Raw genomic sequence first — 57273 nt, 5'->3', positions numbered from 1 at the left:
GCTGCCGGGCGGCACCTCACGGCCCGGACCGCTGCCGCTGGTGGTGACCTCGGTCGTCGTCGGGGCCGCGCTTATCCTGGGCGGTGCGGCGTACGGGCCCCTCGCACGCCGGCTGACCAGGAACGGAAGGGCGATGGCGGTATCGCATGGCTGACGGCGCACGCAGGGCGGCGCGCGTGATCCTGCTCGATGCGCGGGACCGCGTCCTGCTGATGAACGGCTTCGAGCCGGCCGACCCCACGAGCACCTGGTGGTTCACCCCGGGCGGTGGGCTGGAGGGCGACGAGACCTGGGAGCAGGCGGCGCGGCGCGAGCTGGCCGAGGAGACCGGGATCACAGAGATCGAGCTGGGCCCGGTGCTCTGGCGCCGGTTCTGCTCCTTCCCCTTCGACGGGCGGCGCTGGGACCAGGAGGAGCACTACTTCCTGGCCCGCACCGAGCAGGCGGGGGAGTGGACCGGAGGCGGGACCGAACTGGAGCGCCGCAGTGTCACGGGCCTGCGGTGGTGGACCTGCGAGGAACTCCTCGCGGCCCGTGAGACGGTGTATCCGACCAGGCTCGGCGAGCTGCTGCGTACGCTGCTCGACGAGGGACCCCCGAGTACGCCGGTGCTCCTGGAGACTGAGCGCGCCTGACGCACAATGGGGGGACGCACGGCTGAAGGGGAACATGCCATGAGCGCCGAGGACCTCGAAAAGTACGAGACCGAGATGGAGCTGAAGCTCTACCGGGAGTACCGCGATGTCGTCGGTCTGTTCAAATACGTGATCGAGACCGAGCGCCGTTTCTATCTCACGAACGACTACGAGATGCAGGTCCACTCCGTACAGGGTGAGGTCTTCTTCGAGGTCTCGATGGCCGACGCCTGGGTGTGGGACATGTACCGCCCTGCCCGGTTCGTGAAACAGGTGCGGGTCCTCACGTTCAAGGACGTGAACATCGAGGAGCTGAACAAGAGCGATCTCGACCTTCCGGGTGGCTGAGTTGTCCACAACCGACGGGTTGTCCACCAAGATCCAATAGTTGGCGGCGGGCGCGGCACAGTCGGTGCCGGAGGTGGTGCCCGTGAACGCCCGAGGAGCACTCGGTCGCTACGGCGAGGATCTGGCCGTGCGTCGGCTGGCCGAGGCGGGGATGAGGATCCTGGACCGCAATTGGCGGTGCCGGGAAGGCGAGATCGACATCGTGGCGTCCGACGGTGACGCCCTGGTGGTCTGTGAGGTCAAGGCGCGCCGCGCGGGCCCCTACGAACACCCGATGGCGTCGGTTCGGGCCGGCAAGGCCGAGCGACTGCGGCGGCTCGCCGAATGCTGGCTGGAGCGGCACGGCGGACCGCCGCCGGGCGGGGTGCGGATCGATCTGGTGGGGGTGGTCGTCCCCGACCGGGGCGCGCCCGTCGTCGAGCACGTCAAGGGGGTGGCCTGATGGGTTTCGCCCGTACGTGCTCGGTGGCCCTCGTCGGGGTCGAAGGGGTCGTGGTCGAGGTCCAGGCCGACCTGGAGCCGGGCGTCGCGGCCTTCACCCTCGTCGGCCTCCCCGACAAGAGCCTCGTGGAAAGCCGGGACCGGGTCCGCGCCGCGGTCGTGAACTCCGGGGCGGAGTGGCCGCAGAAGAAGCTGACGGTGGGTCTGAGCCCGGCCTCGGTCCCCAAGGGCGGCAGCGGCTTCGACCTGGCGGTGGCCTGCGCGGTGCTGGGGGCCGCCGAGCGCATCGACCCGCGCGAGATCGCCGACCTGATGATGATCGGTGAACTGGGCCTCGACGGCCGGGTCCGCCCGGTGCGCGGCATCCTCCCCGCGGTGCTCGCCGCCGCCGAGGCCGGCTACCGCCAGGTCGTCGTCCCCGAACGCACGACGGCCGAGGCCTCCTTGGTGCCCGGCGTCTCGGTGCTCGGCGTCCGCAGCCTCCGTCAGCTGATCGCCGTGCTGACGGACGAGCCGGTGCCCGAGGAGGAGGACCGGCCGCGTGAAGGCCGCCCCGACCCGATGCTGGCGGGGCTGTCGCTGCCGGGGGTGGGGATCGGGGCGGGCGCCCTCCTCGGCGAGCGCCGGCCGGACCTCGCCGAGGTCGCCGGCCAGAGCAGGGCGCGCCGGGCGCTGGAGGTCGCCGCGGCCGGGCGCCACCACCTCTACTTCCAGGGCCCGCCGGGCGCCGGCAAGACCATGCTCGCGGAGCGGCTGCCCGGTCTGCTGCCGCCGCTCACGCCACAGGAATCCCTGGAGGTGACCGCGGTGCACTCGGTGGCCGGGGTGCTGCCCGCCGGGCAACCGCTCGTCGAGCGGGCACCGTACTGCGCACCCCACCACTCCGCGTCCATGGCCTCGCTCGTCGGCGGTGGTTCGGGGATGCCCCGGCCCGGGGCGGTGTCATTGGCGCACAAGGGCGTGTTGTTCCTGGACGAGGCCCCCGAGTTCTCGGGGCGGGTGCTCGACGCCCTTCGGCAGCCACTGGAGTCGGGGCACGTGATCGTGGCCCGTTCCGCGGGGGTGATGAGACTGCCTGCCCGCTTCCTTCTCGCCCTGGCCGCCAACCCCTGCCCGTGCGGGCGGCACGGACTGACCGGCGAGGGCTGCGACTGTGCCCCTCAGACGGTCAGGCGGTACCGGGCGCGTCTGTCCGGGCCGCTCATGGACCGCGTCGACCTGCGGGTGACGGTCGAGCCGGTGGCCCGGTCCGAGCTCGTCGGCCTGGGGGCGGGGCACGGGGCGGAGACCACCGCGGACGTCGCCGCGCGTGTCCGCGCCGCCCGGGACCGGGCCCTCTTCCGGTACGCGGACACGCCCTGGCACACCAACAGCGAAGTGCCCGGACACGAACTGCGGACCCGCTGGCGCGCTGCCCCGGAAGCCCTGGCCGAGGCCGAACGCGACATGGAGCGAGGGCTGCTGACGGCACGTGGCCTCGACCGGGTGCTGCGGGTGGCCTGGACGCTCGCGGACCTCGCGGGACACGACCGCCCCGACGTGACGGACGTGAACCACGCACTCGAACTGCGTACGGGCTTTCGGCGCAGCCCCGCCCTGGCCGGAGCCCCGGCATGACGCGCTTCACCCCGGGCTTCCCGCCGGATTCCACCGCGGATCCCGCCCCGGGGCCCACCTCGGGGCCCACCTCGGGTCCCACCTCGGGGCCCGCTCCGGTCGCCGTCCCGGACGGCGAACGGCTCGCCAGGGCCGCATTGACGCGGCTGACCGAGCCGGGGGACGAGACCGTGGGGCGGTGGGTGCGGGAGCTGGGGCCCGCCGCCCTGGTCCGGGGGCTGACGGGGGCGGGCCCGCCCCCGAAGGGAGCGCGCGAGGAGCGATTGGCGGGGTGCCGGGCTCGCGCCACTCTCCTCGACCCGGCGGGCGACCTCGATGCCGTGGCCCGGCTGGGCGGCCGCTTCCTGTGCCCCGGCGACCGGGAATGGCCCCGGCAGCTCGACGACCTCGGTGATGCCCGCCCCCTCGGTCTGTGGGTGCGCGGCCGTGCGAACGTTCGACTGTGGGCGCTGCGCTCCGTCGCCGTGGTCGGCGCCCGGGCCTGCACCGACTACGGATCGCACGTGGCGGCCACTTTCGGGGCCGGGCTGGCCGAGCGCGGCTGGGTGGTGGTCTCCGGCGCCGCCTACGGGGTCGACGGGGCGGCGCACCGCGGGGCGCTCGCCGCGGGCGGGGCGACGGTGGCCGTGCTGGCCTCGGGGGTGGACGTGCCCTATCCGCGAGGACACACCGAGTTGATCGACCGGATCGCGGAACAGGGGCTCGTCCTGGCCGAGTTGCCGCCCGGTGGTCATCCCACGCGCAGCCGGTTCGTCCTGCGCAACCGTGTCATCGCCGCGTTGACGCGCGGGACGCTGGTCGTGGAGGCCGAATACCGCAGCGGATCCCTCGTCACGGCACGCCGGGCACGGCAGCTGGGCCGGCACACCATGGGCGTTCCCGGGCCGGTCACTTCCGGACTGTCGGCCGGTGTGCACGAACTGCTGCGCGAGGAAGCGAGCCTGGTGACCGACGCCGCCGAGGTCGCCGAGCTGGTCGGCGACATCGGCGAGCTGGCACCCGAGCGGCGCGGGCCGATCGTGGCCCGGGATCTGCTGGAGCCCACGGCAGCCGGAGTGCTGGAGGCCGTGCCCGGACGGGGCGGCGGACACCTGGACGACATCGCCCGGGAGGCGGCCCTGGGCCGGGACCGGACGCTCGCCGGACTCTACGAACTCCAGGCCCTGGGCTTCGTCGAACGTCGTGGTGACCTCTGGCAGTTGGCCGGGCCGCCGTCAACATCCGGCACCCCCAAGCCCCCCGGACGACGCCCGACCGTGCGGCGAGGCGGTACTTGACCTGGGGCGATCGGGTGAAAGGGTTAAGGAGATGACCGAGGCAGCCGATGCGGCGAGCTCTGTACGGCCGCCGTACAACCATGCGGCCGCCATGCCGGGGCGCCGGCGGCGGAACATATCCGCGCATCACCGAAGGAGTTCCCTTCGCTCACCGCGACGCCTCAGTCACGCTACGCTCACGGGAATCCCGCCATTCGTACCCCTCGATCCACGTCACACCAGAACGGCTCAAGACGACGAATGCCCCAGCACACCTCCGGGTCCGACCGCGCGGCTGCGCCGCCCGCAGCTCGCGGCGCCGCGCGCCCTCCCGCGCCCTCGACGCTCGACGAGCTGTGGCGGTCGTACAAGGCCTCGGGCGACGAACGGCTGCGGGAGCAGTTGATCCTGCACTACTCGCCGCTGGTGAAATACGTGGCGGGCCGGGTCAGCGTCGGGCTGCCGCCCAATGTCGAGCAGGCCGACTTCGTCTCCTCCGGGATCTTCGGACTGATCGACGCCATCGAGAAGTTCGATCCCGCGCGGGCCATCAAGTTCGAGACCTATGCCATCACCCGGATCCGGGGGGCGATGATCGACGAACTGCGCGCACTGGACTGGATCCCGCGCTCGGTCCGGCAGAAGGCGCGTGCCGTCGAGCGTGCCTACGCCACGCTGGAGGCCGAGCTGCGCCGGACGCCCTCCGAGGCGGAGGTCGCCGCGGAGATGGGCATCGCCCTGGAGGAACTGCATAGCGTTTTCAGCCAGTTGTCCCTGGCCAACGTGGTGGCGCTGGAAGATCTGCTGCACGCCGGCGAGGAAGGCGGCGAGCGGCTCAGCCTGATGGACACGCTGGAGGACACCGCGGCCGACGACCCGGTCGAGGTGGCCGAGGACCACGAGCTGCGCCGACTGCTGGCCCGTGCCATCAACACCCTCCCGGAGCGCGAGAAGACCGTCGTCACCCTGTACTACTACGAGGGCCTCACGCTGGCCGAGATCGGTCAGGTGCTCGGTGTCACCGAGAGCCGGGTCAGTCAGATCCACACCAAGTCGGTGCTCCAGCTGCGGGCCAAGCTGGCGGATGTCGGACGCTGAATCGTCCCTCCAGCGTCGTCCTCGACGGGGCGGGTCCGTAGAGTGGACGCGTGCCCAGGATTCGAGCGGCCTCCGTGGCCGAGCACCGGACAATGCAGCGCGGCGCCCTGCTGGACGCCGCCCGCTCCCTGCTGTCCGAAGGCGGTACGGAGGCGCTGACCTTCCCCGCCCTCGCCGAGCGCACCGGACTCGCGCGGTCCTCGGTCTATGAGTACTTCCGCTCGCGGGCGGCGGTGGTCGAGGAGCTGTGCGCTGTCGACTTCCCCGTCTGGGCGGCGGAGGTCGAGGCCGCGATGGACCGGGCGGACACGCCCGAGGCGAAGATCGAAGCGTATGTGCGACAGCAGCTCGCGCTCGTCGGCGACCGCCGTCATCGGGCCGTGGTCGCGATCTCGGCGGGCGAGCTGGACGCAGGGGCCCGCGAGAAGATCCGCGCCGCGCACGGCGGGCTGATCGCCATGGTCGTCGAGGCCCTCATGGGCCTCGGCCACGAGCAGCCGCGACTGGCCGCCATGCTCCTCCAGGGCGTGGTGGACGCCGCGGTCCGCCGGATCGAGCTGGGCGCGGCCGAGGAGCCGCACCGGATCACCGAGGCAGCGGTCTCCATGGCCCTGCGCGGCGTCCGAGGCTGACCTCTCCCCTTCGCCCCCTCCGCCTCCTGTGCCCTCTCCGCCCTCTTCGGTGGCCGTCGCCCCGGAGGCCACCGGTGTCAGTGCGACGCTGCCAATCCCCAGGGGAGGTGGCGGGAAGGCGCCGGTCATCGGGAGCAGGCGGGACGGGGCGCGGCGGAGCATGTCCGGCGGCAGCAGGCTCAGCGGGTCGAGGTAGGTCTCACCGCGCCGCAGTCCCCAGTGCAGACAGCCTGCCGGGCCGGGGGCACCTCCCACGCCGTTCAGGCAGTGGCGGGAGAACGGCCCGCCCGCCAGGACACCGATCACCTCTCCCGCCGCCACCCGGTCGCCCTCGCGGGCCGTCGCCCGTACTGGCTCGTACGTCGTGCGCAGGGGCGGATCTCCGGTGCCCGACAGCTCAACCACCAGCACCGGGCGCCCCGCGACCGGGCCGGCGAAGGTGATCGTGCCCGGCGCGGCGGCCCGGACCGGCTGCCCGGCGGCAGCCGCGAGGTCCACCCCGCGGTGGCCCGCCTTCCACGGCTCCGGCGGCGGGTCCCAGCCCCGCAGGACCAGGGGCCGCGCACCGCGCGCGCCGCTGACCGGCCAGGCCCGGTCGTCGGCCGCCCGCCCCGGGCCGGTGGCCGGGTCGCCGGCCGCGTACGCCACCGGATCCACAGCCGCACGGGCCGCCGCACGGGCCGCCGGACGGGCCGCCGGACGGGCCGCCGGACAGGCCGCCGGATCCGCGGCCGAAGCCGTGGCGCACAGGATGATGGCCGGCAGCGCCCGGAGGGCGAGGGCTCGCACGGCCGAGCCGAGTCGTCGCATGCCGTCACCGTCCCGCACTGCGCCGTCCGGTGGGGATCTTGACCCGGATCTGTGGACTACTCGCGGGTTGTGGACAGCGCCGTCACCCGGGCCTTCACCGGTCCCGTACACTTCTCATGGCGATCCGGGTCACCGGATCGACTTCGCACGCCCCGCCACTGGCGCGTCAGTCCCTTTCGGGCAGCACGGTGGCCGTGTCTCTCGGTCCGCGGAACGGCTTCTCGCAAGAGCGCCCTCCACGGCAGGCACGCCGGGGCGTCAGGAGCGGCGGCCGCCCGGCCGCCGTGGAACCGAGCAATACAAGGAGCGCGGCCATGGCCGTCGTCACGATGCGGGAGCTGCTGGAGAGCGGCGTCCACTTCGGTCACCAGACCCGTCGTTGGAACCCGAAGATGAAGCGTTTCATCTTCACGGAGCGCAACGGCATCTACATCATCGACCTGCTCCAGTCGCTGTCGTACATCGACCGCGCCTACGAGTTCGTCAAGGAGACCGTCGCGCACGGCGGCTCCATCATGTTCGTCGGCACGAAGAAGCAGGCCCAGGAGGCCATCGCCGAGCAGGCGACCCGCGTCGGGATGCCGTACGTCAACCAGCGCTGGCTGGGCGGCATGCTCACCAACTTCTCGACCGTCTACAAGCGCCTGCAGCGCCTGAAGGAGCTCGAGCTCATCGACTTCGAGGATGTGGCCGCGTCCGGCCTCACCAAGAAGGAGCTGCTCGTCCTCTCCCGCGAGAAGACCAAGCTCGAGAAGACCCTCGGCGGTATCCGCGAGATGCAGAAGGTGCCCAGCGCCGTCTGGATCGTGGACACCAAGAAGGAGCACATCGCCGTCGGTGAGGCGCGCAAGCTCCGCATCCCGGTCGTCGCGATCCTCGACACCAACTGCGACCCCGACGAGGTCGACTACAAGATCCCGGGCAACGACGACGCGATCCGCTCCGTCACGCTGCTCACCCGCGTGATCGCCGACGCCGTCGCCGAGGGCCTCATCGCCCGTTCCGGTGCCGCCACCGGTGACGCCAAGGCCGACAAGGCCGCCGGCGAGCCGCTGGCCGAGTGGGAGCGCGACCTGCTCGAGGGCGACAAGAAGTCCGACGAGGCCGAGAAGCCGGCCGAGGCCGCCGTTGAGGCGCCCGCCGAGGCCCCCGAGGCCCCGGCCGCGGACGCCGAGCAGGCCTGACCACTCAGTCGCGGTAGATGACGGGGTCGGCGCGAGACGCGCCGCCCCCGTCGTGCACCGTAGTCACAACGACTTTCGAGAAGAGATTCACGAAAATGGCGAACTTCACCGCCGCTGACGTCAAGAAGCTCCGTGAGCTCACCGGCGCCGGCATGATGGACTGCAAGAAGGCGCTGGACGAGGCCGAGGGCAACGTCGAGAAGGCCGTCGAGATCGTTCGCGTCAAGGGCCTGAAGGGCGTGGCCAAGCGCGAGAGCCGCACCACCTCCAACGGTGCCGTCGTCTCCGTCATCGCCGACGACAACACCTCGGGTGTCATCGTCGAGCTGAAGTGCGAGACCGACTTCGTCGCCAAGGGTGACAAGTTCGTCACCGTCGCCGACGCGCTCGCCGCCCACGTCGCCAAGACGGCCCCGGCCGACATCGAGGCGCTCATGGCGTCCGAGATCGAGTCCGGCAAGACCGTCCAGGCGTTCGTGGACGAGGCCAACGCCACCCTCGGTGAGAAGATCGTCGTCGACCGCTTCGCGCAGTTCGCCGACGGCTTCGTCTTCGCGTACATGCACCGCACGGCCGCGGACCTGCCGCCGCAGGTCGGTGTCCTCGTCGAGCTCGACAAGGAGAACGCCGAGGTCGCCAAGGACGTCGCGCAGCACATCGCCGCGTTCGCGCCGAAGTTCCTCTCCCGCGACGAGATCCCGGCCGACGTCGTCGACAACGAGCGTCGCGTCGCCGAGGCCACCGCTCGCGAGGAGGGCAAGCCCGAGGCCGCCCTGCCGAAGATCGTCGAGGGTCGCGTCACCGGCTTCTTCAAGGAGAGCGTGCTGCTGGACCAGCCGTTCGCCAAGGACAACAAGAAGACCGTCCAGAAGATCCTGGACGAGGCCGGTGTCACGCTGAAGCGCTTCTCGCGCATCCGCGTCGGCGCCTGAGCCGTCAGCAGGACGCGAATGACCTGCGACCCGCTAGGGTCGTACGCAGCCGACCGTCCACCGGCCGGCCGCTGATGTGACGAGGAGGCCATTGCCGTACAGGGATCTGATAAGGACCCATCCGGCAATGGCCTTCTTCGTATGTGCACGAGGAGATCTCCAATGAATCAGGGTGCGGACGCCCCACAGGCCGCCGACGACGAGAGCACCAACCACGGCAAGCGCCGTCGGTTCATGCTGAAACTGTCCGGCGAGGCCTTCGCCGGCGGCGGAGGGCTCGGCGTCGACCCCGATGTCGTGCACGCCATCGCCCGGGAGATCGCGGCGGTCGTCCGCGAGGGCTACGAGATCGCCGTCGTCATCGGCGGCGGCAACTTCTTCCGCGGCGCCGAGCTGCAGCAGCGCGGCATGGACCGGGCCCGCTCGGACTACATGGGCATGCTCGGCACGGTCATGAACTGCCTCGCCCTCCAGGACTTCCTGGTCAAGGAAGGCATCGAGACGCGGGTACAGACCGGCATCACCATGGGCCAGGTCGCCGAGCCGTTCATCCCGCTGCGCGCCGTGCGCCACCTGGAGAAGGGCCGCGTCGTGATCTTCGGCGCCGGCATGGGCATGCCCTACTTCTCCACCGACACCACTGCCGCCCAGCGCGCCCTGGAGATCCACGCCGAGGCGATCCTGATGGGCAAGAACGGCGTCGACGGGGTCTACGACTCCGACCCGAAGAAGAACCCCGACGCGGTGAAGTTCGACGCCCTCGAATACGGCGAGGTCCTCTCCCGCGGCCTCAAGGTCGCCGACGCCACCGCCATCACCCTGTGCATGGACAACAAGCTGCCGATCCTCGTCTTCGAACTGCTCGCCGAGGGCAACATCGGGCGTGCGGTCAAGGGTGAGAAGATCGGCACGCTGGTGAGCGACCAGAGCACGCGGGCCTGACGGGCTCGCACAACCGCCCGTATCGGCCAGGTGCCGGCACGGGCGGCAATTCCGGGCCGCGGGAAGACCTCGGCACGGGGATGGACAACTGCCTGCCGGTCGGACACCGTGCAGGAGAAGACGCGCGCAGGGGCGAGGCTCTGCTTACTGATAACACCAGGAGCAAGTGGTGATCGAAGAGATCCTCCTCGAGGCCGAGGAGAAGATGGAGAAGGCCGTCGTGGTCGCCAAGGAGGACTTCGCGGCGATCCGCACCGGGCGTGCGCACCCGGCGATGTTCAACAAGATCGTGGCGGACTACTACGGTGCGCTGACGCCCATCAACCAGCTGGCGTCGTTCTCGGTTCCCGAGCCGCGCATGGCCGTGGTGACCCCGTTCGACAAGAGCGCGCTGCGCAACATCGAGCAGGCCATCCGCGACTCCGACCTGGGCGTCAACCCCAGCAACGACGGCAACATCATCCGGGTGACCTTCCCGGAGCTGACCCAGGAGCGCCGCAAGGAGTTCGTCAAGGTCGCCAAGACCAAGGCCGAGGACTCCAAGATCTCGATCCGCTCCATCCGCCGCAAGGCCAAGGAACTCCTCGACAAGCTCGTCAAGGACAAGGAGTCCGGCGAGGACGAGGTGCGCCGCGCGGAGAAGGAGCTCGACGACACCACCCAGAAGTACGTCGCACAGGTGGACGAGCTGCTCAAGCACAAGGAATCCGAGCTCCTCGAGGTCTGATGAACGACGCATCCTGGGGGGCCCCGCCGCGCGCCGGCTATTGGGGGTCCACCGACCAGGGACCCGCCGGTACGGCGGGTCCTGTGCACGAGGCGGCCTACGCGGCGCAGACTCGCCCCATGCCCATCGTGCCCGACGCAGGCGGAGACCAGGACGACCGTGATCAGGGGGCCGCTGACTTCGGCGGCCCCCTGTTCCGCGATGAACAGGAGCCCGACATCCGGCCGCAGGAGCCTGCTGCCCCCCAGACGGCGAACGCGGCGAAGAAGAGCGCCGGGCGCGATCTGCGGGCAGCGATAGGGGTGGGTGTCGGCCTCGGTGCCGTCATCCTCGCCTCCCTGTTCATCTACAAGCCCGTCTTCCTCGGCGTGATCGTGGTGGCCGTGGTCGTCGGGCTGTGGGAGCTGACCTCCAGGCTGGCCGAGAAGAAGGCCATCCGGGCACCCCTGGTGCCGCTCGCGGTCGGTGGCGCCGCCATGGTCGTCGCCGGCTTCGTGAACGGCGCCGAGGGCGCATGGGTGGCCATGGCCTTCACCGCGCTCGCGGTGCTCGTGTGGCGCATGACGGAGCCGCCCGAGGACTATCTCCGCGATGTCACGGCGGGCATCTTCGCGGCCTTCTACGTGCCGTTCCTCGCCACGTTCGTGGCGCTGATGCTGGCCGCGGACGACGGCGCCTGGCGGGTGCTGACCTTCCTGGTGCTCACGGTGGTCAGCGACACCGGCGCCTACGCGGTGGGCTGGCGGTTCGGCAAGAACAAGCTCGCGCCGCGCATCAGCCCCGGCAAGACCCGGGAGGGGCTGCTCGGCGCGGTGGCGTTCGCCATGGTGGCGGGCGCGCTGTGCACGCACTTCCTCATCGACGGCGGAGTGTGGTGGCAGGGCCTGCTGCTGGGCCTCGCGGTCGCGGTCAGTGCCACGCTGGGCGATCTCGGCGAGTCGATGATCAAGCGGGACCTGGGCATCAAGGACATGGGTGCCCTGCTGCCGGGCCACGGCGGGATCATGGACCGGCTGGACTCGCTGCTGCCGACCGCCCCGGTGGTGTGGCTGCTGCTGGTCGTCTTCGTCGGCAGCACCTGAGCCGCGACAGGGGTCCGACCTGCGGTTTCTTCGGTGAGGGGTTCGTTGTCCACAGGGCGGCGGGCCCCTCTCCGTATGTCTGCGACACTGGTAGGACCATGCCTGCACCTGGAGAACTCACTTTCGTCGCGCCGCGCGGGGCCAAGAAGCCCCCGCGGCACCTTGCCGACCTCACCCCCGCCGAGCGCCGCGAGGCCGTCGCCGCGATCGGCGAGAAGCCGTTCCGCGCGAAGCAGCTGTCCCAGCACTACTTCGCCCGGTACGCGCACGACCCGGCGGCATGGACGGACATCCCGGCGGCGGCCCGCGAGAAGCTCGCGGCCGAGCTGCTGCCCGAGCTGATGAGCGTCGTCAGGCACATCTCGTGCGACAGCGACACCACCCGTAAGACCCTGTGGCGGCTGCACGACGGCACGCTGGTCGAGTCCGTGCTCATGCGTTACCCCGACCGGGTCACCATGTGCATCAGCTCCCAGGCCGGCTGCGGCATGAACTGCCCGTTCTGCGCCACCGGCCAGGCCGGGCTGGACCGCAATCTGTCGACCGCCGAGATCGTGCACCAGATCGTCGACGGCATGCGCGCGCTGCGCGACGGCGAGGTGCCCGGCGGCCCGGCGCGGCTGTCCAACATCGTCTTCATGGGCATGGGTGAGCCGCTCGCCAACTACAAGCGCGTCGTCGGTGCGATCCGCCGTCTCACCGACCCCGAGCCGGACGGCCTCGGGCTCTCGCAGCGCGGCATCACCGTCTCCACCGTCGGCCTGGTGCCCGCGATGCTGCGCTTCGCCGACGAGGGCTTCAAGTGCCGTCTCGCGGTCTCCCTGCACGCGCCGGACGACGAGCTGCGCGACACCCTCGTGCCCGTCAACACCCGCTGGAAGGTCCGCGAGGTCCTCGACGCAGCCTGGGAGTACGCGGAGAAGTCCGGCCGTCGGATCTCCATCGAGTACGCCCTGATCCGGGACATCAACGACCAGGCGTGGCGTGGTGACCTGCTCGGCCGCCTCCTCAAGGGCAAGCGCGTGCACGTCAACCTCATCCCGCTCAACCCCACCCCGGGGTCGAAGTGGACCGCGTCCCGGCCGGAGGACGAGCGGGCGTTCGTCCAGGCGATCGCCTCGCACGGCGTGCCCGTCACCGTGCGTGACACGCGGGGTCAGGAGATCGACGGAGCGTGCGGTCAGCTCGCCGCCGCCGAGCGCTGATACTGTCCACTCGCCCAGGCGAAAACTCGCACAAATGAACATCCGACAGGGGAGCGCGCAGAGCGCTGAGAGTGCGGCACAGGCCGCAGACCCTCGGACCTGATCCGGGTCATACCGGCGTAGGGAGTCAACCCACTCATGAACACCACCCTCCGGCGCGCCGTCGGCGCGGCCGTCATCGCCGCGCTCGGCGTCCCCGTGCTGGCCGCCTGCGGCGGTTCGGACGACTCCGGCTCCGGCTCGAAGACCGTCACGCTCGTCTCGCACGATTCCTTCGCCGCGTCGGAGGCGGTGCTCAAGGAGTTCACGCAGGCGACCGGGTACAAGGTCAAGGTGCTCAAGAGCGGGGACGCCGGGACGGCCGTCAACCAGGCCATCCTCTCCAAGAGCCACCCGCAGGGCGACGTCTTCTTCGGCGTCGACAACACCCTCCTGTCACGGGCGCTCGACAACGGTCTGTTCACCCCGTACGAGGCCAAGGGCCTGGACCGGGTCCCCAAGGAGCTCCAGGCCGACGCCGCCGAGCACCGGGTCACGCCCATCGACTCCGGCGACATCTGCGTGAACTACGACCGCGCGTACTTCGCCGACCACAAGCTCAGCCCGCCGACGTCCTTCGACGACCTGATCAAGCCGGAGTACAAGAACCTCCTGGTCACCGAGAACGCGGCGACCTCGTCCCCCGGTCTCGCCTTCCAGCTGGGCACCATCGCCAAGTACGGCGACGCCGGCTGGCAGGACTACTGGAAGAAGCTCAAGGCCAACGGCCTCGAGGTCGTGGACGGCTGGGAGCAGGCGTACAACGACCGCTTCTCCGGTTCCGCCGCGGGCAAGAAGGCCAAGGGCGACAAGCCGCTCGTCGTCTCCTACGCCTCCAGCCCGCCCGCCGAGGTGCTCGGTGTGAAGCCGCTGCCCAAGGAGGGGCCGACCGGCGTCGCGACGGGCACCTGCTTCCGGCAGATCGAGTTCGCCGGGCTGCTGAAGGGCGCGAAGAACACCAAGGGCGGCCAGGCCCTGATCGACTTCCTGCTGGGCAAGAAGTTCCAGGAGGACATGCCGCTCCAGATGTTCGTCAACCCGGCGAACCAGGACGCCGCGCTGCCCGAGGAATTCACCAAGTTCGGTGCCAAGATCACCGACCCCGCGACCCTCGCCCCGGAGAAGATCGCCAAGAACCGCGACCAGTGGGTCAAGGCATGGTCCTCGCTCGTCCTGAAGTAGACGTCCCGAAGCGACCGAAGAGGCTCTCCCGGCAGACGGCGGTCCGGCTCGGCCTGATGGCCCTGCCGGTCGCCTTCTTCGCCCTGTTCTTCGCCTACCCGGTCTCCGCCATCGTGGCCCGGGGGCTCAAGGACGGCGGGCGGTGGCAGTTCGCCCGCGTCGGAGAGGTGCTCGGCGACGAGCGGATCGGCCACGTCCTGTGGTTCACCACCTGGCAGGCCCTCGCCTCCACGGCCCTGACCCTCGTCCTCGCCCTTCCCGGCGCGTATGTCTTCGCCCGCTTCGACTTCCCCGGCAAGCAGCTGCTGCGGGCGGTGGTCACCGTCCCCTTCGTCCTGCCGACGGTCGTGGTCGGCTCGGCGTTCCTGGCGCTGCTCGGACGCGGCGGGCTGCTGGACGAGCTGTGGGGGATGCGCCTGGACACCACGGTCTGGGCGATCCTCCTGGCCCATGTGTTCTTCAACTACGCCGTCGTCGTCCGGACCGTCGGCGGCCTCTGGGCACAGCTCGACCCCCGCCAGGAGGAGGCGGCCCGGGTGCTGGGCGCCGGGCGCTTCGCCGCCTGGCGCCGGGTGACGCTGCCGGCGCTCGCGCCCGCCGTGGCCGCCGCCGCCCTCATGGTCTTCCTCTTCACCTTCACCTCCTTCGGCGTGGTCCAGATCCTCGGCGGCCCCCGCTACGCCACCTTGGAAGTGGAGATCTACCAGCAGACCGCGCGGCTGCTCGACCTGCCGACGGCCGCCGTGCTCACGCTCGTGCAGTTCGTGGCCGTGGCCGTCCTGCTGGGCGTGCACGCCCGGACGGTCCGGCGGCGGGAGACCGCGCTGAAGCTGGTCGACGCCGCCCAGACCTCCCGCCGCCCTCAGGGGCCGGCCCAGTGGGCGCTCCTGGCGTCCGTGCTGGCCGTGGTGGCGCTGCTGATCCTGGTGCCGCTCGTCGTGCTCGTCCTGCGCTCCTTCGACGGGCCCGACGGCTACGGTCTGGCCTTCTACCGCGCCCTGGCCTCGGCGGACGACAACGGCGGCACCTTCGTCGTCGCCCCGCTGGAAGCCATCGGGAACTCCCTGGCCTACGCGCTGGCCGCCACCGGCATCGCCATCGTGGTGGGCGGGCTCGCCGCCGCCGCGCTGACCCGGCGGGCGGGACGGCTCGTACGGGGCTTCGACGCCCTGCTCATGCTGCCGCTCGGCACCTCCGCGGTGACCGTCGGCTTCGGCTTCCTGATCACCCTGGACGAGCCGCCGCTGGATCTGCGCTCGTCCTGGATCCTGGTCCCGCTGGCACAGGCCCTGGTGGGCGTGCCCTTCGTCGTCCGGATCATGCTGCCGGTGCTGCGCGCGGTGGACGCGCGGCTGCGCGAGGCGGCCGCGGTGCTCGGAGCGTCCCCGCTGCGCGCGTGGCGCGAGGTGGACCTGCCACTGGTCGGGCGGGCGCTGGCGGTGGCGGCGGGGTTCGCGTTCGCCGTGTCGCTGGGCGAGTTCGGGGCGACCGTCTTCATCGCCCGCCCCGACAACCCCACCCTGCCGGTGGCCGTGGCCCGGCTGCTCGGCCGCCCCGGGGAACTCAACTACGGCCAGGCCATGGCCCTGAGCACGATCCTGATGCTGGTGTGCGCGGCGGCGCTGCTAGTACTGGAGCGTGTCCGCACCGACCGTTCGGGAGAGTTCTAGATGTCCCAGCTGCGACAGGACCTGCTGCGCCTGGACGACGTCACGGTCCGCTTCGGCGGGCGTACGGCCCTGGACGCGGTGGACCTGGAGGTCGCCGAGCACGAGACGGTGTGTGTGCTCGGGCCGAGCGGCAGCGGCAAGTCCACGCTGCTGCGGGTCGTCGCGGGGCTCCAGCCCGCGGACGCCGGGCGGGTCTTCCTCTCCGGCGCCGACCAGGGCGGGGTGCCCGTCCACCGGCGTGGGGTGGGCCTGATGTTCCAGGACCACCAGCTCTTCCCCCAGCGGGACGTCGGTGGCAACGTCGGCTTCGGGCTGCGGATGCGCAAGGTCGGGCGGGCGGAGGCGGAACGTCGCGTCGCGGAGCTGCTCGACATGGTGGGTCTGCCGGGCGCGCAGCGACGGTCCGTGGCGGCGCTGTCCGGCGGTGAGCAGCAGCGGGTGGCCCTGGCGAGGGCGCTGGCGCCCCGGCCGCGGCTGCTGATGCTCGACGAGCCGCTCGGTCAGCTCGACCGGAGCCTGCGCGAGCGCCTCGTCGTGGAGCTTCGACAGCTCTTCGGCCGGCTGGGCACCACGGTGCTGGCCGTCACCCACGACCAGGGCGAGGCCTTCGCGCTCGCCGACCGGGTGGTGGTGATGCGCGACGGGCGGATCGCCCAGGCCGGGACGCCGCTGGAGGTGTGGCAGCGGCCGGCGTCGGAGTTCGTGGCCCGCTTCCTCGGCTTCGACAACGTGGTCGAGGCGACGGTCAGTGGTGAGCGTGCCGACACCGTGTGGGGGAGCGTGCCGGTGCCGGCGGGGACGCGACAGGGGAAGTGCAGGCTGCTCGTACGTCCCGCGGGGGTGCGGCTGCTGCCCGCGGCGGAGGGGCTGCCGTGCACGGTCAGCGGCCGGACGTTCCGGGGAGACCATGTCGTGCTGCTGCTGCGGCCCCCGAACGGGCCGGAGCTGGAGGCGGCGTGCGACCTGCGGGGCGCCCCGGAGCCGGACGCCCGCGTGGGCGTCGGCTTCGACGTGAACGACGTGGTGGTGCTGGGTCCCGCCGAGGACGGCACGACCGCCTGAGCCCGAACGAAAGAGCCCCCTGCACCGTCCCGGAGGACGGTGCAGGGGGCTCTCCCGTGTGACGGTGGCCGGGCCTCAGCCCGTTTTCGTCGGGGTCGGTGTGAGATCCCGTGCCTCGGGTTCGGGCTCCGGCACCGCCGCGTCCTCCGGTTCGCCGTACCAGGCGACCGCGACCGCGCCCGCCACGGCCAGCAGGAAGCCCGCGACCGCCATCCAGGCGAGGCCGTCACGGGAGGTGTCGCCGAGCATCAGCACGCCGATGAGGCCGGGCAGGACGGTCTCGCCGACGACGAGGGCGGCCGTGGCGCCGTTGACCGAGCCGATCTGCAGGGCGACCGTGTGCAGGTACATGCCGATGGTGCCCGATATGAGAATGGCGTAGAGCGCCGGGTCCGCGATCAGCGTGGGCAGGTCGAACGGGTCGATGCCGTCGAGGATGCGCACGCCCACACCGATGGCGCCGAAGCCGAGGCCGGACAGCAGACCGGCGAGGATCGCCGACTTCGAGCCCAGCAGACGGACGGCGATCGTGCCGCCGATCATCAGCACCAGCGAGATGATCAGCAGCCACCAGTGCGTGGACCGCGCGGCCTCGCCGCTGCCCTCGTGGCCCGCGGCGGTCGCCAGCAGGACCAGCGCCGAGCAGACGACACCGATCGACAGCCACTCCGGCTTGGTCAGCCGGATGCCCAGGAGCTTGATGCTCAGCACGGCGGTGACCACGAGGTTGGCGCTGATGACGGTCTGGGAGAGGAACAGCGGCAGCATGCGAGCGGCCAGCGCGCCGAGCCCGAAACCGAGGAAGTCCAACACCGTACCGACCATGAACTCCCACGTCACCGCAGCCTTGGCGGTGGAGGAGAGACTGGGGCCGCCATGCTGCGTCGTACCCGTCGTGGAGGCCGCCGCGGCCTCCCGGCGGGCCGATTTGCGCGATCCCACGGCTTGCAGGACCGAGCCTGTGCCGTAGCAGGCCGAGGCCGCGACAGCCGTCAGAAGGCCGATGATCACCAATAGCTCCGTTCGCCTGATAAACCGTCGTGCTCCTGAAGCAGACGCGCTTTTCGGCGCGGAAGTTGCTTTGGGTCAAGAAATAGTCAAGGACTTGTTGTGCGCGGGAGCGTGCCGGACCGCCGGTGGTCGCGCCCCGCCGCTCACTTCGGCCCCGCCGCGAGCCGTGCCAGCGCCGCGGGTGCCTCGTCGACGGAATCGACCAGCGCGATGCGCCCGGCCATCGGCCGCCCGGCCGCCAGCGCCTCCAGCAGGGGCCAGGTCGGCAGCTCGCGCGTCCAGTGCGCGCGGTTCACGAGCACCATCGGGGTCGGCTCGCCACGCGACTGGTAGTAGTTGGGCGTCGCGTTGTCGAAGATCTCCTGCACGGTGCCCGCCGCGCCCGGCAGGAACACCACCCCGGCGTTGGCGCGGGCGAGCAGGCCGTCCTCGCGGGTGGCGTTCGCGAAGTACTTCGCGATGTGCGAGGCGAAGGCGTTCGGCGGCTCGTGTCCGTAGAACCAGGTGGGGATGCCCACCGAGGACCCGCCGCCGGGGAAGGCCGAGCGCACGGCGAACGCGGCGGCCGCCCATTCGGCGACCGAGGGCGTGAAGTGCGGGACGCCGGCCAGCAGCGCCAGGGCCTCGTCCAGCATCGTGTCCGCGAGGGGCGCGGCGTACGCGCCGAGGTTCGCGGCCTCCATGGCACCCGGCCCGCCGCCGGTGGCGACGGTCAGGCCGTCGCGGGCCAGCGCCCGGCCCAGCCGGGCCGCCCCGGCGTACCCGGCGGAGCCGCGCTCCAGGGCGTGACCGCCCATGACGCCCACCACGCGCCGCCCGGCCAGCAGCTCGTCCAACGCGTCGGACACGGCGTCGTCGTGGATGCTCCGCAGCATGGAGGCGAATATGTCGCCGTCCGACTTGGTCCTCTCGAACCACGCGTACGCGAGGGCGTCCGGGGTGTTCTCGTAGCCCTTCTCCAAGCCCTCGAACAACTCCTCCGGGCGATACAGCGCGGCCCGGTAGGGGTTGAACGGAAGGAAGGGCACCGGCGGGAAGACCAGCGCACCCCCGGCCCGCACCTTCGCGGCCGCCTCCGGTTCCATCGGGCACCCGAGGAACACGGCCTCCATGGTGTCGACGGCCGCCAGCTCGGCCGTACGGGCCGTCAGATCGACGGACTGCACGCGGTATCCGCCGAGCGAACCCGAGGTGACGACCCGGTCGAACTCCTCCAGGCTCTCGATCTCGCGGCCGGACCCCGGAGGGGAACCGACGGGGGAACCAGCGGGGACAGGGGCATTCGGCTGCATCCGGCCATGCTAGGTCCTGGCCGTGGGCCCCTTGCGGCCTTCGCCCCGGGCGGGACGTCGCGACGACGGCCCGCCCTTCGCAGCGGCTCCGCCTTCACCGGGTCAGCGGCATGACCGCCAACTCCCCGACCACCCAGGTCAGCGGGGCCATCACGGCCACCAGCGCGCAGGTCCGCACGGCTGCCGCGCTGCGCAGCAGGGAGGTGGGGATGCCCAGCCGCAGCAGCGTCGCCACGGTGTCGGTGCGGGACTGCCGGGTGTCCAGGGCCGCGGTGAGCGCCGTGGCCGTCACACAGGCCATGACGAGCGCCGCGCCGAGACCGGTGAGGGGACCGAAGGGGCCCGCACCGGAGGGTGCCCAGGCCGCGCCGTACAGCTCGACGGCCGCCAGGGTGCCCGAGGCGACGGCGCAGAGCACACCGAGCGGACGGCCGAGCCGTGGCGCCGCATCCTGCAGTATGCGCCCGGCCAGCAGCCGTACGGGTCCGGGCCGGCCGGCCGACAGCAGCACCCCGCACCAGTGGGTCAGCCCCGGTCCGGCCAGACAGAGGCCGAAGCACGCGAGCAGCCAACCGCCGACGAGACCGGGGGAGGCTCCGCCGACCCGGCCGGGCAGATTCAGCAGCGCTTCGGCGGGGGGTGCCGACCCGTCACTCGCGTAGGACTCCAGGGCGAGACCGGTCGCGATCACGGCGACACCCCAGGGCAGGCCGCTGTAGGTGCGCTTGGGCTCGGGGGCCTTGACGGCGGGTGCGGTGTCGTCGGCCCGGGGGTCCTCCGGGGACCGCTCCCCGGGGCGCAGCATGATCGCGCACGCGGCGGCGGCCAGCACCGGCAGCAGGGACAGCAGGGTCAGGACCGCGGCCCAGGGCAGCGGCCGGCCCCCGTCCAGCAGCTTGGTCGCGGAGCCGCCCAGCGACGTCAGGTGGAGATTGCCGCGGAGCTCGAGGTAGATGAACAGCGCGGCGCAGCTGCCGACCGCGCAGGACAACGCCGTCGAGACGGCGGCCAACAGCGAGAGCGCCACGGGTCCGAGTCCGACCGCGTCCATGCCCTCCCGGGGACGGGTGGTGCCGTCCGTGCGGGCGACGGCGACGGCGAACTGCACCACGGCCGCCAGCGGCACCACGCACCAAAGGAGCCGTACGACCGAGCCCTCGGCCTCCTTCGGGTGGGCCACCGCGTGCCCGAGGGTGCACAGCAGCAGGAAGCCGACACCCGCCGCGGCGGCGGCGACCAGCAGCCGGCGCAGCAGGACGAGCGGATGCGCGCCGCGCGCTAGGCGGAGACTGAGCACGCGGCCCTGCCCTCTCCACCGGGCGACTCGGGCGCCGGGATCGCGCCGCCCCGCCGGCCGTCGGTCAGGGTGACCGTGCGGTCGGCGAGGGTGGCGCTCTCGTCGTCGAGTGTGGCGAGGACGACCGTGATCTGGTGCGAGCGCGCGGCGGTGGTCAGGGTGCGCAGCACCTGGGCCCGGTCGGTGGTGTGCAGCGGGGCGGTCGGCTCGTCCGCGAAGACCACGGTCGGCTCGCCCGCCAGGGCCCGGGCGATGGCGATCCGCTGGCGCTGTGCCTGGTGCATGGCCTTGGGGCGCTTGCGGGCGCAGTCGCCGACGTCGAGGCGCTCCAGCCACTCACCGGCGGTCCGCTTGGCGGCACGGTGGCCGATGCCGCGGGCCAGCAGCGGCAGGGCGGCGTTCTCCCAGCCGGTCAGCTCGGGCAGCAGGTGCGGTTCGCTGCCGATCCAGCCGAACCGCTCGCGGCGCAGCCGCTCCCGTGCGGCGCGGGAGAGGGTGTGCACGGGCGCGCTGTTGAACCACACCTCGCCGGGGTCGGGCAGGAGCTGACCCGAGAGGCACTTGAGGAGTGTGGACTTCCCGGAGCCGCGCGGCCCGGTGACGGCGAGGATCTCGCCTTCGCGGACGCCGATGGAGACACCGGCGAGAGCGGGGGAACCGCTGTAGGCGTAATGCAGACCGCGTGCCCAGAGCACGTCGTTGTCCGGCGGGGCCACCATGTCGAGCACCTCGGGTCGCTGAAGGGTCCGTTCCCCTGTCCGGGTGAACGAACCGGGAGGCCATTGGGTCACTGGCACCGTACGGAACGGGGATCCTAGCCTCCGCCCAGGCTCGACGCGGGAGCGGCCCAGTTTCCTCCGGTCGGGCTCATCCCGGAGGGTCGTTTTTGAGCCGGAGGCCGTCGGAGCGCATCCGCGCGGCACGCGCGAGCGGAGGTGCGACGGCGCGCGAGCCGGGACGTCCCGGACCGCCGGGGGCGCGGGGACATGGGAAAACCGTGGTCCCCCGCGCGCGTGGTGGGGTGTGGGGGTGCGCGCGGGGGACCACGGTCGAAGGACGGGCCGGTGGGCTGCCCGCCGGGGCCGATCAGAGCGAGGCCTGCGGCCCGGTCAGATCTTCGTCCAGGCCTCGGTCAGGACGCCGCGGACGATCTGCTCGATCTCGTCGAACGTCGACTGGTCGGCGGTCAGCGGCGGCGAGAGCTGGATGACCGGGTCGCCGCGGTCGTCGGCCCGGCAGTACAGGCCGTTCTCGAAGAGCTGCTTCGACACGAAGCCGTAGAGCAGCCGCTCGCACTCCTCGGAGGTGAACGACTCCTTGGTGGCCTTGTCCTTCACCAGCTCGATGCCGTAGAAGAAGCCGTTGCCCCGGACGTCACCGACGATCGGCAGGTCGTGCAGCTTGGACAGGGTCGACAGGAACGCCGACTCGTTGTCCAGCACGTGCTGGTTGAGGCCCTCGCGCTCGAAGATGTCGAGGTTGGCGAGCGCGACCGCCGCGGAGACCGGGTGGCCGCCGAAGGTGTAGCCGTGCAGGAACGTCGCGTCGCCCTTGTAGAACGGCTCGGCGACGCGGTCGGAGACGATGGTGGCGCCGAGCGGGGAGTAGCCCGACGTCATGCCCTTGGCGCAGGTGATGATGTCCGGCACGTAGCCGAACTTGTCGCACGCGAACATCGTGCCGAGGCGGCCGAAGGCGCAGATGACCTCGTCCGAGACGAGCAGCACGTTGTACTGGTCGCAGATCTCGCGCACCCGCTGGAAGTAGCCGGGCGGCGGCGGGAAGCAGCCGCCCGCGTTCTGCACGGGCTCCAGGAAGACGGCCGCGACGGTTTCCGGGCCCTCGAAGAGGATCTGCTGCTCGATCTGGTCGGCGGCCCAGCGGCCGAAGGCCTCGGGGTCGTCGGCGTGGATCGGCGCGCGGTACAGATTGGTGTTCGGGGCCTTGTGGGCACCGGGGACCAGCGGCTCGAAGGGGGCCTTCAGCGCCGGCAGGCCGGTGATGGACAGGGCGCCCTGGGTGGTGCCGTGGTAGGCGACGGCCCGGGATATGACCTTGTACTTCGTGTGGTTGCCGGTGAGCTTGTGGTACTGCTTCGCCAGCTTCCAGGCGGTCTCGACGGCCTCGCCGCCGCCGGTGGTGAAGAAGACCTTGTTCAGGTCGCCGGGGGCGTAGTTCGCCAGCCGCTCGGCCAGCTCGATGGCCTTGGGGTGGGCGTAGCTCCACAGGGGGAAGAAGGCCAGTTCCTGCGCCTGCTTGTTGGCCGCCTCGGCGAGCTCGACGCGGCCGTGGCCGGCCTGGACCACGAAGAGCCCGGCGAGACCGTCGAGGTAGCGCTTGCCCTTGTCGTCGAAGATGTATGTGCCTTCGCCGCGGACGATGGTCGGCACGGGGGCGTTCTCGTACGACTGCATGCGGGTGAAGTGCATCCACAGGTGGTCGTACGCCGTCTGGGAGAGGTCCTTGCTCACGGCTATCGGGTTCCCCATGTGTAGGTCTGCTTGCGGAGCTTGAGGTAGACGAAGCTTTCGGTGGAGCGCACGCCCGGGAGCGTCCGGATGCGCTTGTTGATCATTTCCAGGAGGTGGTCGTCGTCCTCGCAGACGATCTCGATGAGGAGATCGAAGGAGCCCGCGGTCATGACGACGTACTCCACCTCGTCCATCGCGGTCAGGGCGTCGGCCACCGGGTCGAGGTCGCCCTCGACGTTGATGCCGACCATCGCCTGTCGCCGGAACCCCACGGTGAGCGGGTCGGTGACGGCGACGATCTGCATGACGCCCTGGTCGAGAAGCTTCTGCACGCGCTGCCGGACCGCGGCCTCGGAGAGGCCGACGGCCTTGCCGATCGCCGCGTACGGGCGGCGCCCGTCTTCCTGGAGCTGCTCGATGATCGCCAGGGAGACGGCATCGATCGGCGGCGTGCCGTGCACGCCTTTCGGATCTGCGCTACGAGTGGCCACGGGCACCACTGTGCATGGGACTCGGCCGTCTCGCAACCCTGAAGCGATGAAATTCGTTGTGAAGGCGATGGGATTTAACTGAATCCGTTGTTCATGGCAGACGGGTATGTCGAAAGCGTTGCCACAGTGACTAGGCTGTGTCTCATCCATCGGACATCAGACAGGAGGGGTGGCACAGTGACCACCGAGCTGCGCCGTTTGCGCAACTACATCGCGGGGGAGTTCCGGGACGCCGCCGACGGCCGCACCACCGAGGTGGTCAACCCGACCACGGGCGAGGCGTACGCCACCGCCGCGCTGTCCGGTGCCGCGGACGTCGACGCGGCCATGGCCGCGGCAGAGGCGGCGTTCCCGGCCTGGCGGGACCTGGTGCCCGCGGAGCGGCAGAAGGTTCTCCTCAAGATCGCCGACGCCTTCGAGGCGCGGGCGGAGGAGCTGATCGCCGCCGAGTCCGAGAACACCGGCAAGCCGATCGGGCTCACCCGCAGCGAAGAGATCCCGCCGATGGTGGACCAGATCCGCTTCTTCGCCGGTGCCGCCCGACTGCTGGAGGGCCGCTCCGCCGGCGAGTACATGGAGGGGCTGACCTCCATCGTCCGGCGCGAGCCGATCGGTGTCTGCGCCCAGGTCGCGCCGTGGAACTACCCGATGATGATGGCCGTGTGGAAGTTCGCCCCGGCGCTCGCCGCGGGCAACACGGTCGTCCTCAAGCCCTCGGACACCACCCCGGCCTCCACCGTCCTCATCGCCGAGATCATCGGCGGTGTGCTGGAGGAGCTCGGCCACCCCAAGGGCGTCTTCAACGTCATCTGTGGTGACCGTGAGACCGGTCGGCTGATGGTCGAGCACCCGGTGCCCGCCATGGCCTCGATCACCGGTTCCGTACGGGCCGGCATGCAGGTTGCCGAGTCCGCCTCCAAGGACCTCAAGCGCGTCCACCTGGAGCTGGGCGGCAAGGCGCCGGTCGTCGTCTTCGAGGACGCCGACATCGCCAAGGCCGTCGAGGACATCGCGGTCGCGGGCTACTTCAACGCGGGCCAGGACTGTACGGCCGCGACCCGGGTGCTCGTGCACGAGTCGATCCACGACGAGTTCGTGACCGCGCTGGCCAAGGCCGCCACGGACACCAAGACCGGACAGCCGGACGACGAGGACGTGCTGTACGGCCCGCTCAACAACGCCAACCAGCTCAAGCAGGTGAGCGGCTTCATCGAGCGGCTGCCCGCGCACGCCAAGGTCGAGGCCGGTGGCCACCGGGTCGGCGAGAAGGGCTACTTCTACGCCCCGACCGTCGTCTCCGGGCTCAAGCAGGACGACGAGATCGTCCAGCACGAGGTCTTCGGTCCGGTCATCACCGTGCAGCCCTTCACGGACGAGGCGCAGGCCGTCGCGTACGCCAACGGCGTCGAGTTCGCGCTGGCCTCGTCGGTGTGGACCAAGGACCACGGGCGCGCCATGCGGATGTCCAAGAAGCTCGACTTCGGCTGTGTGTGGATCAACACCCACATCCCGCTGGTCGCCGAGATGCCGCACGGCGGCTTCAAGAAGTCCGGCTACGGCAAGGACCTCTCCGCCTACGGCTTCGAGGACTACACCCGCGTCAAGCACGTGATGACGTCGCTCGACTGACATCCGCCCGTCAGCACGTCGCCCGCCGCGCCCCAGGGCGCGGCGGGCGGTGGCCCCACCGGATCTCCGGTGGGGCCGTCGTCGTTTCACGCCTCAGGCCGTGCCGCCCGGCCCGTACAGCCGCAGGAACGTGTGGACGCCGGTGGCCACGATGGAGTTGACCTCGGACTCGGGCATCTCCAGGGCGCCGAAGAGCGATCCCTGGCTGACGTCCGAGACGGCCAGCAGGGCGAAGTGGCGCGCCGCGAGATCCGTGTCGTCGACATCGAGCAGCCCCTCGTCGGCCAGCTCGCCCAGGCGGTGGGACAGCTGACGGAACGCCGCCCGGGGGCCCGTCTCCTGCCAGGCCTCGATGACGTCCGGGGGCAGATGGCCCGCCTCCGCGTGGATCTGGCGCACGAGCGCGAAGTGGTCCGCGAACTCCCGCGGCGGCGAGGCCCAGGCGAGCCCGAAGGCGGTGAGGTCCCGCTCCAGATCGGTGATCTTGTCGAGGTGGCGGCTCAGCACCTCCCGGTGCCAGGTGGCGACGGAGCCGGCGCTCTCGATGAGGACGGAGCGGAACAGCTCCTCCTTGTCCGTGAAGTGGTTGTAGATCGTGCGCTTGGACACCCCGGCCTCCGCCGCGATGGCGTCCACGCTCGCCCGGGTGAAGCCGTCGCGCGCGAACACCGTGCGGGCCGCCCGGGTGATCGACTGACGCTTCTCCGCCAGGCCGCGGCGCGGGCGCCCGGCCGCCGGTCCTCGGTCCGTCGGCTCCTGTGCTGCGGGCATCGCCGCTCCCCTCCAAAAAATTGCACTGTTCGGTTTACCTGTTGCACTGCACGGTGTAGTTTACCTGTATGCCTTCCGAGTCCTCGCGGACCCGGCGGCCCGGTCCCGTCATGACGGCGCTCGTGGTCCTGCTGGGTTTCCTCACGCTGCCCATGTCCATGTCCGGCACCACCGTCGCCATCCCGCGCATCGGCGACGACCTGCACGCCTCCGGGGCGGCCCTGCAGTGGGTCGTGACCGGTTATTTCCTGACCGCCTCCTCCTTCATGCTCGTCTCCGGCTCGCTCGCCGACCTCTTCGGCCGGCGCCGGATATTCGCCACCGGCGCCGCGGTCTACACGGCCGGGGCCCTGGGCAGCGCGGTCGCGAGCGACATCGCCCTGCTGGACGTGGCCCGCACCCTCTCCGGCGTCGGCGCGGCCGGCGTCATGGCCGGCGGTGGCGCGCTGCTGGCGAGCACCTTCCAGGGCGCGGCCAGAACGCGGGCATTCGCCGCGATGGGCACCGTGGCCGGAGTCGGCCTCGCCATCGGTCCGACGCTGTCGGGCTGGCTGGTCGGCGGACTCGGCTGGCGGGTCACCTTCGGCCTCTTCGCCGGGATCGGCCTGGTCATGCTCGCGGGCGCCGCCTTCGTGACCGAGTCCCGGGCCGACCGCCGGCCGAAGGTCGACCGGCCCGGCGTGGCGACCTTCATCAGCGGCCTCGCCCTGCTGATGTTCGGCATCACGCAGGGTGCGCAAGCCGGCTGGGGGAGCTGGCGGGTGCTCGGCCCGGTCGCCGCCGGCCTCGCGCTGCTGGTGGTGTTCGTGGGCGTCGAGCGCCGCAGCGACCACCCGGTCCTCGATCTGACGCTGCTCCGCGACCGCCGCTTCATGGGGTGGTGCCTGGCCGCCCTGACCGTCCCCGTCGGTTCCTCCGGCGTCCTGGTCTTCCTGCCGACCTACCTCCAGGGTGTGAACGGGGTCTCCGCCCGGGACGCGGGGCTGACCATGCTGATGCTGACGGCGCCCGTCCTGTTCCTGCCCGCGATCGGCGGGCGGCTGGTCAACCGCGGGATCCCCGCGCGCCACCTCGCCGGCGTCGCCCTGCTGCTGCTCGCCTGCGGGAACGCCTGGCTGACCGTGCTGCACCCCGGCATAGCCCCCCTCGCGCTGCTCGGCCCGCTGCTGTGCTTGGGCGTCGGCAACGGCCTCGTCCTCGGTATCATCGACGCCCAGGCGATGAGCCTGGTGGAGCCGGCCCGGGTCGGCATGGCGACGGGGTTCCTCAACACCGTCAAGGGCGGGGGCAACGCACTCGTCCTGGCTGTGATCGGCGCGGTGCTGACCAGCCTCGTCCAGGCCCGCACGGGCTCGGCCGAGCTGGCCGGGCGGATCGCGGCGGGCGACCTCTCCGGGCCCGGGCGGGAACTGCACACCGCGCAGTTCACCGACGCCTGGCATCTCGTACTCTGGTCGGCTGCCGCCCTGTGCGCTCTGAGCGCGCTCACCGTCCACACGCTGCTCGTCCGGCCCGCCCGGCCCGGCAGCGTGCCGGGCGCCGAGGGCGTCTCCCGGACAGGCCGTATCTTGTCCGCGAAGATCTGACCAGCCATCCTGCCGGAATGCGAGTGAGCCCCGTGAAGTCCCTGACCCGCCGGTCCCTGCTGCGCACTCTGGGCGCCGGTGCCGGGGGCGCCGCTCTCGCCGGATGCGGGGTGCCGGCCGCGTACGTGCGCCCGGGGGACCGGGCCGCGGCGGATCGCTCCGGCAGCGACAAACGGCTCGTCTTCGCCAACTGGCCGCTCTACATCGACACCGACGAGGAGGACGCGGAGGTCCGGCCGACGCTCGCGGAGTTCGAGAAGGCCAGCGGTGTGTCGGTGAAGTACACCGAGGAGATCAACGACAACGACGAGTTCTTCGGGAAGGTCAGCCCGGCCCTGATGAACCATCAGGACACCGGCCGGGACCTCGTCGTGGTCAGCGACTGGATGTGCGCGCGCTACGTCCACCTGGGATGGGTGCAGGAGATGGACCGCTCCCGGCAGCCGAACGTCACCCGTCACCTCGACCCCCTGCTGCGCAAGCCCCCCTTCGACCCGGGGCGCAAGCACGCCGTCCCCTGGCAGTCCGGCATCACCGGCATCGCCTACAACCGCAAGAAGCTCGGCCGCGAGATCCGGCACACCTCGGAGCTGTGGAAGGACGACCTGCGCGGCCGGGTCACCCTGCTGGCCGGGCTGGACGAGGCGTTCTGCTTGCTCATGCAGGGGAACGGCGCCGACGTCACCCGCTGGACCGCCGACGACTTCCACACCATGACCGATCAGCTGCGCCGTCTCGTCCGCAAGCGCCACATCCGCCGCTTCACCGGCAACGACTACATCAAGGACCTCTCCTCCGGTGACGTCCTGGCCTGCCAGGCGTATTCCGGTGATGTCATCCAGCTCCAGGCCGACAACCCCGACATCGAGTTCGTCGTCCCGGAGGAGGGCGCGGAGCTGTGGGCCGAGAGCCTGATGATCCCCAACCTCGCCCGCCACAAGCGCAACGCGGAACAGCTCGTCGACTACTACTACCGGCCCGACGTCGCCGCGCGGCTGGCCGCCGCGGTCAACTACGTCTGTCCCGTACCGGCCGCGCGGGAGGTCCTCGCCTCCTCGAAGGACAAGGAGCTCGCGGAGCTGGCCGAGAACCCCTTGATCTTCCCCAGCGACGACATGCGCAAGCACCTCGCCACCGCACGCGACATGACCTCCAAGGAGCGCCCCGGCTTCGCCAAGGAGTGGAACGAGATCGTCGGCCTGTGACGCCGAGTCCGTGACGTCGGGTCCCTGAGGCCGGGGCCGTGACGCCCCGGCCCGTGGGGCCGAGGGGGCAGCCGTTGCCCCGATGTCTCAGCCGGGCATCAGCGAGCGCAGGGCGTCGATGCGGTTCGTGGTGATCGAGTCCACGCCCGCTGCCAGCAGCCGCCGCATGGTGAAGCGGGTGTCCGCCGTCCACGCCGAGACCAGCAGCCCGTCGGCGTGGTTGCGGGCGACCAGCTCCGGGCTCACCAGCCCGAAGCGGTAGTTGAGCCAGCGCGGACGCAGCTCGGCGAGCAGTGTCGCGCGGGGCGGGACGACGGTGGTCCAGGAGAGCGCGGTCTCCGCCTCCGCGTCCGCGCGGCGGACAGCGAGCATCGAGGCCGGGCCGCCGCAGTAGTACACACGGTCGGCGGCACCGCTCGCGTGCACCTCGGCGACGGTCTCGGTGGTGGCCGAGACGTCCGGCAGGTCGATGAACAGTCGCCCGGTGCCCGGCTCGGCGAGCGCCTCGCGCAGGGTCGGCACTTCGCCGTCGGTCAGCTCGCGCAGTTCGGCGGCCGAGATCGCGGAGAGGAGCACGTCGTGGCGCCACAGGCGCCACAGGTCCGCGTCGTGCAGCAGCACGGGCACACCGTCGCGGGTCAGCCGGACGTCGATCTCCACCGCCCCGGCCCCGGCCCGCATCGCCGAACGGATCGAGGGGAGGGTGTTCTCGCGATGGACGTACGGATCGCCGCGGTGGGCGACGGCGGTGAACGCGGTGGCGGCCGGTACGGCGCCCGCGTCCGTGGCGTCGGCGCCCCTGGCGCCGGTGTCCTTGGTGTCCGTGATGACCATGAGGTCATTGTGGCGGGAGCCGGGTCAGGGCGGGGCGGTTCGGCACGCTGGCCCTGCCTCTGTGCCCGCCCTTGGCCCCCGACCCGCCCCCACCCCGATCCGGCAGTCCTGCCCGTCCCGCCGGCAGTCCTGCCCGTCCTGCCCGCCGCGCCCCGTCAGCCTCGCCAGAGCGCGGTGTAGGCGTCGATCTCCTTGGTCAGCGCCGCCTTGCCCGCGGTGTCCATGAACGACGCCTCGACGGCGTTCTTCGCGAGGGCCGCGACACCGGTCGCGTCGAGGTCCAGCAGCCGGGCGGCGACCGCGTACTCCGTGTTGAGGTCGGTGCCGAACATGGGCGGGTCGTCGCTGTTGATCGTGACCAGCACGCCCGCCGCGACCATCTCCTTGATCGGGTGGGAGTCCAGGTCGGCCACCGCGCGGGTGGCCAGGTTCGAGGTCGGGCAGACCTCCAGCGGGATGCGCCGCTCCGCGAGATGCGCCAGCAGCTTCGGGTCCTGTGTGGCGCTCGTGCCGTGTCCGATGCGCTCCGCGCGCAGGTCGACGAGGGCGTCCCAGATGGTCTGCGGCCCCGTCGTCTCTCCCGCGTGCGGGACGCTGTGCAGCCCGGCGGCGATGGCCCGGTCGAAGTAGGGCTTGAACTGCGGCCGGGGAACACCGATCTCCGGGCCGCCGAGCCCGAAGGAGACCAGGCCCTCCGGCTTCAGGTCACAGGCGATCCGGGCCGTCTCCTCGGCGGAGGTCAGGCCGGCCTCGCCCGGGATGTCGAAGCACCAGCGCAGCACCACACCCAGCTCCGCCTCCGCGGACTTCCGGGCGTCCTCGATCGCCTCCACGAACGCCTGGTCCGGGATGCCGCGCCGGGTCGAGCTGTAAGGGGTGACGGTGAGTTCGGCGTAACGGATGTTCTGCCGGGCCATGTCACGGGCGACCTCGTACGTCAGCAGACGCACGTCCTCCGCGTCGCGGATCAGGTCGACCACGGACAGGTAGACCTCGATGAAATGCGCGAAGTCGCGGAAGGTGAAGAAGTCCGCGAGGGCCTCGGGATCCGTCGGCACCGGCGAGTCCGGGTGGCGGGCCGCCAGTTCGGCGACGATGCGCGGGGAGGCGGAGCCGACATGGTGGACATGCAGCTCGGCCTTCGGAAGCCCGGCGATGAACGGTTCGAGTACGGACATGCGCGGCCTCCATGGCGGTTCGGTAGGTGCCGATCATCGTATGCGGGGCGGGCGTCACCGCCGTGCCCAGGCCTTAGCATGACGGGATAACGACAGGGGAGGGTCATGTCCGACAAGGACGCACAGCCGGAGCAGCAGGACACAAACCCCTGGGCTCCGCCGGAGCACAGTGTGTCGCTGGAGAAGCCCGGATCCCGGTCCGCCCGGGAGCCGTCGGCGCCCGCCGCCGCACCCGCCCCGGCCCCCTTGCCGCAGCCCACCCAGGCAGCCATGCCCGCCGCCGCCCCGGCCCCCGCCGGGCCGACGACACCCGGCAGGGTGCCTCCCGTGCCGCTCGCGCCGACCGGCCCGGGGACACCGAGCGCGTACCCGGGCGGCGCCCCCTACGGTCAGGCCCCGTACGCCCCGCCCGGCTACCCGCAGTCGCCCGTGCAGACTTACGGTCAACAGCCCCCTTACGGGCAGCCGCCGTACGGCCAACCCCCGTACGGACAGGGCGACTACGGCTATCCGCCGGCCGCCGTCTACGGGCAGGGCTGGCAAACACCCCGGATGACGCCCAACAACGGCCTCGGCGTCGCCGCCCTCGTGCTCGGCATCATCGGCACGGTCCTGTGCTGGACCCTGGTGATCAGCTTCATATGCGGGGTGCTCGCGATCGTCTTCGGCGCGATAGGGCGCGGCAAGGTGCGCACCGGGGAGGCGACCAACTCCGGCCAGGCCCTCGCGGGGTTGATCCTCGGGGGTGCCGCGCTCGTCGCCACCGCCTTGATGGTCGTCGTCTACATCAACGTCGACGAGCGGGACGACACCCGGTACGCCCCCGACGACCCCGATGCCACCTACGGCGCCTACCTGCCCGCGCCGCCCGGACCCGCCTCGCTCGTGTTCCCGGCCGCCAGCCGCTGACGGGCCTCCATCAGCGCGAAGCCCAGCAGATTCTCCCCGAGCCACCGGTCCGGGTCCTGCGCCCGCTCGTCGTCGGCGGCCAGCCCGATGCCCCAGATCCGGTCCAGGGGGCTGGCCTCCACCAATACCCGGTCCCCGGTGCCGAGCAGATAGGCGCTCAATTCCGGGTGCTGGGCGAATTTGTGGACGTTTCCCTCGACCACCAGCGCGTAGCGGTGCCGCCGCCATTCGGCCTCGTCGAATCCGCGCACCGAACGGCCCGCGTCCTTGGCCTGCTTGGGGTGACCTGCCGCCAGCACCCGCGCCTCCGCCTCCGCGTCACCGAAGAGCCGGGCCTTGCCCGCCATCATCCAGTGCTCGGCCGTGGCATAGACGACGCCGTCCACCGAGAACGGCGACTCCCACCACTGACTGAAGCAACCGGGCCCCACACTGCCGTCCCGGCGCGGTCGATGGCCCCAGAAATGCACGTACTTGACGCGCTCTCCACGGGCGAGCGCCGCCTGCAATTCCGCGACCGAACGCGGACCGTCGGCAACCCCCTCGGGCGCCGGGACGGACCCGTTCCCCATGCTGTTCCTCACGCTGTTGCCCCCGTTGTCGTTCACGTCGCCATTCTGTCATCGGGTACCGACAGCGGACCGTGGCCGACCCCGGGTGATCTCTGGCCATAGCATTGTCCGAAGTCATTTCACGGAGGAGCCCGCCATGTCCGGTTATCAGCAGAACCCCTATTCCGGGCCCCAGCCGCCGCCCGCGCCCCAGGGTCACGGTTACCCGGTGGCACCCCCGCTCCAGCCCTACGGGCAGCCCGGTGGCCACCCCGGATACGCGATGCCGATGCAGCCGCGCAACGGCCTGGGCACCGCGGGCATGGTGTGCGGCATCATCGGCGCGGTGTGCGGTCTGACCTTCGTGCTGTGGTTCTTCGCCTTCGTCCTCGGTGTGCTGGCGATCGTTTTCGGCGGAGTCGGCCGGTCCAGGGTGACGAACGGTGAGGCGGACAACCGCGGTGCCGCCACCGCCGGCATCGTGCTCGGCATCACCGCCCTGGTCCTCCCGCTCCTGTGGTTCGCGCTGGCCACGACCCTCCTCCGCGACCTCGGGCCCCTGAGCTCCTAGGTACACACTGATTCCGTCGCGAATCCAAAACACCGCGACGGAATCCCTTGTTGTGAGCCGGAGCCTCTGCCAGGATCGACACTCGATACCGGTTGGAGCTACGCCCGTCCCAGGTCATCGCGGTCGGCGGAGGAGTGCGCCATGAGTCAACGGTTCGACGCCAGGGAACGCTTCGCGGAGGGCGCGCAGTACATCGGCGGCAGTCTGCGCGCCGGGACCTCCGGCCGACGGCACGCGGTCGTCGACCCGGCGACCGGGGCGGAGGTCCTCGGCTACGAGCTGGCCGGGGACGCCGACGTCGACGCGGCCGTGGCCGCCGCCGAGCGGGCCTTCCCCCAGTGGGCGGGCGCCACACCGGGCGAGCGCTCGGACGCGCTGCACCGCTTCGCCGCCGTGCTCGCCGAGCGGGCCGGGGACTTCGCGCACGCCGAGTCGGCGCAGTGCGGCAAGCCGATCAGGCTCACCACAGAGTTCGACGTGCCGGGCACGGTCGACAACACCGCCTTCTTCGCGGGCGCCGCCCGGCACCTGGAAGGCGCGTCGGCGGGGGAGTACAGCGCCGACCACACCTCCTACGTCCGCCGTGAGCCGATCGGCGTCGTCGGCTCGATCGCGCCATGGAACTACCCCCTCCAGATGGCCGCCTGGAAGGTCCTGCCGGCGATCGCCGCGGGCAACACCATCGTGCTCAAGCCCGCCGAGCTGACCCCGCTGACCTCCCTGATGTTCGCCCAGGCCGCCACCGACGCCGGGATCCCGGACGGGGTCGTCAACGTCGTCAGCGGGGCGGGCAAGGACGCCGGTGAACGCCTCGTCGGCCATCCGTCCGTCGCCATGACCTCCTTCACGGGCTCCACCGCCGTCGGCAAGCGGGTGGCCGAGATCGCCACCACCACGGTCAAGCGGCTCCACCTGGAACTCGGCGGCAAGGCCCCCTTCGTCGTCTTCGACGACGCCGACCTGGAGGCCGCCGTCCACGGCGCGGTCGCGGGCTCGCTCATCAACACCGGCCAGGACTGTACGGCCGCGACCCGCGCGTATGTGCAGCGACCGCTGTACGAGGCGTTCGTGGCCGGCGTGGCCGACCTGATGGCCACCGTCCGGCTCGGCGACCCCTTCGACGACCGGACCGATCTGGGCCCGCTCATCTCGCACACCCAGCGGGACCGGGTCGCGGACTTCGTCGACCGGGCCCGCTCGTACGCCACCGTCGTCACCGGCGGCGAGGCCCCCGGCGGAGAGCTGGCCAAGGGCGCGTACTACCTCCCCACGCTCGTCACCGGCGCCCCGCAGGACAGCGAGATCGTCCAGGCCGAGATCTTCGGCCCGGTGCTGGTCGTGCTGCCCTTCGACGGCGACGACGAGGGCATCGCCCTGGCCAACGACACCCCGTACGGGCTCGCCGCCTCCGCCTGGACCCGGGACGTCTACCGCGCGGGCCGCGCCACCCGGGAGATCAAGGCCGGCTGCGTCTGGGTCAACGACCACATTCCGATCATCAGCGAGATGCCGCACGGCGGCTACAAGGCCTCGGGCTACGGCAAGGACATGTCGGCCTACTCCTTCGAGGAGTACACCCAGGTCAAACACGTCATGTACGACAACACAGCGGTCGCGAGAAAGGACTGGCACCGCACGGTCTTCGGCGCGCGCTGAAAAGACGCCGGGGCGATATCCCTCACGCGGCGGCGCTGTGCCGCCCGTAAATCCTTGTCCGTAAATCCTTATGGACATCCGGCGATTCGCGCTGCCGAAGCACCGTGCCGGAATGTCGTGCGAAACGGTCCGCCCCATGCCCGGCGGGCCGTCGATTCACCGTGCCACCGATGCCCGGAGCCCGGCCCGTACCGGATCCGAGGCCGTATCCGCCGGTGCGGTGCGCCGGGCGGGAGTGCCGTCGTGCACGGAACCGCGATGAATGCCGGTATTTTCTTGTGCTGCCGTGAAATCCCCCGCTTTTCGCGCGAGCGGACACACGCGTGCCCGGCCGGCCACCGAATCGGTCGCGTAACCAAAAGGCAACAACGGAATCCCTTGTTCATGGCGAATAGCTCTGCCAGGATCCTCGTCCAAAGCCCGTTGGAGCTACGGAAAGGGCATTCCGAATGGAGCGCTACCAGCCACGTGCGGCGTTGACCCGGCGGTCCCTGTTGCGGGCCGGGGGCGCCGGTACGCTCACGCTCGGTGCCCTCGGCGCACTGGGCGGCTGCGGCATCCCGCCCGCCGGACGCACCGGAGTGGACGGCTCGTCCGAGGACCGCTCCGCGGCGGAGAAAACGCTCTCCTTCTCCAACTGGACCGAGTACATCGACCTCGGCGAGGACAACAAGAGCCGCCCCACCCTCGACGACTTCCGACGGCGCACCGGCATCGAGGTCGCGTACACCGAGGACATCAACGACAACGTCGAATTCTTCGGCAAGGTCAGCAAGCAGCTCGCCGCCGGGCAGGGCATCGGCCGCGACCTGATCTGCGTCACGGACTGGATGGCCGGCCGCATGATCGGCCTCGGCTGGGCGCAGCGGCTGGACGCCGCCAACCTGCCGAACGCCTACGCCAACCTCGCCCCCGGCTTCCGCGCCCCCGACTGGGACCCCGGCCGCGCCCACTCCTACCCCTGGACCGGCATCCCCGCCGTCGTCGCCTACAACCGCAAGGCGACCGGCGGCCGCAAGGTCGACTCCGTCTCCCAGCTCCTCGACGACCCCAAGCTCAAGGGCCGCGTCGGCCTGCTGTCCGAGATGCGCGACACCGTCGGTCTCACCCTCCTCGACATGGGCAAACGGCCCGAGCAGGTCACCGCCGACGACTACGACGCCGCGATCGACCGGCTGCAGAAGGCCGTCGACCGCCGACAGATCCGCCGCTTCACCGGCAACGACTACACGGGCGACCTCAACAAGGGCGACATCGCCGCCTGCATCGCCTGGGCCGGCGACCTCGTCCAGCTCCAGGCCGACAACCCCGACATCCAGTTCGCGGTCCCGGACGCCGGCTACATGCTCTCCAGCGACAATCTTCTGGTCCCCAATCACGCCCGCCACAAGAAGAACGCCGAGCGCCTCATCGACTACTACTACCAGCCCAAGGTCGCGGCCCGGCTCGCCGCTTCCATCAACTATGTGAGCCCGGTGGCGGGGCTCCGAGAGGAACTCGCGAAAATCGACAAGGATCTGGCCGACAACACCTTGATCATCCCCAGTGAGGCGATGGCGGCGAAGGCACACGCCTTCCGCTCGCTGTCTGCCGAGGAGGACAAGGCGTTCGAAGCCAAATTCGCCGAGCTCACCGGCGCCTGACAGCCCGTACCCGCTCACCCCCGTTTCCACCTGTACGCGGCCGACCTTCCCCGGCGCCCCCCGACACCCCTGGACCGACACCCATGACAGCAACCGCCCCGACCGAGCGCACCGGCACCGAGGTCCGGCTCACCAAGATCAGCAAGAGCTACGGCGCCTTCACCGCCGTCCACCCGCTCGACCTGACCGTCCCCGGCGGCTCGTTCTTCGCCCTCCTCGGCGCCTCCGGCTGCGGCAAGACCACCACCCTGCGCATGATCGCCGGTCTTGAGGACCCCAGCAGCGGCACCGTCGAGCTGGCCGGCGCGGACGTCACCGCCCTTCCCCCGCACAAGCGGCCCGTCAACACCGTCTTCCAGAGCTACGCACTCTTCCCGCACCTCGACATCTACGAGAACGTCGCCTTCGGGCTGCGCCGCCGTGGCATCAAGTCGGTCAAGAAGCAGGTCGGCGACATGCTCGACCTCGTCCAGCTCGGCGACTTCGCCCGCCGCAAGCCCCAGCAGCTCTCCGGCGGCCAGCAGCAGCGCGTCGCCGTCGCCCGCGCCCTGATCAACCACCCACAGGTGCTGCTCCTCGACGAACCGCTGGGCGCCCTCGACCTCAAGCTGCGCCGCCAGATGCAGCTCGAGCTCAAGCGCATCCAGACCGAGGTGGGCATCACCTTCATCCACGTCACCCACGACCAGGAGGAGGCCATGACCATGGCCGACACGGTCGCGGTGATGAACGGCGGCCGGGTCGAGCAGCTCGGCGCCCCCGCCGACCTCTACGAGACCCCCCGCACCACCTTCGTCGCCAACTTCCTCGGCACCTCCAACCTCATCGCCGCCGACGTCCTCGACGCCTCCGGCAGCGACCTGGTCCTCCAGGCCGCGAGCAGTAAACTCGCGCTCCCCGCCGAACGATGTACGGTCACCCCCCGCACCGGCGGGCGGCTGCTGATCGGGATACGACCCGAGAAGATCAGCCTCACCCACGCCGACGACGCCGGCACCGTCCCCGACGGCCGCAACCGTGTCACCGGCCGCATCGCCACCTCCAGCTTCATCGGCGTCTCCACCCAGTACCTCGTCGACAGCCCCGTCACCGCCGGCGCCGCGCCGCTGGCCGTCTACGAGCAGAACATCGAGCGCGACCGCCGGCTCGTCCCCGGCGCCGAGGTCGTCCTGCACTGGAACCCCGGCCACAGCTTCGGTCTCGACGCCGCGCAGAGCATCGAGGCGGGCACGGACGCGGGGGAGGGCACCTGATGGCATCCCCGCAGGCCACCGCCACCGACCGGCCCGCCCCCGAGGCCCCGCCCGCGCTCCGCGCGGCGGCCCGCCGCAAGAAGCTCGTCCCCTACTGGCTGCTGCTCCCCGGCATCCTCTGGCTGCTCGTCTTCTTCGCCGCGCCGCTCGTCTACCAGGCCTCCACGTCCGTACAGACCGGCTCGCTCGAAGAGGGCTTCGAGGTCACCTGGCACTTCGCGACCTACTGGGACGCGGCCACCGAGTACTACCCGCAGTTCCTGCGCTCGGTCGGCTACGCCGCCACCGCCACCGCGGGCTGCCTCGCCCTCGGCTACCCGCTCGCCTACCTCATCGCCCTCAAGGCGGGCCGCTGGCGCAACCTGCTGATGATCCTCGTCATAGCGCCGTTCTTCACCAGCTTCCTGATCCGCACCCTGGCCTGGAAGACGATCCTCTCCGACGGCGGCCCCGTCGTCTCCGCCCTCAACTCGCTGCACGTCCTCGGCCTCACCGACGCGCTGGGCATCACCGAGGGCCACCGCGTGCTCGCCACCCCGCTGGCCGTCGTCTGCGGCCTGACCTACAACTTCCTGCCTTTCATGATCCTGCCGCTCTACACCTCCCTCGAACGCATCGATCCGCGACTCCTCGAGGCGGCCGGCGACCTCTACGCCAAGCCGATCACCACCTTCCGCAAGGTGACCTTCCCGCTGTCCATGCCGGGCGTCGTCGCGGGCACCCTGCTCACCTTCATCCCCGCCACCGGCGACTACATCAACGCCGAACTGCTCGGCTCCACCGACCAGAAGATGATCGGCAACGTCATCCAGTCCCAGTTCCTGCGCGTCCTGGACTACCCGACCGCCGCCGCGCTGTCCTTCATCCTCATGGCGGCCATCCTCGCCATGGTCACGCTCTACATCCGCAAGTCCGGGACGGAGGACCTGGTCTGATGACTGCTCCCTCGGGCCTGTCGCGCGTGACGCGCTGGCTGCGCCGCAACCTCGTCGTGATCGCCGGGCTCACCACGCTCGGCTATCTGATGCTGCCCAACGTCATCGTGACGGTCTTCTCGTTCAACAAGCCCAACGGCCGGTTCAACTACGAGTGGCAGCGCTTCTCCACCGACGCCTGGACCGACCCCTGCGGCGTCGCCGACCTGTGCGGCTCGCTGTCCCTCAGCCTCCAGATCGCCGTCTGGGCGACCCTCGGGTCGACGGTCCTGGGCACGATGATCGCCTTCGCGCTCGCCCGCTACCGCTTCCGCGCCCGCTCCTCGGTGAGCACCCTGCTCTTCCTGCCGATGGCCATGCCCGAGGTCGTCATGGCCGCCTCGCTGGCCACCCTCTTCCTCAACATGGGCGTCACCTTCGGCTTCTGGACCATCCTCATCGCCCACATCATGTTCTGCCTGAGCTTCGTGGTCACGGCCGTCAAGGCGCGCGTGATGAGCATGGACCCCCGGCTCGAACAGGCCGCCCAGGACCTCTACGCCACCCCGCTGCAGACCTTCCTGCGCGTCACGCTCCCGATCGCCGCCCCCGGCATCGCCGCGGGCGCGCTGCTCTCCTTCGCCCTGTCCTTCGACGACTTCATCATCACGAACTTCAACGCCGGCTCCACCGTGACCTTCCCCATGTTCGTCTGGGGATCCGCGCAGAGGGGCACACCCGTTCAGATCAATGTCATCGGAACGGCGATGTTCGTCATCGCCGTGCTGTGCGTGCTCGTCGGTCAGCTGGCCGGCGGACGCCGAAAAAGGAGCTGAGAACATGGCCGCTCGTGCCATGAACCCTGTCCAATCACTTTCCGACGCCGCGCCGCGCCCCTACTGGCTCGACGACCCCGCCCGGCCGGCCCCCCTCCCCGCGCTCGTCGGCGACGAGCACTGCGATCTGCTCGTCGTCGGCGGCGGTTACTCCGGCCTGTGGACCGCGCTGAACGCCAAGGAGCGCGACCCCGGCCGGGACGTCGTCCTCATCGAGAGCCAGGAGGTCGGCTGGGCCGCCTCCGGCCGCAACGGCGGCTTCTGCTCCTCCTCCCTCACCCACGGCTGGGCCAACGGCCAGTCCCGCTGGCCCGAGGAGCTCACCACCCTGGAGCGGCTCGGCCGCCGCAACCTCGACGAGATCGAGGCCGCCCTCACCCGGCACGGCGTCGACTGCGACTTCGAGCGCACCGGCGAGATCGACATCGCCACCGCCCCGCACCAGGTGCAGGAGCTGCGGGAGGCCGCCGACGAGGTGGCGGCCCTCGGGCTCCCCGACTACGAATTCCTCGACCGCGACGCCCTGCGCGCCGAGGTCGACTCCCCGACCTTCCTCGCCGGGCTCTGGGACCGCACGGGCGTGGCGATGCTGCATCCCGCGAAGCTCGCCTGGGGCCTCAAGCGCGCCTGCCTGGACCTCGGCGTCCGGATCTACGAACAGACCCCCGGCACCGAGCTGTCCTCGCGCAACGCCGGCGTCGCCGTCCGCACCCCCTACGGCAGGGTCTTCGCCCGGCACGCCGCGCTGGGCACGAACGCCTTCCCCTCGCTGGTCAAGCGGCTGCGGCCGTACATCACCCCGGTCTACGACTACGCGCTGATGACCGAGCCGCTCAGCGCCGAGCAGTTGGCCGCCGTCGGCTGGAAGCGGCGCCAGGGGCTCGGCGACGCGGCCAACCACTTCCACTACTTCCGCATCACGAGCGACAACCGCATCCTGTGGGGCGGCTACGACATCGTCCATCACTACGGTGGTGGGGTCCGCTCCGAGTACGACCACCACCCCGCCACCTACCAGAAGCTCGCCGAGCACTTCTTCCGCTGCTTCCCGCAGCTCGAAGGCGTGCGGTTCACCCACAACTGGGGCGGTGCCATCGACACCTGCTCGCGCTTCTCGGCGTTCTTCGGTACCGCCCACGGCGGCCGGGTCGCCTACGCGCTCGGCTACACCGGCCTCGGCGTCGGCGCGAGCCGCTTCGGCGCGGACGTCATGCTCGACCTGCTCTCCGGCGAGCGCACCGAGCGCACCGAACTGGAGATGGTCCGCAGCAAGCCGCTGCCGTTCCCGCCCGAGCCGGTGCGGTCGGTGGGGATCGGCATCACCCAGTGGTCGATGGCCCGGGCCGACGAGAACGGCGGCCGCCGCAACCTCTGGCTCAAGGCCATGGACAAGGTCGGCATGGGCTTCGACAGCTGACCCACCGCCGCGCGAGCGGTTCGCGTTCACGCGCCCGCTCGCGCCCGGCGCGTGGCCCGTCGGCCCGGTGCGCCCTTCACCACCCGTTTGGGGACGGAAAACCCGGAAACCCGCGTAATGATCCGCGCTGGGCGGCCTCTCATCCGTGAACGCAGGACAAGCGGACACGGAGCGGAGGAACCACGCATGAGTGGCGACGCGGGGGCGAGGAACGCGGTGGAGTGGCTGGCTTCGGCGGCACCCGACCCCGAGACCTGCCGGTGGGAGTGGGAACGCAGCCCCTTGGGGGTGGCGCTGCTGCCCGCGGGCCGGCTGTGGGACGTGCTCATTCTCCCCGGCGGGCTCGGCTACCCCACGCTGGAGGTGCTGAGCCGCCGCGCCGGCCGGCCCGGCCCGGTGCTGGCCGACAGCCGCGTGGGCTTCTTCGTCCCGCCGGGCACGGCCGCCCGCTGGGTCGCCACGGGCGTACGGGGGGCCGGGCACGGCGCGTGGATCGTCGTCCCCCACCCCGGCCGGTCCGTGAGCGGGGTGCGCTGGATCGTGCCGCCCGACGGGTCGGGCACGCTCAACGACCCGGCGACGCTGGAACTCGCGATGCACGAGGCCGTCGCCGGCCGCGGCGGACCGGGCCGGTGAGCAGCAGGGCCAGCCCCCACAGGAGCACACCGGACAGACACCACGCGCCCACGACGTCCAGCGGCCAGTGGTAGCCGCGCCGGACGAGCCCGATGCCCACGCCGACGTTGAGCAGCACGTACCCGGTGATCGTCACCGTGCGTGCGCGTGACGGCGGCGGCGGGCCGGTCCGGTGGAGCAGGAGCAGCACCGCGGCGCCGTAGGCGACGGCCGCCGTGGCGGTGTGACCGGAGGGGAAGAATCCGTCGTGCGCGCCGCCCGGCATGCCGGGCGGGCCGGGGCGGGCGATCGCGTTCTTGACCGGGACCACCAGGGCCGGCACGACCGCCATCGTGAGCGCCGCGGCGAGCGGGGGCAGCCACCGGCGGGGCGCCCGGGCCCGGAAGAGCGACGCGATCACCGCGGCGGCCAGCACGGGCAGCGCGACCGCCGTGTTGCCGAGGTCGGCGAAGAACTCCGCGACGCCGTGGGGGATGCCCGAGGCGGCCACCGCACGGCCCAGCCGCTCGTCGAGGGCGCGCAACGGTCCGTGGACGGCGATCTGCCAGGTGACCAGGGCGAAGAGGAGTGTGCACAGCCCCGGGAGGAGGACGGCGGGTGACGTCACCGCCGACGGGCGCGAAGTCGGCGGCCCCGGAACAGGGGGGGTAGTTCCGAGGCCGCCGTGGGGACCGGTGGGCCGCGCGCCCCGGGGGGTGTGGGACGGGCGGTCTTCCGATCGGTGAGGATGTCCGGAGCCAGGGGCTCCAGTGGTGTGCGCGATGGCACGACCGGGTCGGCACTGGGGAAGTACCGGCTCGGCATCGCCCGCAGTCCCCTGCGAGCGAGGTGTTTCACTCATCTGAAGAAACCGTACGGCAGGTAGGGCGGGCCGGACACCCGGATCACCCCTCCACCACCTGCCCCGCACAGGTTCTTCACTCCCCGTATCCATGACCCGTGGCCACACCCGTGGCCACACCCGTGGCCACACCCGTGGCCACGGGTGGGGATCACAGACGGCCGAAGGCGGCCTCGATGATGTCCAGACCCTCGTTGAGCAGGTCCTCGCCGATGACCAGCGGCGGCAGGAAGCGCAGCACGTTGCCGTACGTACCGCACGTGAGGACCAGCAGGCCCTCCGCGTGGCAGGCCTTCGCGAGCGCGCCCGCGGCCGCCGCGTTCGGGGTCTTGGTGCCCGGCTCCACCAGCTCGATCGCGATCATCGCACCACGACCGCGGATGTCGCCGATGATGGCGCCGTTGTCCAGCTTGTCCCGCATGTCGGCGAGGCGGCCCTTCATGACCTCCTCGATGCGCTTGGCCTTGGCGTTCAGGTCCATCTCACGCATCGTCTCGATGGAACCGAGCGCCGCGGCGCACGCCACCGGGTTGCCGCCGTAGGTGCCGCCGAGGCCACCCGCGTGGGCCGCGTCCATGATCTCCGCGCGGCCGGTGACGGCGGCGAGCGGCAGACCGCCCGCGATGCCCTTGGCGGTGGTGATCAGGTCCGGGACGATGCCCTCGTCCTCGCACGCGAACCACTGGCCGGTGCGGCAGAAGCCGGACTGGATCTCGTCCGCGACGAAGACGATGCCGTTGTCCTTCGCGAACTGCGCGATCGCGGGCAGGAAGCCCTTGGCCGGCTCGATGAAGCCGCCCTCGCCCAGGATCGGCTCGATGATGATCGCCGCGACGTTCTCCGCGCCGATCTGCTTGGTGATCTGGTCGATGGCCTGGGCGGACGCCTCGGCGCCACAGTTCTCCGGACCGGTCGGCCAGCGGTAGCCGTACGCCACCGGCACCCGGTAGACCTCGGGCGCGAACGGGCCGAAGCCCTGCTTGTACGGCATGTTCTTGGCGGTGAGCGCCATCGTCAGATTCGTCCGGCCGTGGTAGCCGTGGTCGAAGACGACGACCGCCTGGCGCTTGGTGTACGCACGGGCGATCTTCACCGCGTTCTCGACGGCCTCGGCGCCCGAGTTGAACAGCGCCGACTTCTTGGCGTGGTCGCCGGGGGACAGCTCGGCGAGCTGCTCACAGACCTCCACGTAACCCTCGTACGGGGTCACCATGAAACAGGTGTGGGTGAAGTCGGCGAGCTGCGCGGACGCGCGGCGCACCACGGCCTCCGCGCTGGAGCCCACCGAGGTCACGGCGATGCCGGAGCCGAAGTCGATCAGCGAGTTGCCGTCCACGTCCTCGATGACACCGCCGCCCGCGCGCACGGTGAACACCGGCAGCACCGAACCCACGCCACCGGCGACCGTCTGAAGACGGCGGGCCTGCAGCTCCAGCGACTTCGGGCCGGGGATCGCGGTGACGACACGGCGCTCCTGGGGAAGGGACGGGCCTCCGGTCAGTTCGGTCATGAGGTGCGCTCCAGGGAGAGAAAGAGGCGGCGAAAGGGGCTTTTACGTCGCAGGCTAGGGCTGCGGGGCAGGCCTCGGCATGTTCCGTTCGGGAGCAGTGCGCGCGTCGCCTTGTCCGCCGCGGACATGGCGGCAGCGGGCGGCCGCCCCGCGCACCCTCCGAGTGATCATGCGCACGCTACGGGCGTGGCATCGCCGGGGACACTGAACTCCCGGGTGACGGCCACTAGATTGAGCGACGGCGCGCACCCGGAACGGCGGATGCGGGCACGGCGGCAGGACGGCTGGTCGGGGGCAAGGGGCGGCGATGGACACCGAGGACACGTACGGCGAACCGGGCACCCGAGGCGACCGGCTGCCCCGCCCGGCGGACCCGCCGGCCAGGCCACCCGCCATGCCCCCCGTACCGCCGGCGCCCCTCGCCAAGCCGGCTCCGGCGCTCCCCACGCCCCCTGCCCCTCCTCTCGAGCCGCCGCGCCCCGCCGCCCTGCCGCTGCCGGGCGCCGCACCCGGCGGACCGGTCCCCGCCGCCCCACCGCCCGGGTCGGCCTTCCTCGCCTGGCTGCGCACCCCGCGCCCGGCGGCGGCCCCCGGCATCTGGGCGTTCGGCCACCGGCCCCGGCCGCCGCACGAACCGGACCGGATCGCCGGCCGACCGCTGGTCAGCGGGGCGGTCATCTCCTTCCTCTGCGGCTGGCTGCTGTGGTCGCTGCTGTGGAACGGCTACCTCGGCCCGTTCTGGATCTGGCCGCTGTACGCCCTGACCCCGGACGCCTGGCACGAGGGCATGGTCGCCGTCTGGACCGTGTACATCTACTACGCCCTCGTCATCGGCGTCCTCCTCGTCGTCTTCGGCCGCCTCGGCCGCTGGGCACAGGTCTGGCGCCGCTACGCCGTCCCCGCCCTGCGCCGCCTGTGGGACGACTCCGGCACCCCGCCCCCCGCCGTCCCGACCCCCCGCGAGGACCCCGCCGAGTGGCCCCGGCTGCGCACCGCCGGGGCGCACGACGCCGCCGACCGGCTGACGGCCGACGCCCGGCACGGGCTGATGAACGACGTCGACCACGCCCGCATCGAGCACGCCTGGGAGTCGACATGGGCCCGGCCCGGCGGCCTCGCCTCCTTCACCGACACCGTGCTGCGCCACGGCGCCGCCGCCTGCGCCCACCCCTCCGGCTCCCGCGACCTGCCCGTACGCGCCGCGCTGCACGACCTCGTCACCCGGCAGGTCCGCATCGGCACCGCCGCCGACGACGACCGCAACCCCTACGACCACCGCGGCGCCGGCTGCGCGCTCGACCCCGGGCTGCTCGGCACCTCGCTCCTCGCCGTCGGCCCGCCCGGCTGCGGCAAGACCGCGCGCCTGGTGCGCCCCGTCCTGGAGTCGCTGTGCCTCCAGGCACTCGCCGGGCGGACCGCCGTCGTCGTGGTCGGCGCCGCCGGCGCCGGGCTCGCGCCGGACGAGTCCTTCGACATCGTGGTGAAGATCGGACGCCCCGACTCCGAGTACGACCTCGATCTGTACGGGGGCACCGACGACCCCGACGAGGCCGCCACGGTCCTCGCCGAAGGACTCGCAGGCGACGTCACCTCCGGCCTCCCCAGCGGGGACGCCCGGCGCGCCGCCACGGCACTCGCCCAGCTCCTCGGCCCCTACCGCGCCGCCCACGGCCGCTTCCCGTCCGTACCCGAACTGCGCGAACTCCTCGACCGGTCCGCCGACGCCGTCACCGCGCTGCGCACCGCCCTGCGGACCGCGGGCCTGGACGCCCACCTCCGGGAGCTCGACGCCCGCGAGCGGCAGGCGCAGCGCCCCGACGACCCCGGGGCGTTCCTCGCCGACCGGCTCGCCCTCCTCGACCGGCCCGCCTTCGCGCGCTTCTTCGACACCACCGCGCCCGGCCGCACCTTCTCGCTGCGCAGCCTCGAACACCCGCTGCGGGTCCGCATCGACCTGCCCGAGCGCGGCCACGCCGAGGCGTCCCGGCTGCTGGCCCGGCTCGTCCTCGCGCAGTTCACGGAATCCGCCGTCGGCCGCGCCGACCGCTCGCTGTTCACCTGTCTGGTCCTGGACGACGCCACCCACACGATCACCGCCGAGGCCGTCCGCGGAGTGCAGCGGCTGCGCTCCGCCAACGCCGGGGCCGTGCTCACCCTGCGCACGCTCGACGACGTGCCCGAGGCGCTGCGCAGCGCCCTGCTCGGCTCGGTCGGCTGCCGGATGGCCTTCTCCGGCGTCACCACCTGGGACGGCGCGCGCTTCGCCGAGGTCTGGGGCAAGGAGTGGGTCGAGACCCGCGACATCACCGACCGCCAGGTCATCGCCCACGAGCCGCTGACCCGCGCCAGCCACGTCGTCCGACGGGTGATCACCGGACGGGCGGTCACCGCCCAGTCGGTCACCGTCCGCAAGGTGGAGCGGGAGCGCTGGTCCGCCTCCGAGCTGGCGCACGCGGTGCCCGCCGGGCACGCGGTGCTGTCCGTGACGTCCGTGCAAGGAGGGAGCGCGCCGCCGGTCCTGGTCGACCTCAGGACGTGAGCGTTGGCCGGGGAATGCGCCACTGAGGCAGAATCGGTCACAGCCGTTCATACGGGACGGCACAGTCATCGCGACGCCTCTCCCGAAGGTGCCATGCCTCCTACGCTCGCCTCACTCGTCCACCACTCCGCGCTCAAGCTCGCCGTGCTCGCGGGGGAGGACCGGCTGGACACCCCCGTCCGCTGGGCGCACGTCAGCGAGCTGGTCGACCCGGTGCCGTGGATGGACGGCGGCGAACTGCTGCTGATCACCGCGATGAAGATCGACGCCGAGGACCCGGAGGCGATGCGCGGGTACGTGCGACGACTCGTCCGCGCGGGTGTCGTGGGGCTCGGCTTCGCCGTCGGCGTCAACTACGAGCAGGTGCCGAGGGCACTGATCGAGGCGGCCCGGACCGAGGGGCTGCCCCTGCTGGAGGTGCCCCGCCGCACCCCCTTCCTCGCCATCACCAAGGCCGTCTCCGCGGCCATCGCCGCCGACCAGTACCGGGCGGTGACCGCCGGTTTCGAGGCCCAGCGCGAGCTGACCCGGGCCGCGCTCAGCGCGGACGGGCCCGCCGCGCTCCTCGCCAGGCTCGCCGCGCACCTCGGCGGCTGGGCCGCGCTCTACGACGCGTCGGGCGCGGTCGTGGCCGCCGCCCCCGAATGGGCCGAGCGCCGCGCCGCCCGGCTGAGCGCCGACGTCGAGCGGCTGCGGGAACGGCCCGCGCCCGCCAGCGCCGTCGTCGGCGCGGACCCCGGCGACGAGGGAGCCGACCGCGTCGAGCTCCAGTCCCTCGGCACGGGCCGCCGCACCCGCGCGGTCCTCGCCGTCGGCACCGACGCGCCCCTGGGCACCGCCGACCGCTACGCCGTGCACTCCGCGATCGCGCTCCTCACCCTCACCACCGAACGCTCCCGTGCCCTGCGGGACGCGGAACAGCGGCTGGGCGCGGCGGTGCTGCGGATGCTGCTGGCGGGCGAGCCGGAACACGCGCGGACCGTCGCCGGGGAGCTGTACGGCGGGCTGCTCGACGCGCCCTTCCGGATGCTCGTCGCGGAAGCGGCCTCCGACGTGCCCGGCGAGGCGGAGGCGGCGGAGCCGCGCGACGCCGGCACCGGCCCGCAGGACCCGCTCGGCGGGCTCGCCGACGCGCTGGAGACCGCGGCGAGCCGGGTGGCCGAGCCGGTGCTCGTCGTCCCCGACGGCAGCCGGCTGATCGTCCTCGCACCGGACGGCGGCGCGGCCGTCGCGGCCTGCGCCGAGCACGCCCGCGCGATCGAAGCCCGCCGCAGCGCCGCGAAGGGCCGGACGACCGCGGCCCGCACCCCGCGCGAACGCACCGCCCCCGCCCCCGACGAGGGCCGCCTCGACGTGGTGCTCGGCCTCTCCGCCCCGGCCGCCGCCATCGCCGCCGCGGCCGCCTTCCACCAGGCCGAACAGGCCCTGTCCGTGGCCCGCCGCCGCGGCCGGGTCCTCGTCGAGCACGAGGAGGTCGCCGCCGGTTCCGTCCTCCCGCTCCTCGCCGACGAGGCGGTACGGGCCTTCGCCGACGGCATGCTCCGGGCCCTCCACGAGCACGACGCGACGGGCCGCGGCGACCTGGTCGCCTCGCTCCGCGCCTGGCTCTCCCGGCACGGACAATGGGACGCGGCCGCCGCCGACCTGGGCGTCCACCGCCACACCCTCCGCTACCGCATGCGCCGCGTCGAGGAGATCCTCGGCCGCTCCCTGGACGACCCGGACGTCCGCATGGAGCTGTGGCTGGCCCTCAAGGCGACATCGAAGTAGCCGGACGGCCTCCGGCCGGGGCCGCCCGATCCGCCGGCGCTGAGCCCCTGCGGCAGCCCGCGGTGTCGGGACCATGCCGCCGAACCCCGCGCGGGACGCGCCCCCGCGTCGGCGGGACACCACGGCCCTGGCCGTCCCGATCCGTGCCGCAGGCCCGCGTGGAGCGTGCCATCCGCCCGGCAGCGCCGGGAGCCCGTGCCGCGCGGGGCGCGCGCCACCGCCCCGGCGGGCGCCGGAGACGCCCTTAACCCTCCATCGCGGCGCGCGAGCGCCCCCGTGTCGGCGGGACACCACGGCCCTGGCCGTCCCGATCCGTGCCGCAGGCCCGCGTGGCACGCGCCGCCCGCCCGGCGGTACTGGGAGCCCGTGCCGCGCGGGGTATGCGTCACCCCCCGGCGGCGCCGGGGACGCGCTTATCCCTCCATCGCGGGACGCACCGCCGCGTCGGCGGGACACCGCGGCCCCGGTCGTCCCGATCCGTGCCGCAGCCCCTTAACCCTCCATCGCGGCGCGCGAGCGCCCCCGTGTGCGCCATCTCGGACAATCGGCCCCCGGCCGACCCGCACCTACGGTGGGGGAGCTAATCATCCGCACCACCTGGAAGGGCCGGGATTGTGACTGCTCCCCACGCGTTCTGGCTGGCCGGCCGCGAGGCCACCGGCGAGGACACCTTCGACGTCACGAACTCCTGGGACGGCCGTCTCGTCGGCACCGTGAGCGTCCCCACCGAGGAGCAGGTCGAGGAGGCCGTGGCCGCCGCGCACGCCGTGCGCGACGAGTTCGCGGCGACCCCCGCGCACGTCCGGGCCGCGGCCCTCGACCACGTGTCGAAGCGGCTGACCGAGCGCACCGAGGAGATCGCGCAGCTCATCTCCGCCGAGAACGGCAAGCCCATCAAGTGGGCCCGCGGCGAGGTCGGCCGCGCCGTCTCGGTGTTCCGCTTCGCGGCCGAGGAGGCCCGTCGCTACAACGCCGGTGACGCCCAGCGGCTGGACACCGACGCCGGTGGCGTCGGCCGGCTCGCGCTGACGCGCCGGGTCCCGCGCGGCACCGTGCTCGGCATCGCGCCGTTCAACTTCCCGCTCAACCTGAGCGCGCACAAGGTCGCCCCGGCCATCGCGGTCGGCGCCCCGATCATCCTCAAGCCCGCCCCGGCGACCCCGATCTCCTCGCTGATCCTCGGCGAGCTGCTGGCCGAGACGGATCTGCCGGCCGGTTCGTGGAGCGTCCTGCCGGTGCCCAACGACCGGATGCCCGCCCTCGTCAAGGACGAGCGGCTCCCGGTCATCTCCTTCACCGGCTCCGGCCCGGTGGGCTGGTCGATCCTCGACTCCGTGCCGCGCAAGCACGTCACCCTGGAGCTCGGCGGCAACGGCGCGGCCGTCGTCCTCGCCGACTGGTCCTCCGAGGCCGACCTGGACTGGGCGGCGCAGCGCATCGCCACCTTCTCCAACTACCAGGGCGGCCAGTCCTGCATCTCCGTGCAGCGCGTCATCGCCGACGCCTCGCTGTACGAGCGGCTCCTGCCGAAGGTCGTCGCGGCCGTCGAGGCGCAGGTGACCGGCGACCCGTCCGACCCGGCGACCGAGGTCGGCCCGCTGGTCAGCGAGGACGCCGCCAAGCGCGTCGAGTCGTGGGTCGACGAGGCCGTCGCGGCCGGCGCCAAGCTGCTCGCGGGCGGCAAGCGCGAGGGCGCCACCTACGCCCCGACCGTGCTCGCCGACGTCCCCGCCGACGTGACGATCGCGTGCGAGGAGGTCTTCGGACCGGTCCTCACGATCACCAAGGCCGACGACGAGGCCGCCGCCTTCGCCGCCGTCAACGACTCCCCGTACGGCCTCCAGGCGGGCGTGTTCACGCACGACCTGAAGACCGCCTTCCGCGCGCACCGCGCGCTGGAGGTCGGCGGCGTGGTCGTCGGCGACGTGCCGTCCTACCGCGCGGACCAGATGCCGTACGGCGGTGCCAAGCAGTCCGGCGTGGGCCGCGAGGGCGTGCGCTACGCGATGGACGACTACACCTACGAGCGGGTGCTGGTCATGACCGGCCTGGACCTGTAAGCACAGGATCCGCGAGACGGACGGCCGGGACGCACCGCTGGTGCGCCCCGGCCGTCCGCCGTTTTCCCCGCCGCCGGGCCCGTCGGAGCCCCATGGCCCGATCCTTGCGCAGAGTGGCAGCGCGGCCAGTCGCCGGGGGGCTTCCGCTCCGGCAGCCTGGAGGCATCGAACGGCACCACCGCGAGGAGAATCCGCCATGTCCGACACCACCGCCGCCACCAGCCCCGGCACCCCTCGCCACATGCGCGCCATCCGGCAGGAGAAGGCGGGCGGCCCCGAGGTGCTGGAGCTGGTCGAGACCGCACGCCCCGAGCCGGGCATCGGCGAGGTCCTGGTGCGGGTCCACGCCGCCGGGGTCAACCCCGTCGACTGGAAGACCCGGACGCGCGGCCGCTTCTACTCGGGCCACACCCCGCCCTTCACCCTCGGCTTCGACGTGTCCGGCGTGGTCGAGAAGGTCGGCGAGGGCGTGACCGTCCACGCCGTCGGCGACGAGGTGTACGGCATGCCCCGCTTCCCGGCCCCGGCCGGCGCCTACGCCGAGTATCTGACCGCCCCCGCCCGCCACCTCGCGCCCAAGCCGCACGGCATCGAGCACGTACGGGCGGCCGCGCTGCCGCTGGCCGCGCTCACCGCCTGGCAGGCCCTGGTCGACACCGCCGACGTGCGGGAGGGACAGCGCGTCCTGATCCACGCGGCGGCGGGCGGCGTCGGCCACCTCGCCGTCCAGATCGCCAAGGCCCGCGGCGCGTACGTCATCGGCACGGCGAGCGCCGCCAAGCACGAGTTCCTGCGCGGCCTCGGCGCCGACGAACTGATCGACTATCACGAGCAGGACTTCGCCGAGGCCGTCGGGGACGTCGACGTCGTCCTGGAGTCCGTCAGCGGCGACTACCCGGCCCGCTCGCTGCGCACCCTGCGCCCCGGGGGCATCCTCGTGTCGCTCCTCCCGCTGGAGGAGTCGGTGTACGCCGAGGCCGGTGCCCGCGGTGTCCGCGCCACCCGGCTGATGGTGGAGCCGGACCAGGCGGGCCTGCGCGGCATCACCGAACTGGTCGAGTCCGGGCGGCTGCGGTGCGAGATCGCCGCCGTACTGCCCCTGGAGGACGCCGCCAAGGCGCACGAACTGGGCGAGACGGGCCGTACCTCCGGGAAGATCGTGCTCACCGTCCACGTCTGACCGGACCGATGACGGGATGACCGGCGCCGCGCCCGCCTTCCCCCGTTCACCGGCAAGCACGCCCGCCCCGCCCCGCCGCGACGGGGGCGGTGGGTTCCGGCCATCCCCGGCCCGTCGGGCGGACACGGGTTGATCGGCATGCGCGAGCGCGCCAGGATCTACGGGGGAACCCTGGCCGCCGGACCGCGCGACCACGGTGGGTTCGAGGTCCGGCCGGCTCTTCCCCCGCAGCCGGCCGCCCGGTCCCGGTCAGCGGCCGGAGCCGCACGGGAGAGGGACGGACCGGGGCATGACGGCAAGCGCTGACGAGGCGGCGGACATCCGTGTCCTCGTCGTGGACGACCAGATCCTCATCCGGGCCGGCGTCGCGGCGCTGCTGCGCGCCGCCCCCGGCACGACGGTCGTCGCCGAGGCCTCCGACGGCGAGGAGGCCGTCGCGGCCGCCGCCGAGCACCGGCCCGACGTGATCCTCATGGACATCCGGATGCCCGGCCTCAGCGGCACGGCCGCCACCGAGCGGATCCTGGCCGCCGCCGAGCGGGACGGCGTGCCCGCCCCGCGCGTCCTCGTCCTGACCACCTTCGACCTCGACGAGTACGTCTACGAGGCGCTGCGCGCCGGGGCCGCCGGCTTCCTGCTCAAGGACGCCGGCCCGCACCGGCTGCTGGCCGCCGTCGCCGCCGTCGCGGGCGGCGACACCCTCTTCGCTCCGACCGTCACCCGCCGCCTCGTCGAGGCCTTCGCCCACCGGCTCCCCACCCCCGCCCCGCCGCCCGAGACGCTCGGGGCGCTCACCGGCCGCGAGCTGGAGGTGCTGCGCCTGACCGCGCGCGGCCTGTCGAACGCGGAGATCGCCGACGAGCTCGTCATCAGCGAGGCCACCGTCAAGACCCATCTGAACCGGGCCATGGCCAAGCTGGGCCTGTGCAGCCGCGCCCAGGCCGTCGTGGTCGCCTACGAGAGCGGACTCGTCACCCCCGGCGCGGGACGCTGACCCGCACGCCTTCACCCGCGCCGTTCACCCGCTCGTACGGTCGAGGGTGTACGCCGCAGGCCGGATCATTGCGCGCGGTCTGGTAGAGCCCGTGGGGATCGGGTAGGTACATACGGACGAGTAGCACCGGTCGGTAGTCGACCGGGACAACCGCCCCGACTTAAGCGGCGAGGTGCCTGATGTCCGCACCATCCGTACGACCGGTCTCCGAGCGAGAAGCCCGCCAGGTCGCCGAAGCGGCCCGCGAGCAGGACTGGAAGAAGCCCAGCTTCGCCAAGGAACTCTTCCTCGGCCGGTTCCGGCTCGACCTGATCCATCCGCATCCCTCCCCCGCGGTGGAGGACGTCCGGCGCGGCGAGGAGTTCCTGTCCAAGCTGCGCGACTTCTGCGAGACCCGGATCGACAGCGCCCGGATCGAGCGCGAGGCACAGATCCCGGACGAGACGATCGACGGGCTGAAGGAACTCGGCGCGCTCGGCATGAAGATCGACACCAAATACGGCGGCCTCGGCCTGACCCAGGTCTACTACAACAAGGCCCTCGCCCTCGTCGGCTCCGCCAGCCCGGCCATCGGCGCGCTGCTCTCCGCCCACCAGTCCATCGGCGTGCCCCAGCCGCTCAAGCTCTTCGGCACCCAGGAGCAGCGGGACACCTTCCTGCCGCGCTGCGCGCGCACCGACATCTCGGCGTTCCTGCTCACCGAGCCGGACGTCGGCTCCGACCCGGCCCGGCTGGCCACCCTCGCCGTGCCCGACGGCGACGACTACATCCTCGACGGCGTGAAGCTGTGGACCACCAACGGCGTCGTCGCCGACCTGCTCGTCGTCATGGCCCGGGTGCCCAGGAGCGAGGGCCACAAGGGCGGCATCACCGCCTTCGTCGTCGAGGCGGCCTCCGAGGGCGTCACCGTCGAGAACCGCAACGCCTTCATGGGCCTGCGCGGCCTGGAGAACGGCGTCACCCGCTTCCACCAGGTCCGGGTCCCCGCCGCCCACCGCATCGGCCCCGAGGGCGCCGGGCTGAAGATCGCCCTCACCACCCTCAACACCGGCCGCCTCTCGCTGCCCGCCATGTGCGTCGGCGCCGGCAAGTGGTGCCTGAAGATCGCCCGCGAGTGGTCCACCGTCCGGGAGCAGTGGGGCAGGCCCATCGCCCGGCACGAGGCCGTCGGCTCGAAGATCGCCTTCATCGCCGCCACCACCTTCGCCCTCGAAGCGGTCGTCGACCTCTCCTCGCAGATGGCCGACGAGGACCGCAACGACATCCGCATCGAAGCGGCCCTGGCCAAGCTCTACGGCTCCGAGATGGGCTGGCTCATGGCGGACGAGCTGGTCCAGATCCGCGGCGGCCGCGGCTTCGAGACCGCGGCCTCCCTCGCCGCCCGCGGCGAGCGGGCCGTCCCCGCCGAGCAGATCCTGCGCGACCTGCGGATCAACCGCATCTTCGAGGGCTCCAGCGAGATCATGCACCTGCTGATCGCCCGGGAGGCGGTCGACGCCCACCTCTCGGTGGCCGGCGACCTCATCGACCCCGAGAAGACCCTCGGCGACAAGGCCAAGGCGGGCGCCCGCGCCGGCGGCTTCTACGCCCGCTGGCTGCCAAAGCTCGTCACCGGCCCCGGACAGCTGCCGCGCACCTACGCCGAATTCCACCCGCCCGGCCACCGGGACCTCTCCGGCCATCTGCGCTTCGCCGAGCGCTCCTCGCGCAAGCTCGCCCGCTCCACCTTCTACGCCATGTCGCGCTGGCAGGGCCGCCTGGAGACCAAGCAGGGCTTCCTCGGCCGGATCGTCGACATCGGCGCCGAGCTCTTCGCCATCAGCGCCGCCTGCGTCCGCGCCGAGGCCCTGCGCGCCGAGGGCGACCACGGCACCGAGGCCTACCAGCTCGCCGACGCCTTCTGCCGCCAGTCCCGGATCCGCGTCGAGGAGCTGTTCGGCCGGCTGTGGACCAACACCGACGAGCTCGACCGCAAGGTCGTCTCCAGCGTGATGTCCGGTGCCTACGAGTGGCTGGAGCGCGGCGTCGTCGACCCCAGCGGCGAAGGCCCCTGGATCGCCGACGCCACCCCCGGCCCCTCCAAGGCGGAGAACGTCCACCGGCCCGTCCACTAGGGCCTGCCCGGCGGATCTTGTCGTCGTCCTGCGGGTGGTCCCGCCCCTGCACCACCGCTGCGCGGCGGTGTCTCTCAAGCGTCGGACGGGTTGGTCGCTGCCCGGAACGGGCTGGACGCGCACCTGCGTCAGCCGCATCAAGCCGGTCCGGCGTTTGAGGACGCGCCCGCGGGGCGCCACCGCCGCAGGCGGCGGCCGGGCGGCAGTCAGGCAAGGATCCGCCGGACGGGCACGGGGCGGCCGCGACACCCGGATGCTTCGGTCACGGAAGGCGGGCGGGGGGCTCCCGGTCCGCCTTCCGGACGGAAGAGGCAACAATGGGGCCCATGACGGACTCCCTCGCTGACCCGCATCTGCGCTACGCCGCGCCCCCCGCCTCCGGCGGCCCGCGCGAGATCGTGATCCTCGGCTCGACCGGCTCGATCGGTACCCAGGCCATCGACCTCGTGCTCCGCAACCCCGACCGGTTCGTGGTGACGGCCCTGTCGGCCGCCGGCGGCCGGGTGGCACTGCTCGCGGAGCAGGCCCGGCGGCTGCGGGTCCGGCGGGTCGCCGTCGCGCAGGCCGACAAGGTGCCGGCCCTGCGCGAGGCGCTCGCCGCGCAGTACGGCGGCGAGCCGCTGCCCGAGATCCTGGCCGGTCCCGACGCGGCCACCGAGCTCGCGCGCGGCGAGTGCCACACCGTCCTCAACGGCATCACCGGCTCGATCGGCCTGGCGCCCACCCTCGCCGCCCTGGAGGCCGGCCGGACCCTGGCCCTGGCCAACAAGGAGTCGCTGATCGTCGGCGGCCCGCTGGTCAAGGCGCTCGCCAAGCCGGGACAGATCATCCCGGTCGACTCCGAGCACGCCGCGCTCTTCCAGGCGCTGCTGGGCGGCACCCGCGCCGAGGTCCGCAAGCTCGTCGTCACCGCCTCGGGCGGGCCCTTCCGCGGCCGGACGAAGGCGGAGCTCGCCGCCGTCACCCCCCAGGACGCCCTCGCGCACCCCACCTGGTCCATGGGCCCGGTCATCACGATCAACTCCGCGACCCTGGTCAACAAGGGGCTGGAGGTCATCGAGGCGCATCTGCTCTACGACATCCCCTTCGACCGCATCGAGGTCGTCGTCCACCCGCAGTCCTACGTCCACTCGATGGTGGAGTTCACCGACGGCTCGACCCTCGCGCAGGCCACCCCGCCGGACATGCGCGGCCCGATCGCCATCGGCCTCGGCTGGCCCGAGCGGGTCCCGGACGCGGCCCCGGCCTTCGACTGGTCCAAGGCGTCCACCTGGGAGTTCTTCCCGCTCGACGAGGAGGCGTTCCCCTCGGTCGCCCTGGCCCGGCACGTGGGCGGCCTCGGCGGCACCGCGCCCGCGGTCTTCAACGCGGCGAACGAGGAGTGCGTCGACGCCTTCCTCGCCGGCCGACTGCCGTTCAATGGCATCGTGGACACCGTCGCCGAGGTGGTCGCCGAGCACGGGACCCCCGCCGCGGGAACCCACCTCACGGTCCCGGACGTCCTGCAAGCGGAGACCTGGGCACGCGCCCGGGCCCGCGAACTGGCAGGTCGTACGGCATCGGCGGCCCGTACGGCTCAAGCGACCTCGGAGGCCCCCGTATGACGACACTGATGACGATCCTGGGGATAGTCGTCTTCGTGGTGGGCTTGCTCTTCTCCATCGCCTGGCACGAGCTGGGACACCTCTCGACCGCGAAGATGTTCGGCATCCGCGTGCCGCAGTACATGGTCGGGTTCGGCCCGACGATCTTCTCGCGGAAGAGGGGCGACACCGAGTACGGCATCAAGGCCATTCCGCTCGGTGGCTACATCCGCATGATCGGCATGTTCCCGCCCGGCGCGGACGGGAAGATCACCGCCCGCTCCACCTCCCCGTGGCGCGGCATGATCGAGGACGCGCGCTCGGCCGCCTTCGAGGAGCTGCGGCCCGGCGACGAGTCCCGGCTCTTCTACACGCGCAAGCCGTGGAAGCGCGTGATCGTGATGTTCGCGGGGCCGTTCATGAACCTGGTCCTCGCGGTGGTGATCTTCCTCGGCGTGATGATGTCGTTCGGCATCAACACCCAGACCACGACCGTCTCCACGGTCTCGGACTGTGTCGTCTCGGCCAACGCCAAGACCGACAAGTGCCCCACCGGCGCCAAGGACTCCCCGGCCAAGGCGGCCGGTCTGCAGCCCCGCGACAAGATCGTGGCCTTCAACGGCCACCGGGTCGGCGACTGGGCCACCCTCCAGAAGGACATCCGCAAGACCACCGGCCCCGCCACGATCACCGTCGAGCGGGACGGGCAGCGCAGGACGCTGACCGCGGACCTGATCTCCAACGAGGTGCAGAAGTACGACGGCAAGGGCACGCCCGTCAAGGGTGAGACGGTGACGGCCGGCTTCCTCGGCTTCACGCCCGCCACCGGCGTCGTCCCGCAGTCCTTCGGTCAGTCCGTCGACCGTATGGGCGACATGATCCAGTCCGGTGTCGAGTCACTGATCGCCCTGCCCGGCAAGGTCCCCGACCTGTGGAACGCGGCCTTCGACGACGGTGAGCGCAAGCCCGACTCGCCGATGGGCGTCGTCGGCGCCGCCCGTGTCGGCGGCGAGGTCTTCAACCTCGACATCCCGCCGTCGCAGCAGGTCGCGACCATGCTCTTCCTGGTCGCGGGCTTCAACCTCTCGCTGTTCCTGTTCAACATGCTGCCGCTGCTGCCGCTGGACGGCGGACACATCGCCGGCGCGCTGTGGGAGTCCGTCCGGCGGGCCTTCGCGAAGGTCTTCCGACGGCCCGACCCGGGCCCGTTCGACGTGGCGAAGCTGATGCCGGTGGCCTATGTGGTGGCCGGAATCTTCATCTGCTTCACCCTCCTCGTCCTGATCGCGGACGTCGTGAACCCCGTACGGCTCACGTAGCGGGCACAGCGAAAAAATCGGGCACCTGCCCATTTGTGACGGCCGGACGCGCTTTGTGTCCGGCCGTCCGCCTTTGCGTGTTCTTCGCGGCGGGATGTGCTTCGAGGTGACCCGGTGCCGTAATCTCGAATCCCGGAGCCCGCCGATCTCGGGACCTTGATTCATACCTTGGGGTTGCTCGCCACATGACTGCGATTTCGCTCGGAATGCCGTCCGTCCCGACCAAGCTCGCCGACCGCCGGGTCAGCCGCAAGATCCAGGTCGGGTCGGTGGCTGTCGGTGGTGATGCGCCGGTGTCGGTCCAGTCGATGACGACGACGCGGACGTCGGACATCGGTGCGACGCTTCAG

Annotated in this window: 50 protein-coding genes, 1 pseudogene and 1 riboswitch (1 of these 52 only partly in view); of the genes and pseudogenes, 38 read left to right on the top strand and 13 right to left on the bottom strand. The window is 71.9% G+C overall.

The genetic code is table 11. The features are described from left to right. The 8 genes from lepB to FHS38_RS31400 all read left to right on the top strand — a co-directional run. Nucleotides 1-154, top strand: the final stretch of a protein-coding gene (gene lepB, locus FHS38_RS31435; protein WP_184739417.1) for a signal peptidase I. The gene continues 590 nt to the left of window position 1, outside the view; the window shows 154 of its 744 coding nt (coding positions 591-744); the start codon falls outside the window, past its left edge; its stop codon occupies nt 152-154. Beyond that, entirely contained in the window at nt 147-635 is a 489-nt protein-coding gene (locus FHS38_RS31430) for an NUDIX hydrolase (protein ID WP_184739415.1), read from the top strand. Before lepB ends, FHS38_RS31430 begins: the two co-directional genes overlap by 8 nt. 39 nt (nt 636-674) lie before the next feature. Beyond that, complete coding sequence (locus FHS38_RS31425; RefSeq protein WP_009714730.1) at nt 675-983, top strand: DUF2469 domain-containing protein; 309 nt, start codon at nt 675-677, stop codon at nt 981-983. An 82-nt stretch (nt 984-1065) separates the two neighbouring features. Then, on the top strand, nt 1066-1425 hold the full coding sequence (locus FHS38_RS31420) for a YraN family protein (RefSeq protein ID WP_184739413.1): 360 nt from the start codon (nt 1066-1068) through the stop codon (nt 1423-1425). Then, nucleotides 1425-3041: a YifB family Mg chelatase-like AAA ATPase gene (locus FHS38_RS31415; RefSeq protein ID WP_184739412.1), complete on the top strand. Its 1617-nt coding sequence runs from the start codon at nt 1425-1427 to the stop codon at nt 3039-3041. Before FHS38_RS31420 ends, FHS38_RS31415 begins: the two co-directional genes overlap by 1 nt. Beyond that, on the top strand, nt 3038-4318 hold the full coding sequence (gene dprA / locus FHS38_RS31410; RefSeq protein ID WP_184739410.1) for a DNA-processing protein DprA: 1281 nt from the start codon (nt 3038-3040) through the stop codon (nt 4316-4318). Before FHS38_RS31415 ends, dprA begins: the two co-directional genes overlap by 4 nt. Before the next feature lie 240 nt (nt 4319-4558). Continuing rightward, complete coding sequence (gene whiG, locus FHS38_RS31405) at nt 4559-5395, top strand: RNA polymerase sigma factor WhiG (RefSeq protein ID WP_184739408.1); 837 nt, start codon at nt 4559-4561, stop codon at nt 5393-5395. A 92-nt stretch (nt 5396-5487) separates the two neighbouring features. Continuing rightward, complete coding sequence (locus tag FHS38_RS31400) at nt 5488-6027, top strand: TetR/AcrR family transcriptional regulator (protein WP_184739516.1); 540 nt, start codon at nt 5488-5490, stop codon at nt 6025-6027. 243 nt (nt 6028-6270) lie between these two features. Here the strand turns inward: FHS38_RS31400 and FHS38_RS31395 are convergent. Beyond that, nucleotides 6271-6837: pseudogene (locus FHS38_RS31395) on the bottom strand (peptidoglycan DD-metalloendopeptidase family protein); the annotation flags it as partial. A 314-nt stretch (nt 6838-7151) separates the two neighbouring features. Between FHS38_RS31395 and rpsB the strand changes: the two are divergent. The 9 genes from rpsB to FHS38_RS31350 all read left to right on the top strand — a co-directional run bounded on the left by rpsB (nt 7152) and on the right by FHS38_RS31350 (nt 16862). Continuing rightward, nucleotides 7152-8021: a 30S ribosomal protein S2 gene (gene rpsB / locus FHS38_RS31390; RefSeq protein WP_184739406.1), complete on the top strand. Its 870-nt coding sequence runs from the start codon at nt 7152-7154 to the stop codon at nt 8019-8021. Nucleotides 8022-8116: 95 nt separating this feature from the next. Then, nucleotides 8117-8953, top strand: a complete 837-nt coding sequence (gene tsf / locus FHS38_RS31385; protein WP_184739404.1) for a translation elongation factor Ts — start codon at nt 8117-8119, stop codon at nt 8951-8953. A gap of 162 nt (nt 8954-9115) precedes the next feature. After that, complete coding sequence (gene pyrH, locus FHS38_RS31380; protein WP_184739402.1) at nt 9116-9895, top strand: UMP kinase; 780 nt, start codon at nt 9116-9118, stop codon at nt 9893-9895. Between the two features lie 169 nt (nt 9896-10064). Further along, the gene (gene frr / locus FHS38_RS31375) at nt 10065-10622 is read left to right on the top strand and encodes a ribosome recycling factor (protein WP_130880153.1); all 558 of its coding nucleotides are present in this window, start codon (nt 10065-10067) and stop codon (nt 10620-10622) included. Beyond that, entirely contained in the window at nt 10622-11704 is a 1083-nt protein-coding gene (locus FHS38_RS31370) for a phosphatidate cytidylyltransferase (protein ID WP_184739401.1), read from the top strand. Before frr ends, FHS38_RS31370 begins: the two co-directional genes overlap by 1 nt. A 98-nt stretch (nt 11705-11802) precedes the next feature. Beyond that, entirely contained in the window at nt 11803-12909 is a 1107-nt protein-coding gene (rlmN, locus tag FHS38_RS31365) for a dual-specificity RNA methyltransferase RlmN (RefSeq protein WP_184739399.1), read from the top strand. A 37-nt stretch (nt 12910-12946) separates the two neighbouring features. After that, a riboswitch (TPP riboswitch) is annotated at nt 12947-13052 on the top strand. After that, entirely contained in the window at nt 13048-14130 is a 1083-nt protein-coding gene (locus tag FHS38_RS31360) for a thiamine ABC transporter substrate-binding protein (protein ID WP_184739397.1), read from the top strand. It overlaps the preceding riboswitch by 5 nt. Nucleotides 14131-14186: 56 nt before the next feature. Continuing rightward, a complete protein-coding gene (locus FHS38_RS31355) occupies nt 14187-15800 on the top strand; it encodes an ABC transporter permease (RefSeq protein ID WP_229822832.1) in 1614 nt (537 codons plus the stop codon). Further along, on the top strand, nt 15801-16862 hold the full coding sequence (locus tag FHS38_RS31350) for an ABC transporter ATP-binding protein (protein WP_184739393.1): 1062 nt from the start codon (nt 15801-15803) through the stop codon (nt 16860-16862). It begins immediately after the preceding gene. A gap of 75 nt (nt 16863-16937) precedes the next feature. On the opposite strand, the gene FHS38_RS31345 is transcribed toward FHS38_RS31350, so the two are convergent. The 6 genes from FHS38_RS31345 to FHS38_RS31320 form a co-directional block, all read right to left on the bottom strand. After that, nucleotides 16938-17873 carry a DMT family transporter gene (locus FHS38_RS31345; protein WP_184739391.1) on the bottom strand — a complete coding sequence of 312 codons (936 nt, stop codon included), beginning with the start codon at nt 17871-17873 and terminating at the stop codon, nt 16938-16940. A 143-nt stretch (nt 17874-18016) separates the two neighbouring features. After that, nucleotides 18017-19165 carry an LOG family protein gene (locus tag FHS38_RS31340; RefSeq protein WP_184739389.1) on the bottom strand — a complete coding sequence of 383 codons (1149 nt, stop codon included), beginning with the start codon at nt 19163-19165 and terminating at the stop codon, nt 18017-18019. Nucleotides 19166-19259: 94 nt separating this feature from the next. Then, nucleotides 19260-20462: a hypothetical protein gene (locus tag FHS38_RS31335; protein WP_184739387.1), complete on the bottom strand. Its 1203-nt coding sequence runs from the start codon at nt 20460-20462 to the stop codon at nt 19260-19262. Beyond that, nucleotides 20444-21181 carry an ABC transporter ATP-binding protein gene (locus FHS38_RS31330; RefSeq protein WP_184739385.1) on the bottom strand — a complete coding sequence of 246 codons (738 nt, stop codon included), beginning with the start codon at nt 21179-21181 and terminating at the stop codon, nt 20444-20446. The genes FHS38_RS31335 and FHS38_RS31330 overlap by 19 nt, the downstream gene beginning before the upstream one ends. 390 nt (nt 21182-21571) lie before the next feature. Continuing rightward, nucleotides 21572-22951, bottom strand: a complete 1380-nt coding sequence (locus FHS38_RS31325; protein WP_184739383.1) for an aspartate aminotransferase family protein — start codon at nt 22949-22951, stop codon at nt 21572-21574. Next, a complete protein-coding gene (locus FHS38_RS31320) occupies nt 22936-23424 on the bottom strand; it encodes an Lrp/AsnC family transcriptional regulator (protein ID WP_184739381.1) in 489 nt (162 codons plus the stop codon). The genes FHS38_RS31325 and FHS38_RS31320 overlap by 16 nt, the downstream gene beginning before the upstream one ends. A 177-nt stretch (nt 23425-23601) precedes the next feature. Between FHS38_RS31320 and FHS38_RS31315 the strand changes: the two genes are divergently transcribed. Further along, entirely contained in the window at nt 23602-25053 is a 1452-nt protein-coding gene (locus FHS38_RS31315) for a gamma-aminobutyraldehyde dehydrogenase (protein ID WP_184739379.1), read from the top strand. Between the two features lie 93 nt (nt 25054-25146). On the opposite strand, the gene FHS38_RS31310 is transcribed toward FHS38_RS31315, so the two are convergent. After that, nucleotides 25147-25824 carry a TetR/AcrR family transcriptional regulator gene (locus FHS38_RS31310; protein WP_184739377.1) on the bottom strand — a complete coding sequence of 226 codons (678 nt, stop codon included), beginning with the start codon at nt 25822-25824 and terminating at the stop codon, nt 25147-25149. 68 nt (nt 25825-25892) lie between these two features. Between FHS38_RS31310 and FHS38_RS31305 the strand changes: the two genes are divergently transcribed. Beyond that, complete coding sequence (locus tag FHS38_RS31305; protein WP_184739375.1) at nt 25893-27410, top strand: MFS transporter; 1518 nt, start codon at nt 25893-25895, stop codon at nt 27408-27410. A gap of 41 nt (nt 27411-27451) precedes the next feature. Continuing rightward, nucleotides 27452-28615: a polyamine ABC transporter substrate-binding protein gene (locus FHS38_RS31300; protein WP_338933379.1), complete on the top strand. Its 1164-nt coding sequence runs from the start codon at nt 27452-27454 to the stop codon at nt 28613-28615. 87 nt (nt 28616-28702) lie between these two features. Here FHS38_RS31300 and FHS38_RS31295 read toward each other — a convergent pair whose 3' ends face one another. Continuing rightward, nucleotides 28703-29449, bottom strand: a complete 747-nt coding sequence (locus FHS38_RS31295; RefSeq protein ID WP_184739371.1) for a glycerophosphodiester phosphodiesterase — start codon at nt 29447-29449, stop codon at nt 28703-28705. A gap of 155 nt (nt 29450-29604) precedes the next feature. Then, nucleotides 29605-30627, bottom strand: coding sequence for an adenosine deaminase (locus tag FHS38_RS31290; protein ID WP_184739369.1), 1023 nt, complete (start codon nt 30625-30627; stop codon nt 29605-29607). Between the two features lie 105 nt (nt 30628-30732). Here FHS38_RS31290 and FHS38_RS31285 point away from each other — a divergent pair, with 105 nt between their 5' ends. Next, entirely contained in the window at nt 30733-31536 is an 804-nt protein-coding gene (locus tag FHS38_RS31285; protein ID WP_184739367.1) for a DUF4190 domain-containing protein, read from the top strand. Here FHS38_RS31285 and ybiA read toward each other — a convergent pair. Continuing rightward, nucleotides 31479-32108: a riboflavin biosynthesis intermediates N-glycosidase gene (gene ybiA, locus FHS38_RS31280; RefSeq protein ID WP_184739513.1), complete on the bottom strand. Its 630-nt coding sequence runs from the start codon at nt 32106-32108 to the stop codon at nt 31479-31481. The two genes, FHS38_RS31285 and ybiA, sit on opposite strands and share 58 nt — an antisense overlap. 136 nt (nt 32109-32244) lie before the next feature. Here ybiA and FHS38_RS31275 point away from each other — a divergent pair, with 136 nt between their 5' ends. The 8 genes from FHS38_RS31275 (at nt 32245) to FHS38_RS31240 (ending at nt 41013) form a co-directional block, all read left to right on the top strand. Further along, nucleotides 32245-32658, top strand: a complete 414-nt coding sequence (locus FHS38_RS31275; RefSeq protein WP_184739365.1) for a DUF4190 domain-containing protein — start codon at nt 32245-32247, stop codon at nt 32656-32658. Nucleotides 32659-32799: 141 nt separating this feature from the next. Beyond that, the gene (locus tag FHS38_RS31270) at nt 32800-34314 is read left to right on the top strand and encodes a gamma-aminobutyraldehyde dehydrogenase (RefSeq protein WP_184739363.1); all 1515 of its coding nucleotides are present in this window, start codon (nt 32800-32802) and stop codon (nt 34312-34314) included. A gap of 449 nt (nt 34315-34763) precedes the next feature. Further along, complete coding sequence (locus tag FHS38_RS31265; RefSeq protein ID WP_184739361.1) at nt 34764-35957, top strand: polyamine ABC transporter substrate-binding protein; 1194 nt, start codon at nt 34764-34766, stop codon at nt 35955-35957. Between the two features lie 83 nt (nt 35958-36040). Continuing rightward, entirely contained in the window at nt 36041-37210 is a 1170-nt protein-coding gene (locus FHS38_RS31260; RefSeq protein ID WP_184739359.1) for an ABC transporter ATP-binding protein, read from the top strand. After that, a complete protein-coding gene (locus FHS38_RS31255) occupies nt 37210-38145 on the top strand; it encodes an ABC transporter permease (protein ID WP_184739357.1) in 936 nt (311 codons plus the stop codon). The genes FHS38_RS31260 and FHS38_RS31255 overlap by 1 nt, the downstream gene beginning before the upstream one ends. Further along, nucleotides 38145-38960, top strand: coding sequence for an ABC transporter permease (locus tag FHS38_RS31250; protein ID WP_184739355.1), 816 nt, complete (start codon nt 38145-38147; stop codon nt 38958-38960). The genes FHS38_RS31255 and FHS38_RS31250 overlap by 1 nt, the downstream gene beginning before the upstream one ends. A 4-nt stretch (nt 38961-38964) precedes the next feature. Then, entirely contained in the window at nt 38965-40377 is a 1413-nt protein-coding gene (locus tag FHS38_RS31245) for an NAD(P)/FAD-dependent oxidoreductase (RefSeq protein WP_229822829.1), read from the top strand. 186 nt (nt 40378-40563) lie between these two features. Next, on the top strand, nt 40564-41013 hold the full coding sequence (locus tag FHS38_RS31240; protein WP_184739353.1) for a bifunctional DNA primase/polymerase: 450 nt from the start codon (nt 40564-40566) through the stop codon (nt 41011-41013). Here the strand turns inward: FHS38_RS31240 and FHS38_RS31235 are convergent. Both FHS38_RS31235 and gabT read right to left on the bottom strand, forming a co-directional pair. Then, nucleotides 40943-41620 carry a phosphatase PAP2 family protein gene (locus tag FHS38_RS31235; RefSeq protein ID WP_308433615.1) on the bottom strand — a complete coding sequence of 226 codons (678 nt, stop codon included), beginning with the start codon at nt 41618-41620 and terminating at the stop codon, nt 40943-40945. The genes FHS38_RS31240 and FHS38_RS31235 overlap by 71 nt on opposite strands. Nucleotides 41621-42005: 385 nt before the next feature. Then, entirely contained in the window at nt 42006-43364 is a 1359-nt protein-coding gene (gene gabT, locus FHS38_RS31230) for a 4-aminobutyrate--2-oxoglutarate transaminase (RefSeq protein ID WP_184739349.1), read from the bottom strand. A 307-nt stretch (nt 43365-43671) separates the two neighbouring features. Between gabT and FHS38_RS31225 the strand changes: the two genes are divergently transcribed. The 9 genes from FHS38_RS31225 to FHS38_RS31185 form a co-directional block, all read left to right on the top strand. Further along, nucleotides 43672-45903, top strand: coding sequence for an ATP-binding protein (locus tag FHS38_RS31225; protein WP_184739347.1), 2232 nt, complete (start codon nt 43672-43674; stop codon nt 45901-45903). Between the two features lie 93 nt (nt 45904-45996). Beyond that, nucleotides 45997-47673: a PucR family transcriptional regulator gene (locus FHS38_RS31220; protein ID WP_184739345.1), complete on the top strand. Its 1677-nt coding sequence runs from the start codon at nt 45997-45999 to the stop codon at nt 47671-47673. Nucleotides 47674-48287: 614 nt separating this feature from the next. Next, the gene (locus tag FHS38_RS31215; protein WP_184739343.1) at nt 48288-49733 is read left to right on the top strand and encodes an aldehyde dehydrogenase family protein; all 1446 of its coding nucleotides are present in this window, start codon (nt 48288-48290) and stop codon (nt 49731-49733) included. Nucleotides 49734-49929: 196 nt separating this feature from the next. Then, nucleotides 49930-50913 carry an NADP-dependent oxidoreductase gene (locus tag FHS38_RS31210; RefSeq protein ID WP_221495581.1) on the top strand — a complete coding sequence of 328 codons (984 nt, stop codon included), beginning with the start codon at nt 49930-49932 and terminating at the stop codon, nt 50911-50913. 289 nt (nt 50914-51202) lie between these two features. Then, nucleotides 51203-51907, top strand: coding sequence for a response regulator (locus FHS38_RS31205; RefSeq protein WP_184739341.1), 705 nt, complete (start codon nt 51203-51205; stop codon nt 51905-51907). Between the two features lie 179 nt (nt 51908-52086). After that, the gene (locus FHS38_RS31200; RefSeq protein WP_184739339.1) at nt 52087-54021 is read left to right on the top strand and encodes an acyl-CoA dehydrogenase family protein; all 1935 of its coding nucleotides are present in this window, start codon (nt 52087-52089) and stop codon (nt 54019-54021) included. Nucleotides 54022-54347: 326 nt separating this feature from the next. Beyond that, nucleotides 54348-55625, top strand: a complete 1278-nt coding sequence (gene dxr / locus FHS38_RS31195; protein ID WP_184739337.1) for a 1-deoxy-D-xylulose-5-phosphate reductoisomerase — start codon at nt 54348-54350, stop codon at nt 55623-55625. Further along, on the top strand, nt 55622-56923 hold the full coding sequence (locus FHS38_RS31190) for a M50 family metallopeptidase (protein WP_184739335.1): 1302 nt from the start codon (nt 55622-55624) through the stop codon (nt 56921-56923). Before dxr ends, FHS38_RS31190 begins: the two co-directional genes overlap by 4 nt. Nucleotides 56924-57108: 185 nt before the next feature. Continuing rightward, a partial coding sequence (locus tag FHS38_RS31185; RefSeq protein WP_376700082.1) for a flavodoxin-dependent (E)-4-hydroxy-3-methylbut-2-enyl-diphosphate synthase occupies nt 57109-57273 on the top strand: 165 nt, incomplete at its 3' end.

This window comes from Streptomyces netropsis, from assembly GCF_014203545.1.
GTDB lineage: Bacteria > Actinomycetota > Actinomycetes > Streptomycetales > Streptomycetaceae > Streptomyces > Streptomyces netropsis.
This window is presented reverse-complemented; position numbering and strand designations above follow the sequence as displayed.

Bases quoted from the DNA above. Each gene is read 5' to 3' on its own strand.
- FHS38_RS31205 (WP_184739341.1), top strand. From the start codon at position 51,203: ATGACGGCAAGCGCTGACGAGGCGGCGGACATCCGTGTCCTCGTCGTG.
- tsf (WP_184739404.1), top strand. From the start codon at position 8,117: ATGGCGAACTTCACCGCCGCTGACGTCAAGAAGCTCCGTGAGCTCACC.
- rlmN (WP_184739399.1), top strand. From the start codon at position 11,803: ATGCCTGCACCTGGAGAACTCACTTTCGTCGCGCCGCGCGGGGCCAAG.
- FHS38_RS31415 (WP_184739412.1), top strand. From the start codon at position 1,425: ATGGGTTTCGCCCGTACGTGCTCGGTGGCCCTCGTCGGGGTCGAAGGG.
- FHS38_RS31330 (WP_184739385.1), bottom strand. From the start codon at position 21,181: ATGGTGGCCCCGCCGGACAACGACGTGCTCTGGGCACGCGGTCTGCAT.
- FHS38_RS31250 (WP_184739355.1), top strand. From the start codon at position 38,145: ATGACTGCTCCCTCGGGCCTGTCGCGCGTGACGCGCTGGCTGCGCCGC.
- FHS38_RS31245 (WP_229822829.1), top strand. From the start codon at position 38,965: ATGGCCGCTCGTGCCATGAACCCTGTCCAATCACTTTCCGACGCCGCG.
- FHS38_RS31355 (WP_229822832.1), top strand. From the start codon at position 14,187: ATGGCCCTGCCGGTCGCCTTCTTCGCCCTGTTCTTCGCCTACCCGGTC.
- FHS38_RS31360 (WP_184739397.1), top strand. From the start codon at position 13,048: ATGAACACCACCCTCCGGCGCGCCGTCGGCGCGGCCGTCATCGCCGCG.
- FHS38_RS31295 (WP_184739371.1), bottom strand. From the start codon at position 29,449: ATGGTCATCACGGACACCAAGGACACCGGCGCCAGGGGCGCCGACGCC.
- FHS38_RS31310 (WP_184739377.1), bottom strand. From the start codon at position 25,824: ATGCCCGCAGCACAGGAGCCGACGGACCGAGGACCGGCGGCCGGGCGC.
- FHS38_RS31290 (WP_184739369.1), bottom strand. From the start codon at position 30,627: ATGTCCGTACTCGAACCGTTCATCGCCGGGCTTCCGAAGGCCGAGCTG.
- FHS38_RS31225 (WP_184739347.1), top strand. From the start codon at position 43,672: ATGGACACCGAGGACACGTACGGCGAACCGGGCACCCGAGGCGACCGG.
- dprA (WP_184739410.1), top strand. From the start codon at position 3,038: ATGACGCGCTTCACCCCGGGCTTCCCGCCGGATTCCACCGCGGATCCC.
- FHS38_RS31340 (WP_184739389.1), bottom strand. From the start codon at position 19,165: ATGCAGCCGAATGCCCCTGTCCCCGCTGGTTCCCCCGTCGGTTCCCCT.
- pyrH (WP_184739402.1), top strand. From the start codon at position 9,116: ATGAATCAGGGTGCGGACGCCCCACAGGCCGCCGACGACGAGAGCACC.
- FHS38_RS31255 (WP_184739357.1), top strand. From the start codon at position 37,210: ATGGCATCCCCGCAGGCCACCGCCACCGACCGGCCCGCCCCCGAGGCC.
- FHS38_RS31400 (WP_184739516.1), top strand. From the start codon at position 5,488: ATGCAGCGCGGCGCCCTGCTGGACGCCGCCCGCTCCCTGCTGTCCGAA.
- FHS38_RS31350 (WP_184739393.1), top strand. From the start codon at position 15,801: ATGTCCCAGCTGCGACAGGACCTGCTGCGCCTGGACGACGTCACGGTC.
- FHS38_RS31210 (WP_221495581.1), top strand. From the start codon at position 49,930: ATGTCCGACACCACCGCCGCCACCAGCCCCGGCACCCCTCGCCACATG.
- FHS38_RS31270 (WP_184739363.1), top strand. From the start codon at position 32,800: ATGAGTCAACGGTTCGACGCCAGGGAACGCTTCGCGGAGGGCGCGCAG.
- FHS38_RS31220 (WP_184739345.1), top strand. From the start codon at position 45,997: ATGCCTCCTACGCTCGCCTCACTCGTCCACCACTCCGCGCTCAAGCTC.
- FHS38_RS31285 (WP_184739367.1), top strand. From the start codon at position 30,733: ATGTCCGACAAGGACGCACAGCCGGAGCAGCAGGACACAAACCCCTGG.
- dxr (WP_184739337.1), top strand. From the start codon at position 54,348: ATGACGGACTCCCTCGCTGACCCGCATCTGCGCTACGCCGCGCCCCCC.
- rpsB (WP_184739406.1), top strand. From the start codon at position 7,152: ATGGCCGTCGTCACGATGCGGGAGCTGCTGGAGAGCGGCGTCCACTTC.
- FHS38_RS31425 (WP_009714730.1), top strand. From the start codon at position 675: ATGAGCGCCGAGGACCTCGAAAAGTACGAGACCGAGATGGAGCTGAAG.
- FHS38_RS31260 (WP_184739359.1), top strand. From the start codon at position 36,041: ATGACAGCAACCGCCCCGACCGAGCGCACCGGCACCGAGGTCCGGCTC.
- ybiA (WP_184739513.1), bottom strand. From the start codon at position 32,108: ATGGGGAACGGGTCCGTCCCGGCGCCCGAGGGGGTTGCCGACGGTCCG.
- FHS38_RS31240 (WP_184739353.1), top strand. From the start codon at position 40,564: ATGAGTGGCGACGCGGGGGCGAGGAACGCGGTGGAGTGGCTGGCTTCG.
- FHS38_RS31305 (WP_184739375.1), top strand. From the start codon at position 25,893: ATGCCTTCCGAGTCCTCGCGGACCCGGCGGCCCGGTCCCGTCATGACG.
- FHS38_RS31325 (WP_184739383.1), bottom strand. From the start codon at position 22,951: ATGGGGAACCCGATAGCCGTGAGCAAGGACCTCTCCCAGACGGCGTAC.
- FHS38_RS31430 (WP_184739415.1), top strand. From the start codon at position 147: ATGGCTGACGGCGCACGCAGGGCGGCGCGCGTGATCCTGCTCGATGCG.
- FHS38_RS31370 (WP_184739401.1), top strand. From the start codon at position 10,622: ATGAACGACGCATCCTGGGGGGCCCCGCCGCGCGCCGGCTATTGGGGG.
- whiG (WP_184739408.1), top strand. From the start codon at position 4,559: ATGCCCCAGCACACCTCCGGGTCCGACCGCGCGGCTGCGCCGCCCGCA.
- gabT (WP_184739349.1), bottom strand. From the start codon at position 43,364: ATGACCGAACTGACCGGAGGCCCGTCCCTTCCCCAGGAGCGCCGTGTC.
- FHS38_RS31265 (WP_184739361.1), top strand. From the start codon at position 34,764: ATGGAGCGCTACCAGCCACGTGCGGCGTTGACCCGGCGGTCCCTGTTG.
- FHS38_RS31190 (WP_184739335.1), top strand. From the start codon at position 55,622: ATGACGACACTGATGACGATCCTGGGGATAGTCGTCTTCGTGGTGGGC.
- FHS38_RS31200 (WP_184739339.1), top strand. From the start codon at position 52,087: ATGTCCGCACCATCCGTACGACCGGTCTCCGAGCGAGAAGCCCGCCAG.
- FHS38_RS31275 (WP_184739365.1), top strand. From the start codon at position 32,245: ATGTCCGGTTATCAGCAGAACCCCTATTCCGGGCCCCAGCCGCCGCCC.